Origin of the sequence: Synechococcus sp. A18-25c (assembly GCF_014280035.1) — a bacterium.
Classification (GTDB): domain Bacteria; phylum Cyanobacteriota; class Cyanobacteriia; order PCC-6307; family Cyanobiaceae; genus Synechococcus_C.
On the sequence record NZ_CP047957.1, the window covers coordinates 2,368,848 to 2,426,518 of the forward strand.

Consider the following 57,671-nt stretch of genomic DNA (forward strand, 5'->3'; position numbering starts at 1 on the left):
CGTGCAGTAGCGCCGCCAAAAGTTCGGCTTTCATCCGCTGGCCCAGGGAAAGCTTGCGCACCGGCCGGGTGAGCTCCTCCCCCAGCTCCAGCAGATCAGCCAGCTCCTTGATCCGCCTCCGGGCCACACCATCGGAGATGCCATACACCGCCGCGTTCACCCGCAGCGAATCCATGGGCGGCAGGTCCCAGAGCAGCTGCTGTTTCTGGCCCATCACCAAAGTGATCCGGCGCAGGAACTCCGCCTGACGCCGCTGGGGCCGGTGCCCCGCCACCTGCACCTCGCCAGCGCTGGGGTGGATCAAGCCGCAGAGCATCTTCAAGGTGGTGGTCTTGCCGGCGCCATTAGCGCCAAGAAAGCCCACCATCTCCCCCGGCTCAATCGCAAACGACACATCCTGCACCGCCGTCACATCCCGAGTGCGCCGGCGAATGAAATGGCGCAATGTGCCGGCCAGCCCAGGCTGCTTCTCGGCAACCCGGTAGGTCTTGCTCAGCCCCTCAACCTGTATCACTGCTTCAGCTCAGATCCGCCAGGCGCTTGCGCGCCAGATCCGCCTGAGCCTGCTTCTCTGCCAGGTTGGCCTTGCATTCCGCCACCACCTCCGGGGGTGCCTTGTCGGCGAAGTTGGGATTGCCCAGCCGGCCCGCCAGGCCCTTGATTTCCTTCTCGGCCTTGGCAATGTCTTTTTCCAGGCGGCCCTTGAGCGCATCGAGATCGACGAGGCCTTCGATCGGCAGCAGCACCTGCAGCTCACCGCTCACCCCCGCCAGGGCCTTGGCCACCGGAGCCGCATCAGCTTCCGCCGGCGCCATCACCGCCACCGACTCCGCCCGAGTCAAGGCCGTGATGTCGGCCGTGGCCTGGTTGAGCACAGCTGCCAGCTCGCCGCGGCCGGTGACAAAGCGCACTGGCACCGATTGCGAGGGCTTCAGGCCCGCCACCGCGCGCAGGTTGCGCACCACACGGATGGCACCGATCAGCTCAGTAAAGGAGGCTTCCAACGCATCATCCAGAGCGCTCTCATCCAGTGCCGGCCAGGGCTGCAGGGCGAGGAAAGTGGTCTCCGGCTCGTTAGTGACGCTGTGCCAGAGCTCTTCTGTGAGGTGGGGCATCAACGGGTGCAGCATCAGATGCATCTGGCTAATCACCTTTGCCAGCACCTGCTTGGCCACCCGCTGATCAGCCAGGGCCTCCGCTGAAGGGTTCTCACCGGGATTAAGCCGGCGCTTGCTCAACTCCAAATACCAATCGCAAACGTCGTTCCAGGCGAACTCGTAAAGCCCCTTGGCCGCCTCACCCAGGCCAAAGTTGCTGTAGCGCTCGGCCGTTTCCCGGGTCACCCGGGCCAGGCGGGAGAGGATCCAGCGGTCCGCCAGCTGCAGGGCAGCGGGATCGGGGTCACCGAGTTGGCCCGGCGTTTCACCGCCCAGGTTCATCAGGGCGAAACGGGTGGCGTTCCAGAGCTTGTTGGCGAAGTTGCGCGAGGCCTCCACCGTGGCGGAAGTGTCCTTCTTGCGGTCGTAGTCCAGGCGGATGTCCTGACCCGCACCGGCCACCTCCCGCACCAACGCAAAACGCAGGGCATCGGTGCCGTAACGGTCGATCAGCAGCAGCGGATCGATGCCGTTGCCGGCGCTCTTGCTCATCTTGCGGTTCTGCTCATCCCGCACCAGGCCGTGAATGTAGACGTCCTGGAAGGGCATCTCGCCGGTGAAGGCGCCGGCCATCATCGTCATCCGGGCCACCCAGAAAAAGATGATGTCGAAGCCCGTCACCAGGGTGCTGGTGGGGTACCAGCGCTGCAAGTCAGCGCTATCTGCATTCGGCCAACCCAGGGTGGAGAAGGGCCAGAGGCCGCTGGAGAACCAGGTGTCGAGCACGTCTTCGTCCTGCTCGATCTCCGCCGCCGCGCCGTACTCCGCCTTGGCCTTCTCCAGGGCTTCGGCTTCGTCGCGGGCCACCACATAGGGCGTGGTGTCGGTGTACTTGCCGCCGGTCTCGCTGATCACGAACCAGGCGGGGATGCGATGGCCCCACCAGAGCTGACGGCTGATGCACCAGTCGCGGATGTCGGTGAGCCAATCGCGGTAGACCTTTTCCCAGCGCTCCGGGATGAAGCGGGGATCCTTCTTCTCCAGAGCCTCGCGGCAGCGAGCCGCCAAAGGCTCGGTTTTGACAAACCACTGGGTGGAGAGCAGCGGCTCCACCGGCACCTTGCCGCGGTCGGAATAGGGAACGCTGTGGCGGTAGTCCTCCACCTTCACCAGCAGCCCCAGCTCCTCCAGGCCTGCCACCACGGCCTTGCGGGCCTCGAAGCGATCCAGCCCCTCGAACTGACCGGCCTCATTATTCATTGTGCCGTTCTTGCACATCACCGTGATCTGGGGCAGACCGTGGCGCTGGCCGATGGCGAAGTCGTTGGGGTCGTGGGCCGGCGTCACCTTGACGCAGCCGGTGCCGAAGTCCTTCTCCACGTGGTCGTCGGCCACGATCGGAATCTCCCGCCCCACGAACGGCAGCGTGAGGGTCTGGCCCACCAGGTGGGCGTAGCGCTCGTCGGTGGGATTCACCGCCACCGCCGTATCGCCCAGCATCGTTTCGGGCCGGGTGGTGGCCACCTCCAGGTGACCGTCGCCGCTGCTGAGCGGATAGCGGAAATGCCAGAGGTGGCCATCCACCTCCTTCATCTCCACCTCCAGATCGCTGACCGCCGAACCGGAGGCGGGGCACCAGTTCACCAGGTATTCCCCGCGGTAGATCAGCCCCTGCTCATGCAGACGCACGAAGGCTTCCTTCACCGCCTCACTCAGGCCCTCATCGAGGGTGAAGCGCTGTCGCTTCCAATCCACGGAATAACCCAGGCGCCGCAGCTGGCCCACGATCCGGCCCCCGCTTTCGGCCTTCCACTGCCAGGCCCGCTCCAGGAAGGCTTCGCGGCCAAGGTCGTAGCGGGTCTTGCCCTCCTGCTTGAGCTGCTTCTCGAGAATCGTCTGCACCGCGATCGAAGCGTGGTCGGTGCCGGGCAGACAGAGCACGTTCTTTCCCGCTAAGCGCTGGTAGCGCACGATCGTGTCGATCAGGGCCGTATTGAAGGCATGGCCCATGTGCAGGCTGCCGGTCACGTTCGGCGGCGGGATCACCACCGAGAACGGTTCACCGGGGGCCTTCGGGTCGGGATGGAACGCTCCCAGGTCCTCCCAGGCCTGCTGCCAGCGGGCCTCCGTGCCAACCGGGTCGTAGGTCTTGGCCAGTTCGGGCACGGGAGGCATGCGCACACAGCCGCCCATGCTCGCAAAGGGGCGGAAGAGCGCACAACAACGAGGCACCAACCTCAATCCCCACAATCAACGCACTCACAAACACCGACTGGTGATTGATGGCATCGGCGTTGGTCGTCTGCTGAAGCGCCTGCTTCGTGACTGCAGTTTTCGGAAGTCGCGATGACCGGTGCTGCTGTGTTCCGCAAGATGCATTAGCGACAGCACATCCCGCCAACACAACGCCGAACTGGACAGTGGATTTGTTGCATCGATCAACTCACACCAACAAAAAGAAATCACAATGTCTGCAAAGACGATCTCTGTCGCTTGATCCGAAAGCTCGCTGTCAGCCTGCTGATCACGTCGTGGCTTCTCACAAGCTGCGGGCGCATTGGCAGCGAGATGCCGGTGTTGCTTTATCTAGCCATCGCAATCGACAAGGACGCCAACATCGAGACCAGCACGCAGGCTGACTTCCGCAGAAGAGTCGAGCTCATTGCTGACGACTACCGCAAGATTCATCCGCATGTTCAATTGCAATTTGAGCTGTACGAGCACAGCAAGCTCCTCAGAGAGCTCAAACGTCGCGATGCCTCAGACCTGGGACCGGATCTGATCATCACCGACACACTGCAAGCCCATCAACTGTTCGCAGCTGGGCTCACAGATGCCGTTCCGTTGTCTGAAGCCAAACGTCTCGACACCGAAACCTCACTCTGGGAACGGGTGATGCTCAGCAATGGAGAGATCGTGGCGCAACCGATCGTGATTTTTCCCCAAATCGCCTGCTTCAACAAAACCGCCATCAACACTGCACCCGCCACGTTGAGCGCTTTGCAGCAATTAGGAATGGCCGGTGCGCGCGTCGGGCTGCCGGTGACCTTCACCGAATTGCTTTGGACCGCAGGCAGCCTTGGTGCCTTATCAAGCCTGGCGCGTGCCGGAGACGGAGACACCCTTTCCACGCAAAACATCCAATCGATCCAGAACTGGATCCAATGGCTGGAAAATGCCAGTGCGCAAAACAACATCACCTTCTTCAAAGATCAGGGCCAACTGGAAAAGCTGCTGAAAGAAGAGGAGCTGGACTGGGTGACCTGCAATGCCAACAGCCTCCCCCGACTTCGAGAAGTTTTAGGCGACAAGCTCGCCGTGTCTGCACTACCCGAGGGTCCAAGCGGTGCAGCAAGCCCGGTGAACGATGTGAGGGTGCTCGCACTGGGCTCCAACTCAAGCCCCCGGCAACGTGCCGTTGCCATCAACCTGACTTACTACATCACCAACGCCATGATCCAGCGCAATCTCTCTCTGCGCTCCTTGGCATTTCTTCCCGTCAATCCAAACGTCGACGTCACCGACTCAACCTCCACCACCCTGACAACACTCGCGGCTTCTAAAAAAGCAGCCACGCAGCATGAAGAGGATCTTGCCGGCCTCGTCCACCAAGTCGATCTGTCCAGCCAGATCAATCCAACCCTGATCCCCTTGATCTTCGGCGACTCCACGCCGCAATCGAGCGCCGATGCCCTGATTCAGAGCCTGCAACGCCGACCATGAACGAACTGCTCTGGGAAATCGTCGGGTGGTTCGGCTATTTACAGCGAGGTGCTGTGATCAGCCAAGTCCTGCTCATCGCAGGCATCAGCGTGGCCTGGCGCCTTACCGCCCATCAACGATGGCGAGTCAAAGCACATCGCTCGCTTCGCTTGATGGTGGGTCCGGTGGCCGTCTTGCTCACGGCATGGCTGATTGGAGCAGGTGGCGGCAAAACCGGATTGATCAGCTATGCCGGTTTCTGCTGGCTGGGCTGGAATCTACTGAGCCTGCTCAGAAAGGGATTGCAGCGATTTATCCCTACCGAACAAGTGCGTTCGCTGGAAAGCCGTTTACTCAGGCCTCTTTATCTTGTCGTCGCTGGCCTCAATCTGGTCAGTCAATTCGATAACCCTGCCGATCTCGGCGTCATCAAACTTGGCAACTTATTCGGCGTTGCAATCAACTTAAACACGTTAGTCCTATCTTTGTTGGTGACTTACTTGCTCTTAGTTGCCAACAAACCGCCCGCTGCTGGTCTGGCCTGGTTGCTCAAACAACTACTCGGTTATACAGAAAATAGCCGCAAAGCCGTCGAACTTATCATCCGCTACATGCTTGTGGGCATCGGTGCTTTAGCCGTGAGTTTTCAAATCGGATTGAACAGCACGGCTCTACTCACGATCGCCGGAGGGTTGTCCGTAGGCCTTGGCTTTGGCGTGAAAGAAGTATTCTCGAACTTCATCAGCGGAATCTGGCTGCTGTTCGAAGGATCCGTACGACCTGGAGAGATTCTTGTAGTCGATGGAGACCTTTGCGAGGTCCGCAAATTGGGCTTGCGCGCCACCTTGCTTTGGCGGGGAAAAGACAATGCCGAACTGCTGATTCCCAATCAGCAGTTCTTCACCGATCAAGCCACCAGTTACACCGCCACCGACCGCATGCGGCGGAGCCAAATCAGAGTGGGCGCGGCTTACCACCACGACCCTGAAAAGGTGATCGCCATCTTGGAACAATCGGCTCTCGGCATCACAAAGCTGCTGGACTACCCAAAACCCATGGCACGCCTCGTGAACTACGGGGAGTCCGCCATCGAATACTCCCTGAGCTTCTGGATGGAAGACCCCATGAGCAATGCGGGGATCAAAAGCGATCTCAATCGTGCGATCTGGGCAGCATTCCAACGCGAACAGATTGAGATCCCACTCCCGCAGCGCGTGGACTACATCCGAGAATGGCCACCTGGAGATCCTGCTGATCAACAGATGGACGATCAGCACGCGAGCTAAACGAACGCAAAACAGAATTCAGGTGTGCGAGAGCCGCTGAAGGTATCCCTCACGCGTGCCAGCATTGATCCAGCCCGTCGCGATGGTTTTGCTGAATTGGTGGTTCACACGACCACGATGAATATGGCTAGGTCCGGCGGGGAAAATCACTAATTTCCCGCGCTCAGCCTCTTCATGGTGCTGCTGCCAGTGAAACTCGGTACCGGCTTCTTCTACGGAGTTGCAATACAAAATCCAAGCCAGCACGCGATGCACAGGCTCCGTTGCTTCATCACTGATGGTCCAATCGCAATGCCATTGGCGAAAGCCCTCCCCGGGGGCGTAACGCTGGAGGTTGAAGATCGGCAGCACAAATAAGTCCCGGTCGGGACACACCTCGCGAAACAAAGGGCGCTCCTGCAGATAACGCTCCAGCCCAGCCGAGATGCCACGCATGATCACCTCAGAAAGAGCACAGGCTTCCGGATCACTGCGGTCGATCGCTACGAGACTGATATCCGTGCTGACTTTGGCGGGCTCCTGGTCGTCGGCAGAGCCAAAGGCAATGCCAGGACGCTGGAGATCCTGGCGACGATCAAAAAACGCCATCACGCCATCGGCCACGGAGGCATAACCAGCATTGCTGTAGCGCCCGATCAAATTGGAACCATCCATCTCAGACATCGGTTTCAGGCTTCAGTCGAACTCCAAGGAATCGCGATCACCCCCTCCAGCTGTTGCCAGCGAGTGCGCTCCACCACGCGTCCACTCAAGCCCACCCGCTCCAGTGCCTTGGCCACCTGATCAGAGCTGAGCACGGAAGCATCCTGGGGCGCCTGCGACAGCACCAACACCTGCTGCTCAGCAGGATCCGCCAGCACCTGAAGCTCGAGATCTCCGAATTCGCGCTCAAAGAACACGCGCCTCAAGCGAGACCTCAGGGGGTCACCCAGCGCCTTGGCAAACCTCTCCAGGCTGTCGCGTTCGCCAGACAAACCGCAATTGAGCGCCAGCCAGATCAGCAATTTCGCCCAGCTATCGACCGTCCAAAGCGGTTGGAAACTCTCCCGATGCTGACGGATCAGCTCTATGAGAGCGAAATCAACCAACGTGCCCTGCAGCTGATCGGGATCGGGATGGCTCATGCTGATCCTTGCTTGAAGACATCCTCACCCCTGGGGGGCAGACTGTTGCTGCGCTTGTTCGCCTGACCATGACCCTGGATCTCAACGATCCCGAACTCGAGTTCTCCGATCTGGTGTACGCCTATCAGAGCTGGGTGATGGCGATCATCAACGACGAGAAGCTCGAGGGCGAGGACATTCTTCTCACCGATGAGATCGCTGAAGACGCTCTCAATGCAATGCGCTTCCTTCCCGGGGAGGTCACAAGCGCCATCGAAACCTCACTCGCACGCGTTTACGACGTGGATGCTGATGAGCTGGCTGCTTTGCTCTTCCCCGAAGACTGAGCTCACGCGCGAAACTGCACACGAGCTGCCATCGCCGCATGGGCTGGACCATCGACGACATGCCTGACCAACGGGGGCGAATCGCCCTTGTGACAGGAGCCAACAGTGGACTGGGCCTGGAGACAACCCTGGCCCTGCTCAAAGCTGGTGCCACGGTGTTGATGGCCTGCCGAAGCCGCCGGAAAGGGGAAGCAGCCCGCTCTCAATTGCTGGAACTGGGCTCCTCTGGCATTGACCTACTCCATCTGGATCTCGCAGACCTGGCCAACGTGGACGCCTGCAGCGACGAGGTGAAATCGCGTTACGGTCGGCTGGATTTGCTGATCAACAACGCGGGGGTCATGGCACCTCCGCGCTTGCTGAGCCAACAGGGGCATGAGATGCAATGGGCTGTCAATCACCTCGGACACTTCGCGCTCACCAACGCCCTGTTGCCCCTGATGGAGGGCCGAGAGCAAGCGAGGGTGGTGACAGTCACGTCTGGGGCGCAGTATTTCGGCACGATTGGCTGGGATGACCTCAACGGTGAACGCCGCTACGACCGCTGGAAGGCTTACTGCCAGAGCAAACTTGCCAATGTGATGTTCGCGATCCAGCTGAACGAACGCCTGGAACAACGCGGGAGCTGCGTTCGCTCTCTGGCTGCCCATCCAGGACTCGCCAGAACAAATCTGCAACCCATGTCGGTGGCGGCGTCAGGTGCTTGGCAGGAAGCGATGGCCTATCGCCTCATGGATCCGTTGTTCCAGAGCGCTGCACAAGGTGCCTTACCTCAGTTGCATGCAGCGACAAGCCCCTCGGCGAAGGGAGGCGAGCACTACGGACCCGGACAGTTCGGCGGCATGCGTGGCGCTCCCAAACAACAACCCATCGCACCCAGCGCACGCAAGGCACAGGATCGCGAACGCCTTTGGCAAATCAGCGAAACGCTGATTGGAACCCGCAGCACTGCGGCCTGAGATGACCATGGAGCAGCAAGGATCCACAGCCACCCAGCGTCAACAGCTGCTGCTGAACGAGCTGCGGCGCAGTGACAATGAGATGAGCGGGCAACAACTGCATCGGCAGCTGGAAGGCCGCCCCGGAGCGATGGGCCTGGCAACCGTTTACCGAAACCTGCGCAAGCTTCAACAATGCGGGAAGGTGAGGTGTCGACATTTGCCAAACGGCGAAGCGTTGTATGCACCGGTGGATCGCGACGAGCACCATCTCACCTGTGTGAACTGCGGATCCACGCAAACACTTGAGCACTGCCCCATCCATGGCATTCGCGTGAACGCGCCGGAAACGAGCAATTTTCAACTGCTCTTTCACACCCTTGAATTTTTTGGACTGTGCGATGCCTGCCGCCAGGATCGCTAAAGCACACACCCACCGGGGAAGCCAGAACACCACAACCGAGAAGCAGAACGAGACAAAACCGAGAAGCGTGAGATTAGATACGACATGGATTGCGCTTGATGGGCCATGACTAGGGGAACTTCCACCTCTCCCCGATGGCTTCTCAACCTGAACTGATCGCGCTGACACCACGAGGCTCCTCCATCCACAAACTTGAAAGCGGCGGATACAAAGCCTGCGATCAAGAGCACCACTGCCATTTCACCAACAGCCTTTACCGAGCCGAAGAAGTGGTTCGCGAGATGGAACAGGGTTACGACTACCCCTACGCAACGAGCTTTCATGAAATCGCGCACTGAAGACGCTGCTGCGAATTGATTTCTGCAGACAACCGTGCCCGCACGCTGGCTTCAAAGAGACTGCGGGCAACCGATATTGGCCGAGCGGCAGAGCGTTTTTGCCATGAAGGCAAGATTCAGCAGAGATTGGCAGGCAAGCCATTCATGAACGACTGTTGCATTAACGCAACAAGCCACTGGTTAAAGAAGGCATTCGCAGCCAACGGCGGCTGGCTACTGCGAAACAGAGAAGCCATGCATTGACCCGAATCTTGCCAGTGATGTAACTGATGCTATTTGGCGAATAAAAGCTGCATCCAACCATCCGGTCGATGAAGAGCTAACAATGAAGAACTCCGCCTCAGCGGCTTTGCTGCAGAAGAGCCCGACGCCTCACTCGGTCGGCTCGCCCCGCCGCCAGAACAAGCAACAACCAAATCACCAACAAACCGAAAACGATGAGCGTTTTCATGTTCAGAAACAAGACGCCTAAACCTTAAACATTCATCTGAAAAGGCAGGTTGAGATCATTTCAACATCTGACTAAGACCGGGTAATCACAGCGACCACGCCAGCCCACAAGTCGGTAGTCCAGAAGACCAAACCAGTGGTCATGCGCAGATAAAATAAGCTCACATGAGCACAAAACAATGTCCAAGGCTTCCAAGCTCATTAAAGCAATCGATGAGGCGTTGAACCGGTTTGACACCTTTGGCGACGACCCAGATGCTTTTGTGATCAACCTCATTCTTGAGCTTGAAGTGGAGATTGAAGAGGTTTTAAATAATGGAAAACCCAAACAATTTCAAGCCATCTATGTTGAGCGTGACCGCGCAAGTATCAAAGAAAAAATTCTGAACCACGTGATGGCGCAAAACCATCCATCGAGCTAGTCATCTCTTAGGCCACCATATTTACCTGAACGAGAAGTGAGCTGGGTGCACGAGCCTCGACTCAACGTCAAATCAAAGTTCTCTAAAAAGTAGGCAAGGGAGGTTGACTGAGCATCCTTCTCATCGCCAGCGAGCATGACTTAAGCCAACGACGAACCCTCATTTAGGAGGCGAGACAGTTGGCACGTGGCCATAGAGCTTAACCCTGTGTTGACGTTGGTTTTCGAGGACCCTGCATCCCCGAAAGAGACCCAAATCAGGAACAAGTGGGCACATGTTGGAAAGCAGTTGTCCGCATCAACTCAGCCACCGTTGCAGGCAGCAGCTCCAGATTCGATGGATCATGCGGGCAAGCGAGCTGCACCGATGTCAGGGCTCGAACCAACCATGGTGGTCTGCACCTGCCTGATCAAGCCAATTAAATCTAGATTGCAAACAACAGCTTCAATGCGTTGCGGCATCGCTTAGCAAGCCGCTGGGTGGCAGGTGAGGTTCGGCCAAGAAGTCTTGTCGTGACAGATAGGTGATCCTGGGATCGAACCAGTGACAATCTCCTTGTAAGAGAGGTGTCTGCTCTAGTTAGAGACTGAGTTCTCAGCGATTTCGAAGGGTGCTGTGCGCAAATGTGTGCGCAAATGTGACCCATGGCCATATCTTTGCGTGCGCACAGTCCAGATCTCGACCAGCAGATCCCGCTGCAGGTGAAACAGGCACCGCCCCATCGCGGTGGTGGCCTGCCCCAGGTCGTGCTCTCCGATCAGGGCTACGCATCGGGCCAGGTCGAGATGATCACCCCAATGGTTCGGCATGCCGTAGCAGCTGCGGCGCTCAGTCTGATCAGGGTGCTCGCCAGACTCACCGGCATGCCCAACAAGGACCGCCCCCTCGTTGATCGTCATCCGCCCAAGCCTGGCGGAGAGGGCTGGCTGGTGAACGCTCAGGAGCAGCTTGTGGTGCAGTTCAAACCCGACAACCCATCGCCTCATGCGGAGTGGGTGTCAGTACGGACCTACAGCTGGGTGCCACCACATCCACCAGTGCCGCAGACACGCAGGCGGATGCTCAGGCATAACGCCATTGATACGTGGAAGGAGATGCAGAAAACAGGCTGGCAACGGTGCTCAGCACAAGTGCGCTAATTGATATTTAATGCGGGCGATCGTGCCAGGTATTGACTGCTGATTGATGGGGTTAGTCAGACGATTGAAGCAATAAATAGCTCATGTCAACACAGGGGAAGAGGCTTTATTGAGGGCGTAGGCTTAATACACACCGCCCCAGTATTCACAATCACTGGTCCTCTATGGTCAAAACACCGACCGTAACCGCCAGCTGCACTTTCCAGCTCCTCGTCTGACAATTCTGCCGTTGCCGATTGCATTGATTGAATATCTTCTGCGGTAATTGCAAAGCCTGCGTCTTTAGCGATATCAAGAGCAGCTTCATTGGAGCGTGCTGCATTGAGCTTTACCTGAAGGCTGGTGTCACCTTGGACCTTCTCTAGAAAGGCTTTGAGTTGCTCTTCTGACATTGGAGTGACTGGAGCTACAGCCTGGTCATAGCAATGGTCGGCAGCAGTATTCAGTCCTAGTGCGTCAATGCTCAGGCAGGAATTAGCTGATCTCCAAAACAAGGTGAAGAGCCGATATTCATGCTGCCGTCCGGGCAGGTTGTTCGGAACCAAAACGCCCCGTTCACATTCCGTGCCGAATCCAAATTGATTGCTCCTGTCAGGTCCGCACGCAACAGGTCCGTATCCCTCAGGTCCGCACGCAACAGGTCCGCACCCCTCAGGTCCGCGTCCCTCAGGTCCGCACGCCTCAGGACCGCATCCCTCAGGTCCGCATCCCTCAGGTCCGCACGCAACAAGACCGCATCCCTCAGGTCCGCACGCAACAGGTCCGTATCCCTCAGGTCCGCATCCCTCAGGTATGCATCAACGAGATTTCTCCCTCTGCCATCAGGAAACCATTCAGGGCGCCATCTCACACCCCATCCTTGAGGAGTTCTCGGAAGGCTTTCGGCGCCAATGATCTCGTCGTCTTGTGCCTCTTTGCCAAAGAAGCTTTCGAGAGACCCGATCAGAGAGTCGGTGAGGGTCCCTGGCTTATCGCAATCACAATCTTCTGGTTTCTCTATTGGCGTCGTCTCCCAAAAGCGATCCAAATCGAGGTAGTCGTACCAGTTGGCATTTGCCACAACAGGCAACAGGCAATTAATAGCGATTTGATAGCAGTGTTGGATGACTGCTGAAGCCGAATGTCAGCTAACGGGCTTGGGTCTGGCTGGAAGCGGCATCGAGTGCTCAAATGCTCTGGGCTGAGCCACCAAAGAGCCACTTCAGCATGGGTCGCATGCCTGGGCAACGCCCCCATGGCTCGTCATGCGCTTCCTCTTGTCAGCAAACTGCGTCGCGATTCGTGCCACCAGCAATGGCAGCGAGAGCGACGATGTCCAGCTCGAAATCATCAAACTCATCGTCCTCATCCATCTGCTTGAGGAAGCCCTTCACCTCTTCCACGGTGAGGGTCATCCCCTTCTCTGCCGCAATCTCCACCATCCGCTTGAAGGACGCTTCAGGGTCTGAAGTGAACAGGCGATAAAGCTCTGCTTGCACCTCTGCTGGGACTGAATCGCGAAGTGCTTTGAAGTCGTCGAGGGTTGTCATGGCTCAGCAACCACTCCCTTCGCCTCGCATACCACCAGCAATGGCAGCAAGGGCAACCGCATCCAGCTCGAAATCATCGAATTCATCGTCGTCATCCATCTGCCTAAGGAAGCCACGCACCTCATCGGCGGTCACCGTCATTCCTTTCTCTGCTGCGATCTCCACCATGCGCTGGATCGAGGCATCAGGGTCTGAAGTCATCAGCTTGAACAGCTCCCCTTGCACACTCATCGGCACCGCATCACGCATTGCCTTGAACTCTTCCAGCGTTGCCATCAGGGGAATTGCAGCGTGACTCCGTTGTAGCCGTGGCGCAGCAACGGTTCAGTGACCCGCTTCAGCGCACTTGGACCCGAAGTCCTTCCTCGATGCGGTTTAAAGATGATTGCTCGGAGTGAGTGGCGAGCATGCCAATGACGGTGAAGGCGATAACCAGTGCGCAAGCCATGAGCTGAAAGGTGTGTGGTTTGGGGTCTCCCCCGTGTGTCCTCACCTTCTCGGCAATCCAAGCCTCTGCTGATGACCAGCATCAGTTCGACCTGTGATTTTGGTCACTGTTCAATCAGTGCTCTGACCCTCTGCCAGAAGCTTCGACCCTTTCTCGCGTTCCAAACGTGATGGGTTGAACAATGCGCAAACGAGCGAGCTAAGCCTTCTTTCCACAGGGAAGGGAGGCCTTCCTCTTGTGCAGTCATTGATCTCTCCAGAGCACGACAATTAGCCAAACCCACACTGCTACAGCCTCGGAATACCCCTCATCCGTTGTGATCGAGCAATCTTGTTAGCTGTGCTTGAAGCTTCAAAGCACCCACAGCATTGCTGTGTTGCTTGCTTTCGATGCTGGCCTGAATGATCTTGTCGAGCAGGGCCAGGCGTGAGCCGTGGAAGTCAGATCGTTCGACTGGGTAGTCAGCCTTGATGATCTCTCGGGCACGTTTCATGTATCGCTCTGCTATTGCCTGACTCACCCCCCATTCATCCTTCGCGTAACTGCAGACGTAACTAGATGTCTTCGCAGACGACAACAGTTTCACGACGGTGTGAACCCGACGATCAATCTCTGCTTTGTCGCTCTTTCCCATATTCATATCTTAGGTGCTGCTAATCAATGAGCCTCTCCCCACGTTTCAGCGACGTTGCAATCCGCTTCGAGGGGAATGTCCCCCAGATATTGCTTTTGCAGCCTGTGCGAGGTCATGCAGGCCAATGCAATCTCTCTGACTTGATCCACTAAATCCCTGGGAACCTCGAGGAGGATCTCGTCATGGATCAGGCCAACGATGTGAACACCGGGGAACGGATCTAAGGCAGGCCAGAGGTCACCAAAAGCAGCAGCTCCAGATCCGGCGCTTTGCGGACGAACTCCGGCAGCTGGGTGGACTTCACCGGTGCCCTCCATGGCCAAGCGCCTCAGTAGTCGGGAGGAAACCTTGAGAACGGAGCACCAGCGCCTCAGAGTGCTCATGGTGATGGAGTGGGTTTAAGCGTCGAGCTGCCCACTGGTTAGGGGATCGAGGACCATCTGGACTCTCCCCTGCAACCTCGGGGGATTGAGGGCCATCTGGACTCTCCCCCAAGGCTTTGAAAAGTGACCGACTGCTCTGCAAGCGACTGGTCTTCAGGGAAAGAAGCTGCTTGATCACAGGGCTTCCTCCTCCGCTGTGGAAGCTCACTTGCAGATTCACTTTCAATCGGGCTGATTTCGGCATCGATCACCGGTGCCACCGACAGAACGTGGCTTTGCTGATTCCCAGCTTTGCGATGACCTCGCCCTTGCGGTAACCCGCCACTAGGAGGTCAACGGCTACTCGCTGCTTCCTCGTCAGCGGCCGGAGCTTCAGATCGGGCTGGATCCTGGCCAAGCGGAGAATTATTGCGACTTGTTCGCATTAATTCTGGTTCTGCTTTTTGTTCGTGGCGGGTAGCTACAAACAGATCAATGAGGCGGCTCGATGAAAGTTTCCAGTAAATCTTTAGCGCTCTCGATCTTTGCGTCGCTGTCCGCTTTCCTGGTGCCCCAGGCTCAAGCTGGTTGTGGTCCTGCGGAAGGATTAATGCAGGTCTGTTATCGGGACCGATGTGAGGTTCAGAAGCTTGTTAGGCAATGCTCCAGCGTTGTCGCAGGTAATCACTACGAATCAGATCTAGGCTGGTTTTACGGATACTCGGAATACATCGATGGCTATGCGACTCAAATGATCGTCAGATTTCAACCTCACAATAAAATCTTGTATCAGGGCCATCCTGAAGACTCCCCCTACACATTCGATATTTGTGGAGGCCGCATGACAGGTGGGCCCTGTTCAGAGAAGCCTTGGGCTAAGTGAATCCTGATCTAGTGAGCGTCACCCCAGTTGTCCGCCACCGAGGCATCCGCATTAAGAGGAACATCACCCATGTAGGTGTCCCGCAGCCGCTGTGACGTCATGGCCTCAAGCGCCACGGGCAGTTCTTATCAGAAACTTTCGAAAGCCTTTCCACAACTGCAGAAATGAGCTGTGGGCCGGAATGGGCGATACTGGGATCGAACCAGTGACAATCTCCTTGTAAGGGAGGTGCTCTACCGCTGAGCTAATCGCCCGTCGGGCTAATTCTGCCTGATCGCGGCAATCTGGATCTGTTGTTGATCGCTGCGTCAGTGGCCTGCGGCCGTGACCATGACCGCGCCACTGCGGCTTTCTGCATTCCCATCGGGATGATCATCAGCTGGTGGCTGGGCTGGAGGACTGGGAGCATCACTGCTGTCTCATTTCTGGTGGGCGGCCTCTGGCTGTCGCCGGATCTTGACGTTCAATCCCGTGCCTTGAAGCGCTGGGGCCTGCTGGCCTGGATCTGGTGGCCCTACCGGCGGCTAGTCCCGCATCGCTCCTTGTGGTCGCATGGTCCGTTGATCGGCATGACGGTGCGCCTGGCCTGGGTCCTGCTGCTGCTGGGGCTGGCATGGACTGGACTGGCTTGGTTCCTGCAACCCACCATCCCGACACCCCTGCAGGCATGGCCAGAACTTCTTGATGCCGCACGGCAACACCCGCGCGCACTGTGGGGAACCTTGCTGGGACTAGAGGCCAGCGTGTGGCTGCACTTGCTGCTCGATGGCGACCCTTTGCCCCCTGAATGGCCCAAACGATGGCGCCGGCGTCGCCAACGGTGAGAGGGTGGCGGCAACCTTTGGCTTCACCATGGCCCACGACGTGCCAGTCCCCGAACCCACGGATCCTCTACGCCGCCTTGAAGCCGTGGTGGCTCGCCTGCGCGATCCCAATGGTGGCTGCCCGTGGGACCTGGAACAGACCCATGCATCGTTGACGCCCTACGTGCTGGAGGAAGCCCACGAGGTAGCCGACGCCATCCGCCATGGCGATGACCAGCAGCTGCGGGAAGAACTGGGGGACCTGTTGCTGCAAGTGGTGCTGCATGCCCAGATCGCCACGGAACGCCAGGCCTTCAACCTGGATGCCGTCGCCGACGCCATCAGCGAGAAACTGATCCGTCGCCATCCCCATGTGTTTGCGGATGAAACAGCAGAAGACAGCGCAGCGGTTCGCGCCAGCTGGGAAGCGATCAAAGCGCAGGAGCGGGCCCAGAGCTCGGGGGTTACCAAGTCTGCAAGCCCACTGAGCGATCAACTCGGCAGCAAAGTTCGTGGTCAGCCCGCGTTGGCCGGCGCCATGACCATTTCCAAAAAAGCAGCCAAAGCCGGCTTCGAATGCGACGACATGGCCGGAGTGTGGGAGAAGGTGCACGAGGAGCTCGATGAACTCAAGGAGGCAGTCGCATCGGGAGACCGATCCCACGCCCAGGAGGAACTGGGGGATGTGTTGTTCACGCTTGTGAATGTGGCCCGGTGGTGCGAGATCGACCCTGAAGACGGATTGGCCGGCACCAACCACCGCTTTCTTGATCGCTTTTCCAGAGTGGAAGCCGCCCTGGGTGGAGACATTCAGGGCAAAAGCATTCGCGAGCTGGAAGCCCTCTGGCAACAGGCCAAAGCGGCAATCCGCGCAGAGTCCTGAACGCAAGCATCAAATCAGCGCAGATGCGGAGAGCACCGTGATCAGGAGATCACGCCAATCGCAGCATCACTCGTGGGAGACGATCGTGCCCTCAGTGGTGCCCCACAGGTGGCGCTTGACCTGATCGGCCTGACGGATGAATGCCCGCGCCTGCTCTCGCGATGTGCAACGACGAGCACCTTCCTCCAGACGCATCAGAGCAACAAGCTCTTCAGTTGGCGAATGCCAAGGCCTTGACGGGTTTTGCTTCATCACTCCACCTCCATGACACACTTGAATTAATCCCACCTTAACCAAAACTTCCACCCTTCTTAGTAATGGCTAATCGTCCAAAGAGGGGCGGCCCTGTCGACGTCGCTTGAGCTCGCTACGGCGACCTTTGGCATCCAGCCGTCGTTTCACAGCACCGCGTCCAGGACGGGTGGGTTTGCGTTTGGGCGGTGGTGATTTCAAGCCCTCCCTCAGCAGATCAGCCAGACGCGCCAAGGCCCGCTGGCGGTTCTGCCACTGCGAGCGTTCCTCCGCCGCGACCACCCGCAGACAGCCGCTCTGCAGACGCGTTGCCAGTTGTTCCCGCAACAGCCGTTGCCGAAACGGGCCAAGCGCCTTGGACTGCTCCAGATCGAAAAGCAGCTCAACGCGGGAGTCAGTGGTATTCACCCCCTGCCCGCCTGGACCAGAAGCCCGTGAGAACCGCCACTGCAGCTCAGCCGCAGGAATCACCAGCCGGTCATTGATGTGGAGATCTTGAACCATGACAACGCTCCGGCCGTTCTCCTAGCGGAAGAGATTCATGCCCAGCAGCTGCTGCTTGGCGTTGGGCGTCTGCAGATGCTCAGGAAGCCGCAGATCAATGGCATCCCAGATCGGCACCTCCAGATACGCAGCCAGGGTTCGGGCATCGTCACGAATGGCATGAAGCGAGCCGTGGTCCGTCACATTCAGCCGCCGGCCATCGCGACACACCAAATTGAGTTCAAAGCTGTCGTAAGAGCTTTTGTGGCCACGCACAAACTCCCGCAGCAACTGCAGGGCATGCACCTCCCGCAACGGCGTCGCGCGATCCCGCTGCACAAACACTCCCTTGGATTGATCGAAGCAAACCTGCTGACGACGGAGGTGCCAAAAGAACAATCCCCCCATCCCTGAAAACACCAGTGGCGCCAACGCCATCAGCGGAGCCTGAGCGACTGAGGGCGTGAACAACAGATGGCTGACGCTAACGACAACACCGAACAGCACGAATGCGCCACATCCAAACGTCACCAGCGGCGTGACCACAAAAGTCAGCGTCGAATCCATCAAGCCCTTACGCAGCTGCGCACGATGGGTGCAGACATTGGTACCGCCGCGCACCAGCGGTGTCCAATCGACCTGCAAGGCCAAGGGATCGTCAAAGCAGGCAGGATCCAGCAGCTCCCGCTTGTCTGCGAACACCGACAAGGCCGATTGGATCCAGCCCATAGAAGCTCTGCAGGGATGGGTCCAGTCTGCTCCGAACAACAAGCGCCGAACAGCAGCCGCCGATCAACAGAGCAGGTGAACCGACGCTGGTCTTAGCTGGAGGAGAACCCAAGCGTCCAGCCATGACCCAACCATCTCCAGCCGCGACAGGCTGGATTGATGAACCCCACCAGGGGGTGCGCTACGGCCTCGAGGGTCGCGTGCTGGTGGAAGAGCAGAGCGACTTCCAGCGCATCACCGTGATCGAAAGCACGCGCTACGGCAAAGGGCTGCTGCTCGACGGCTGCTGGATGACGGCTGAACGACAGGAACGCCACTACCACGAATCCCTGGTGCACCCGGCCCTCTGTGGTGCGGAAGGCATCGCCAAAGTGCTGGTGATCGGAGGTGGCGATGGCGGCACCGCACGCGAATGCCTGCGACACCCCGGTGTGCAACACCTCGACATGGTGGAGATCGACGGGCGAGTTGTGGCGCTCAGTCAGGAACATCTGAGCTCAATCGGCGGCGGCTGCTGGAACGACCCCCGCTTTCACCTCACCGTGGGCGACGGGATCGCCTGGGCCGCAGCCGCACCAGATGCCAGCTACGACGTGGTGATCGTGGACGGCTCTGACCCAACAGGCCCCGCCGAAGGCCTCTTCAACCGGACCTTCTTCCAGCACTGCCAACGCATTCTTAGACCGGGTGGTGTGTTTGCCACGCAGAGCGAATCACCGGAGGCCTTTCGGCACGTGCATATCGACCTGGTGCGACTGCTGCGGGAGGTGTTTGACCATGCCGATCCTCTCTATGGATGGGTTCCGATGTATCCCAGCGGTTGGTGGAGCTGGACCTTCGCTGCTCAGGGACAACCCCGCTACCGGCAAGCTGATCCCGCCCGTGTCGCAGCCATTGCAGCGGACTGCAAGATCTGGAGCCCCCGGTGGCAGTCGGGCGCCTTTGAAGCCATGCCCGTGTTCATGGAGCGGGAGCTGAAGCCATGACGGACGAGCTCAATAGCCTGTTTGACCAGGAGGGCGCCATCTTTATGGGAGCGCGGCGCGAACCAAAGAACTGCCAGGTCGGACTTTTTGGGGTGCCCTATGACGGCACCACATCATTCCGTCCTGGCACCCGCTTCGGGCCTGCCGCCGTGCGGGAGGTGAGCACAGGACTCGAGACCTATTGCCCGCAACTGGACCGTGACCTCGAAGCCATGGCCTACGCGGACCTGGGCGCTGTGGAGATTCCCTTTGGAGCACCGGACCCAGTCGTGGACACCGTGAGAAGAGCCACCGCCTTCATCCTCAGCCAGGACCTCAAACCGCTGATGCTGGGAGGGGAACACTCAATCACGTCCGGAGCCGTCGCTGCCGTTGCAACCCATCACGCCGATCTGGTGATGGTGCAGCTGGATGCCCATGCCGATCTGCGCGATGAATGGCTGGGGGCCCAGCACAGCCATGCCTGCGCCATGCGCCGCTGCCTGGAGGTGCTGCCCAGCCAAACGCTGCTGCAAATCGCCATTCGCAGTGGCACCAAGCAGGAGTTTTCAGAACTGACCTCCAGTGGGCGGTTCACCCCCTTCGAGCAGATCGCGCAACGACTCCATCCCCTCCGCGGCCAACCCCTCTATCTCACCGTGGATCTCGACTGGTTTGATCCAGCGGTGATGCCTGGAACGGGGACGCCCGAACCAGGGGGCTATCTCTGGCAGCACTTTGCGGAACTGGTCGATGAACTAAAACACCACAAGCTCGTTGGAGCGGATGTGGTGGAGCTGGCGCCTCAGCTCGACCCCAGCGGCATCAGCAGTGTGTTGGCGGCCAAGGTGACGCGAACCTTGCTGCTCCTGCTTGGTCAATAGAAATGTGTTGCATCCAGACGCTGCTCACGAAGACGACGGTGCTGAGTACTCAACAACGTCAGAACAAGCGTGGGATGCGAGTGGATCAGCTCAAGAAAACTCTTGCGGTCCAAACGCAACGCATGCACCGGTGTGATGGCCTTGGCAGTGCGGCTGTGACGCGCATTGTCCGCCACCAGATCCTCATAGAAAAACACCTCTCCGTCTTGATAGCGGAGGCGATCACGGCCATCAGAAGTCAACTCCACCAGGCCGCGCTGAATGGCGTACAGCGCATTCGCCGTCTCGCCGCGAGCAAACAGGATGCTTCCTGTGGGCAGCAACAGCTGATCCACGTTGCGATGTTCAGCGATCAGCTGGACGGCGGTCGGCATGGACGTCTGGGCCGGCAACGCAAGAAACCAAAGAACCACCTCATTGTTGCCAACGCGTCAACGCTCTGATGTGTTCAGAACAACGAGGTCAGGGGTTACAACAACCGAGCGGGTTCAGCCTGGGAATGAACAGATTCCACTGGATCGCCGAGATCCAACTGCCGGTCACCACCAAGTAAGGCCTGATCGGTCGCTACCAGCGGAGGTAGCGCCGGTGAGCGGGGCATCCAGTGATGGCAAAAGAGAGCCCGTGCGAGCTCAGGGTGCACCTGCAAACGCCGCAGGCGACACCATCCGCCCGCCATCGCTGATGACGAGGCTACGCAGTGAAGGCAAGAGTGGCAGGAAGCCTGGGACAGAACTCTGATTTTGAGAGACTCTCAAGCTAAGAACGCTTGCCAACGTGGTCGAGACCAAAATCGCAATCTGCGGCTTTGCTTCCACTTCCAACAAAAAACTGAGAGACATTCATAGGATCCCGATCCAAGCAGACGTTCCGCCATGGGCAAACGAAAAACACCACTCCATGGCCGCTGCCTAGAAGCAGGCGCAAAAATGGTTGAGTTTGCTGGATGGGAAATGCCCATTCAGTTTGATGGGGTGATACAAGAACACAAAGCAGTCCGACAGTCCTGCGGACTGTTTGACATCTCCCATATGGGTGTCATTACTTTGCGCGGTGAGCAAGCAAAAGAAGCCCTCCAAAATTTAGTCCCGTCAGACCTCTTCAGAATTGGGGCTGGCCAAGCCTGCTACACAGTACTAACCAATGAAAAGGGTGGAATCATCGACGATTTAATCGTTTACGACAACGGTTTCAACCAAGAGAACGTTCAAGAACTCCATCTTGTGATCAACGCAGCAACGGCCCAAAAAGATATTGAATGGATTACAGATCATTCAAGGAAATACAAAGCAGACGTAGTTGACAAGAAAGGAAATGGGGTTTTACTTGCACTTCAAGGCCCTGGGAGCGAACTAAAATTAGAAGCGGTCATAAAAAAGAATCTTAAAGAACTACCGTCATTTGGACATCAGACATTCATCACTGATCATTGTGGCGAGGTGATGATCAGCAGAACTGGATACACAGGTGAGGATGGATTTGAGTTGCTCATGGGAGAAGAAGAAGGAAAACATTTCTGGGATCTATGCCAGGCATCAGAAGTCCAACTTTGTGGACTAGCCGCTCGAGACATCCTGAGGCTTGAAGCAGGGATGCATCTTTATGGCAACGACATAACAGAAGAAACAACACCGTTCGAAGCAGGGTTAGGGTGGCTTGTTCACCTAGAAATGCCAAAAGACTTTATCGGTAGAAAATGCTTAGAAGAACAAGCAGAGGGGACGATCCAACAAAAACTTATTTGTATCAAAATGGACGAAAGGGCCATACCCCGCAGGGGCTATAACATCCAAGACAGTAACGGAAACGTGGTCGGAGAAGTCACAAGCGGAGGCTGGTCACCAACATTAGAAGCTGGAATCGCGTTTGCGTGCGTGAACCAACGAGAGAGCAAATGTGGAACCAGGTTGAGCGTAGACATTAGAGGTCAACAGATCCCCTGCAAAGTTGTTAAACGACCATTTGTGAGAGGCCACAGGTTTTAAGAAAAGACAACCGCAGACCTTACGGACCAAGCCATTTCCAGACCATCACAGTAAGATCATCGAACTGCTCTTGTAGACCCTTGTATTGATCAACCGCACTGAGAATCGTACTCATAAGTGTGGATGCACTTTCGTCAGAGAAACGAATCAGTAATTGCTGAAGACGTTCACAACCCCAACCCTCCTCTGATGTTCCACGAGCATCAACAAGACCATCGCTATAAATCACCAATGAGTCGCGGGGCTGAAGCTGTAGGGTGGACACAGAATATTGAGCAGAATCAAATAAACCAATCGCAGGACCACCCATTGAATCTAATTTAGACAGCTCAGATGTGCCAATTATCAGGGGTGGCTCATGACCTGCACTAATATATGAAACATATCCAGTTGAAGTATTAATTGCCGCAATAAAGACTGTCGCAAACATCATTGATGAATTCTGGTTTAAGGCCATATATTGATTCGTTTGTTCAATCGCTAAACGAATACATTCAGAAGCAATCTGGTCAGCTTGAGGATCAGGAATACTGTTTAAAGTCTCATGATCGTCAAGACGAGATGAAAGATCAATCAACTTCGAACGAATTAAGCTTCGAAAAACAGACATGTACAAAGCCGAAGGGACTCCTTTATCACAAACATCAGCAACAACAATAAAAACATACTGACCAACTTTAACCATATCGTACCAATCAGCACCAATGGTTAATGCAGGACGTGAATACGCCTCGACTTCATAAAGGGATGAATTGGGTAGATCAGTAAGCAAAAAGTCAGCCTGAATCGCCTTTGCCGTCTCAAGCTGCTTTTCTGTTACAGCAAAGGACGTCGCTTGCGCAAGAAAACGTTTAAGACGATTCGCCGCACTTTGAATATCATGAACAAGCCCTCCCATCTCATCATTACCTCCATCTGGCAACTCTAAATCAAAATCACCATCACTAATACGATGCAGAGCATTAGCAGCTAGCGATATAGGGGATGAAATTGCACATGCCATTGATCGTACAATAAAAACAGCCAACAAAATACTAATAACTCCTATTAACACGAACAGAAACCCCAGCTGACGTATAGCAGTCAAGGGACGATTTTCATTCAAAAGAAGAACAATTGACCAAGCAGAATCGACTTTATTCGTGAGCACAAAATATCGATCATCCGCGATATCAATCCTTCGGTAAGATTTTGCACCTTCCATGGCACTGGAGATAACAGGATAAAGGCTGGCATATTTTGAAGATTTTATATCGTCTACATTGGGAATTAAGTAAGAACTTGCTTTGTCACCAGGAAAAAGAAGTTGGCCGGTATTACTAACTAAAATCAATGCACTCTCCACACCGGAGGGATCATTGAGAAAATCATTCTGCTGAGTCTGGCCTGCCAACAATTCAAAACGTTGATCTGAAAACAATTCATCGAGACCAGTATCTTCAGCAAGTTTGTCAAGTGGAATACACATGACAAGAATACCTGCCAGATCAGTCCTGACAGGAACAGACAGAACAGATGTATGGTCAATAAGATCCTGGGCAGATGTAATGACAACTGAATTTTTTTGAACTGTGCCATACTTAAACACAGGCTTGGAAACGTTTAGGCATCCCTGATCTGTGGTTCGTGACAAAACACTCTGGTAAGTGGGATAGCCACGCAATGCAGCTTGAAAATAATAACGATTCAACTGATTCGCTTCAGCAGCAAGCTTTTGCTTTGATCTGATCGAAGCTGTATGAGCGAGCAATTCAGGTGCTTCTGAGCTTGCAGACCAGAAACGCCAAAACCGACCAGGCTCAGAAACGTTTAAACGATTAAAAATTTTCTGGATTTCATCGATATTGCCTTGACGAAGTGCAGGAGCCTGAGAAAGATAATTCAGCGAATAAGAAACGCCAATCCCCCATTCACGCAAACCATAAGAAATCAACTCTGCTTCAGCCTGGAGTCGACGCTCAACTGATTTATAAACTCTGGAAAAAACAACCTGATTTAAAACAACAAAGCCAATTCCTAACGTGGGAACAAGAGCAATCGCAATTCCTAAAGTCAGCTGATCACGAACGGACAAAACGTGAAGCCGAGCAAAGAGACGATCAAGGAATCGAATAGATTTTTCTGACGGGGACTTTGTCATCCTCAGATTTTAAGAGGTGAACAAAAAGCACGCAATAATTCCGTGTCATTATCACAGCATGAAAACAGAATGAAACGGCTCATCATTAACGATTCGACCAAAGTGCATCAAACTTCTGTCGACCTGATTCTGCAAGCAAAAAGCGCCTTGGAAGAATGCCCTCATATCTAGGCTGTGAGTATTCACTGATCACGACAAATTTGAATTGAATTTGCCGACCAACACTCTCATCAAATGCAACTTCACAGATCCAAGTATTTAGATTGACATATTCCATCCCATAAGCCTGATTAAGATCCCAATTGCCAAGTTCAAAACAATCGCCCAACAAAACGACAGATTGACCGGGTGACGTCTCCAGTCCATTAAGTTGAAATGTGACGACAAGGGTGCCAGCCACCCGTTCACCAGTCGAACTTAAAAGAAAAGCACCAGAACTAGGCACATTGAGATGAAGCTGCCCATCCACATCAAAGAATTCTTGATTAGTTAATGCACAACACAAAGACTTGGTGTGAAGAGATCCTGGCAAATCCAACGTTAGTGAGGTTTGGGGACCATTGTTCAAGACGCAGATCGCAAAAGAGTCTCGATAGGAGCGGAGAAAAGCGTAAATATTTTCTGAGACATAAAGCTGACGGTGTGACCCAAAAGTAAGGGCTTGGTTTCCTCGTCGTGTCGTAATAAGTTTTTCAAGCAACGTGAAGCATGAACACGTCAGGTCCCAGGTTTCCATCATTGGTCTGTTGTATGGATCACCACCACCATCGGTTTGATTCACAAGATATTGCTCTGTGCCATAAAAAACGCAAGGAACACCTCGAAGGCAAAAAAGCAGTATCAATGCCTGATCCAATGCTTGTTGAGAATCACAGATAGATAGAAATCGCGGCATATCATGGTTATCGATAAAGGTCACAAGCTCATTCGCCCTGTGATAAACATGGTCATACGCCAAAACAGATTCAACTAAGTGGAAACCACCCGGCTCTTGTCCAGAAAACGCAAATCGAATTGCATCGCATAGACCAAAATCGAGAATAGACATCCCCGATTGGTTTGCATAATCAACAGTTCGCTGCTCCCAGGGCTTACCGAACCCGTATTCACCAAACATGAACAATTCTGGCTTATGAGCTTTCATATCAGCTGTAAATTCCTGCCAGAACCAAATTGGCATGTGTTTGATAGTGTCAATCCGCAAAGCATCAACTCCAACATCCAACCAATCAATAATTGCTGATTTTATATATTTCCGATAGCCAGGATTGCGCTCATTAAAGGTTGCAAGACCACACATTTCACCGTTAATTAATTGAAACTCATCCTCCCAATCGGTTATCTCAGCATTGTGATGGTAAAAGCCATGAACATCATCGTTAAAATCACACAGAAGTTTGCCATCATCAAACACCACTCCTTTTGATCCGTTCAAATCAGGAGAGCTATGATTGCAAACAACATCTAAAATGAGCTTGATATCATTAGCATGGAGTGAATCAACGAGTTGGCGCAATGTAGGGGAAGAATTAAGGCTATTAGGCTCATTGGTCGGCAAGAATCTTGGGTTAATACGCTTAAAGTCTTTTGTCCAGTAACCGTGCATTGGTGCACGATCATATTGCATATCATCAACCTGTTCAAACAAAGGGGAAAGCCACACTGCCGTAATGCCAAGCTGTTTAAGATACGGTATTTTTTCAATGATTCCCTGCAGATTACCACCCCAATACTTACCCCATTGGGTCCAAGTTTTGTCGTATAAACCTTGCTTAGAACCCCGATCCCAAACTCCTTGTCTCTCTTCTTCATCGCTCAATGCATCATAAAATCGATCAACAATGAGAAAGTAAATTACTTCCTCGCGAAATTCACGCTCTGTGATTGACCAACCGCGGGTCAACGGATCAGACTCAAGTGTTAAAAGATTAGGATTCATATCTACCGAGAATCAGTCGTGCAGTGGACAAAAATAAAAAGAAATCACAGATACAGGGCGATTCAAATCATGATGATGATGATGAAGGCCAAATTCATAGGTACAACGCCAAAGGAGATGAGAAGCAGGAAATCATCAGGACTAGTCAGACATCGGATGTGGGATGACAAACGAAAAAAGCGTAGCCCCCATAAAATTGCAGATGGTTTGATAGCTGCATAGTTACCAAAGCCATAGACATAAAACCAAAGACGGATGGATCTTGCTCTACTTTTTTTTAGATTCAAACAATCGAAACAACAACTTTGTATCGAAAAGAACACAGAAAGCAAGCACGATCTTATCTATTAATTTTTCTTGCAATCAAGCGCGCGGGTAATGCCGTGGCTATGTTGACTCAGGATTGGTCATGCGGAGTATCAAATTGACCCAAAAGATTTTGGTGCTAATTGAAGAGCATTATGATGAAACTGAATACAATGTCTTCAATGACTTTTTCCCAAGCAACGGCATAGAGGTTGAATATGCATCCTACCTATGGGGCAATGATTGCTTAACCTTCGAAGGGAACGACAAAACGAGCAAGGTTACGGTCAGCAAGTGCGTTAGTCAAACAAATTTGAACGATTACCAAGGCTTGATACTCATTGGCGGATACGCCATGGATCGACTCCGTTATGAAGAAACTTGCAGTGAAGTGAGTCAAGCGCCGGCTGTCGTTCTACTGCGCAAGGCTGTCGCTTTGATGGATCAAGGGTCCATCGCGATTGGAACAATTTGCCATTCACTATGGCTGTTTTGTGCTGATCCAAACCTGATCCAAGGAAGAGAGGTGACATGCGCACACAACATTATTTGCGATGTTGAAAATGCAGGTGCAAAAGTCATCAAGCAGTCTGGTGTCAACGTTGAACTTCATCAACAAGGTTTGCTCGTTACTGGAAAACATCCTGGATGCGTTGATGTCTTTGTTAGCGCATTTAAAAATGCACTCAACAAACTTTAATTTTAGTCAAGACGTCCAAACCTACTATCAACCAAAACCATGAACAACCTTACTTTCACATTCTCAGATCTAATCTCTGGATACGTAACCTCATACAACGAGGCCGAAAAGCTTATTGGTATCAAAACTTCTGACGGGAGAGAATTTGAAGCAAAACTAACAGGCAATACGTATGCCAAACTGAGCCAAAATCTTGGAGAAGACTGGCCAGACCGATCAGGTGAACTTCATAAGCTCTTAGTTCCAGGGCAGATGATCTTCGTCTATGGAACGTTTTTCCCGGAAAACAAAGTCAAGTTTGAAGTCAATTACATTGTATTCGCTGGTGATGGAAAAGATCAATACCGCTACGCTGATGAACCAGGCTGGTGGATCAAACAAATTGACCAAATTGCTTCGTCTTATTGTGAGTGGCAATTCAATGCTCCAACACAAGATATTGACTACAACAATTACCGAACAATCATTAACCTGACAGGGGGGAAAGAGCAGGAAGACTATCTCCAAGAAACTGACACAATTTCTAGGATGGTCTATGGAATGGCATGCGCGTACATGCTAACGGGTAAGGATTTATATCTAGATGCTGCTGAAAAGGGAACCGAATATTTACGGGATAAAATGCGATTCACAGATACTGATACAGGCTTGATTTACTGGTACCACGGTCAAAAAGTTGGTAGTGGTGGAGAAGAGCAAAAGCTATTAGTGTCAGAGTTCGGCGATGATTATGATTGCATTCCCGCCTATGAACAAATTTATGCATTAGCTGGCCCTGTTCAAACCTATCGAATCACAGGAGATCCTCAAATTCTCCATGACGCTGAAAAAACGGTGGATTTGTTCGACGAATGTTTTAAAGATAACGAAAAAGGGGGATATTACTCACATATTCATGCTGTGACCCTTAGCGCGCATGAAGCAAGCCTTGGACGTAACCAAGCGAAAAAGAACTGGAATTCCGTAGGAGATCACGCTCCAGCCTACCTCATTAATCTTTGGCTCGCGACAGGAGAAGAACGATATAGGACAATGTTGGAGGAAACATTCGATACAATTACAAGCCACTTTCCAGATTACGAGGAAAGCCCCTTTGTCCAAGAAAAATTCTTTGACGATTGGAGTAAAGATCAAACTTGGGGGTGGCAACAAAATCGAGCCGTCGTGGGACACAATCTCAAAATCGCCTGGAATTTGATGAGATTTTATGCTGAGATGGGAAAAGACAAATACATCGATATCGCAAAAAAAATTGCTTCACTAATGCCTAAAGTGGGATACGACAGCCAAAGATTTGGATGGTATGACGTTGTCGAACGGGTGCTTGGAAAAGACGAAAAATATCATCGATACGCATGGCATGACCGGAAAGCATGGTGGCAGCAAGAACAGGGAATCCTTGCTTACTTGATTCTTCAAGGACATATGCCAGACAATCAGGAATACAAAAAATATGCAGAAGAGTCAGCGGCTTTCTACAACGCCTTTTTCTTGGACAATAACGATGGTGGCGTCTATTTTAATGTTCTTGCGAATGGTGTGCCCTATCTAGTTGGCACAGAAAGATACAAAGGTAGCCATTCAATGAGTGCTTATCACTCCACTGAGCTTTGCTTCCTTTCAACAATATATATCGATCTCATGATTAAGAAACGACCTCTTAATCTCTATTTCAAGCCAATGCCTAATGGGTTCAAAGACAGACTACTTAGAGTCGCACCTGACATTCTTCCCAAAGACTCTCTCTATATCAGCAAATGCGAAATTGATGGTAAAGAGCATTCTGATTACGATTCAAAAACAATGACCGTTCGGCTTCCAGAAGCTGATCAGCGACTGAAAGTCAAAGTCACAATTGAGACAAAGTAAGGAGCCTGCAAACATGGACGTTCAAAGCAGCACATTTAAAAACTGGCAAGTGATCAAAGTCAGTGGTCAGATCGATTCAAAGACTGTGATCAAGCTTCGAGATTTTATCGATTCAGAGCTAAAGCCAGATCAACCTGTGGCTCTCGAGCTCACAGATGTTCCATTCATGTCGAGTGCCGGCTTACGCACGCTGTTAACACTACAAAGGAAAACGAAGGAACTGAACATCTCACTGGCCCTCATCGGACTTGGAGATGGGATAGCAGACACAATGAAAGTGACGGGCTTCTATCAGTTTTTCACGATCTATGAGTCACTTGAGGCGATCCCGGGGGTCTGACAGAAATGAATTATGAAAGAATTGACAATTTACCAACAGACACGCTGGAGGGATATCGGACAAGACCAGGCAAACCATTGCCATTCGGCGTTTCCCATGTTCCCGGTGGTCTAAATTTCTCGATCTATACCTCTGCGGGAACAGCCTGTTCACTAGTACTTTTTAGTCGAGAAAACAACACATGTCTAGCTGAAATTAAAATCCCCGATCACTATCGAATAGGAGATGTTTATGCCATCGTAGTCTATGGTCTTGATGATGAAGACATCGAATACGGATTTAAAGTAGATGGACCAAATGCGCCAGAACTTGGCTATCGATTTAATTCAAAAAATATCCTGATGGATCCATATGCAAAAGTTGTTTCGGGCAGGGATGTGTGGGGAGAAGAGCCAGATTGGAGCAATCCATACCAATATCGATCGCGAGTTGCATTTGATGATTTTGATTGGGAAGGTGATCATCCACTTGAGATAGATGATGCAGATCTTGTGATCTACGAACTTCACGTACGATCCTTCACGAAGAGTGAAACTTCAAATAATAAATTTAAGGGTACTTATGCAGGCATTGTGGAAAAGATTCCCTATCTCAAATCACTTGGGATCAATGCTGTTGAATTAATGCCCGTTTTTGAGTTTGACGAATTTGAAAACTCAAGAATTCATCCAGATACTGGTGAAAGACTCTACAACTATTGGGGCTATAGCACAGTAGGATTCTTTGCTCCTAAAGCAGGACTGGCAGAGTCAGGACGCTTTGGAATGCAGGTTGATGAATTCAAACAACTAGTGAAACAACTGCATCAAGCGGGTATTGAAGTCATTCTTGACGTAGTTTTTAACCATACAGCTGAGGGTAACGAACGCGGGCCAACAATTTCGTTTAAAGGGTTAGACAACAAAATATACTATATGCTGACTCCTGAAGGATATTACTTTAATTTCAGCGGAACTGGAAATACCCTAAACTGCAATAACCCAGTGGTTAGAAATCTAGTTCTTGATTGCCTAAGGTATTGGACATCTGAATACCACATTGACGGATTTAGGTTTGACTTGGCAAGTATTTTGGGTCGTGATCCGTGGGGTGCACCCTTAAGTAACCCGCCACTCCTAGAATCACTTGCCTTTGATCCGATTCTGTCATCGTGCAAATTAATTGCTGAAGCCTGGGATGCTGGTGGCTTATATCAAGTCGGAACATTCCCTGCTTTTGGCCGCTGGTCTGAGTGGAATGGAAAATACAGAGACACCTTGAGACGATATCTAAAAGGAGATGACGGCCAACTTGGTGAAATGGCACAAAGAGTTCAAGGATCTCCTGATCTCTATCAATGGAATGGTCGATCACCAGCAACATCCATTAATTTTATTACCTGCCATGATGGATTTACATTGGCAGACTTAGTTTCATTCAATGGAAAACATAACGAAGCGAACGGCGAAAATAATCAAGATGGAGGCAATGACAACTACAGCTGGAACTGTGGTGTAGAAGGTTGGAGTGACGACAGCAATATCATCTCGCTACGCAGAAAACAATGCATGAATGCTCTTAGCATGCTGATGACAAGTAGAGGAACACCTATGTTGCTCATGGGTGATGAATTTGGACGATCTCAACAAGGAAACAACAATGCTTACTGTATTGATTCGCCACTCACATGGGTTGACTGGAATTTACTTGAAAGCAATAGCATGCTCTTTGAATTTACTCAACATTTAATTCGTTTTAGACATAATCATCCATGCTTACGCATCAACGACTTTGCACATCAGGGAAGCAAGTATTTCCCGAGCTGCAGCTTCCATGGCACATCGCCTTGGCAGGTCAATTGGTCAAATGAAACAAAACAACTTGCATGGCTTATGAGCTGTGAGCAATCCGAGAATGGTGACATTGATACCGTTTATGTTGCCACTAACACTGCTCACTATGCAACATGGTTTGATTTGCCATCATTGCCCAACGACTATGAATGGCAGCTCAATTTCAATACAGGTGATAGTCAGACTCCCGTTACTCAGGGATCTTCATCATTCTCAGATCAAGGTATTTTAGTGGGTGAAAGGTCTGTCGTTATCTTTTCTGCGTCTCGCTCCGAGACGTAATCACCAACCAACTCATCCAACACGTTCAGGTTGATCCAACATGACACTTGCAATTGGCGTCACAAAAGCAGAGGATTGCGTCACCATGACACTGAGTGGTGAAGTGGACACAAAAACAGCCCCAGATCTTTTACAAGAACTTACCGGACTTGATTTAAATGCTCTCGGCCAATTACGCCTTAAGCTTGCGGAGGTTGGCTTCATGAGCAGTGCAGGACTCAGAGCTCTTGTTTTTGCAAAACAAAAAATGCCTCATAGTTCTAGCCTATATATCATTGGAGCCTCAGAAGTCATTCAAGATACCATCACAAAAACTGGGCTGGCCCAAGCAGTCGTCATGGTAGACAACGAGGGTGAAATTGAATGATATGAGCAATACGATAAGAGAGCAAAGTCTCGAAAAATATGAAGCGCCAGCCTCAATGGAATTCTGGGACGACTTTACTAATTTTGCAAGTGAACAAATTAATGATTTACTTGTGGATGAATCCCGTGCGTATAAGTTGAGGCTTGCCTATGAAGAATTAATCTCCAATATTATTCGATATGCAAATGATGGCAAGCAACAGAACAGTGAGGCCACCAAACTAGAGGTATCACTTGTTCTAAAAACTATTGATGCAGAGCGATGGCTTATTTTACAAACAAAAGATACGGGCACTCAATTCAATCCACACTTTTATCACCGATCGCCCGTTGATACAGATCAGCCAGTTGCTGAGAGACAAATTGGCGGTCTTGGACTGTTCCTGATTGAACAATCAGTCGACAAAGCAACATACGACTGGATCGACAACAAGAATATTTACCAACTAAAAATGTGCTGCTCCGCACATTAAAATAACAAAGCAGTAACGGTTAAGATGCCGACAAAACGATGGGCGTTCTTAATTAAAGGAAGAATCTTAAATCTTTCACAAGCCGTGTTAAAGGCCGGTGATCTATATAAACGCTTGCGAATTCAATATAGATCCCGAATGGTGATTATCTTCAAAAATAAATACTGACCTCCACATAACCGTTTAAGACCATCTTGCAAAAGGTCCTAGATCGAAACGATGACGATTTTTGTGTGAGCAAACTAATATTTCAGCAGCAAGTCAAACAAGCCTGAAGAGCAGTTTGTTACTAAGATGAAAATAAAGCCACGGGAAATGCTCTTTAAATCTGCCCCGTCCGTGCGCCAAAAGTATTGGCTTGTCATCGTGGCAGCCTGTCTAGGTGCACTTGCCAATTTGCATCCCTATGAGCTCTACGTCAATACGAGTTTGACGCTTGGCATGAGCATCGCTCTCTTCACGCTCTTCGTAGCAAGAGGCTGGTGGGGATTTGCTGTTGCAATCCCTGCAGGTTTCATGAACATGGATTATCTGGGTCGCTATTACTCATTTATAATTTACATGATTGAAATGCTATCTCTTACCTATTTCATTAACAGTCGTTCTGGAAATCGTCTTTTAGAAAAAGGGCACATTATTATTGTTGGGTTCCTATTTTGGTTATTGATCGGTGCACCACTCCATTACCTTGCGCATTACTTTCTAGTCGGCCTGACTCATATTGAAGCTTTTACGCTAGCAGAAAAGACCCTTTTGAATGGTGTTGTCAACATATTGATCGCATTCATTGCTTATTCAGCTCTCGCCTTATTGCAGAATAAACGAGAGATGGAACGAGCGGCTGTCTCAATTCAAGCCTTAACGCTATCGACTGTTTACAGCCTGATTGTCTTTATTTCACTGTTTACGGCTTCTACGCTTTTCAAAAATGTAAACACAATGCAAGCTAAGAATCTTTCAGTATTTTTTCGCGATCAAGCTGCATACATTTTTGATACTTTAAGTCTAAGCAGCTCAGAGGAAGAGCAAAAGAAAATTATTGACTATATGGAGTCACAAAATGTGTTTTTCAGATGGGAGAATCTAAAGTCTCCTAGTGAGGTTGTATCAACAGATAATCAAGATATCAATAAGGTCATCGAATCCTATCAACCGTCATCAGCTCGAACACCACTCTCACGTCTAGCTGCTGAACTGGCGGAGCCTCCGAACAGGATCAGATTATTAATGCCTCCGAGCATCGATAAAAAACGTTTGCTGAAAAAAATTGAGATGAGTTATTGGAGAGTACGACTCTTTAACGATGAAGAATCCGTAACCATCATTCAACGCGCTCTACCAAGTTTTAACGCTCTGATCGGCTTTTACCGAAGCATGTTAAATACTTTGATCATATGCCTGATGATCGGAATCATCATCAGTGTCCTCATATCATTAATAATCCACAGAGAATTCGTTTCTGTTTTAAAAACTAAACGGACAATTGCTGATTCCAATGCCCAAAAAGACGACATTGATGAAGACGAAGACATCTACTTACAGTTATCCCCAATATGTGAAGTTCGAGAACTTGCAGATAAGGTCAATGAAAGAACATCAATCATCGAAGCTAGTAAAAAGAAGATTGAAGAGCTAAACAATATTGCACAACAGCAATTAAGCACGGCAGGCGAAATCCAACAATGCTTTCTTGGCAAGCGAGACGAGTTTTCTGAAAAACCAGATGTCAGTCTATTCATGCGCCCTGCATACAATGCAGGCGGAGATTGGTATGATATTTTTGAGGTGAATTCTAAAACCTATCTTGTTGTCGCAGATGTTTGCGACAAAGGTGTAGGTGCAGCATTATTTATGTCTGTGTTTCGGAGCCTCATTCGATATTCTGCAGAATCACTCTGCGCACAGAATCCTGAAACAAATGAACCCCTCGATGAAGTCATTGAAAGTGTCAATAATTACATGAGCACGAAACATGCAGATACAACTATGTTTGCCACTGTTTTTTTAGCATGCATAAATAGAGATCTTCAACAACTAGATTATATCCTGGCAGGGCACGAACATCCGATTCTACTTAGTTCGAAAGGAGAGAGCACCGAGTTTGAATTTTCAGGGCCGGCAATTGGCTTGTTCCCTGATGCAACGTATTCCATTGGAAGCATCAAATATGATCAAGGTTCAATCTTGGTGGGCTACTCCGACGGGGTTGTCGATGCTCGGAATACTAATAATGTTTCCTACGGTCATGAACGGCTGATGGAACTTATTTTAGACCTCAAAAAGAATGACCCTGATCTAAAAGCCAAAACCATTACAGATACCCTGATCAAAGAACTGGATGAGCATATTGGAGAAGCAGAACAATTTGACGACATTACTGCTGTAGCAGCAATCCTTTAAGCCTGTTGGTGAATGAATGGTCGTTAGCCACGTCTTCACCATGATGCGAAAAGAGTAGAGACTGACGGGAAATGTCATTCTTTTCCTTGATACAAACTACGATTAACCTTCACTTATATTAAAGTAATTCCAGTGACTAGAAAAAGAGCCAAACCTGAAATCCTGCAACGACGGCAGGCGAAACACCAGGATCGCCACCTGGATTAACAATAAACTGAATGTTAGGCATCAGTTTAAGACTTTGATTGAGATTAAAGCTATAATTTAGTTCAGTTGCCCATTCAGTTCCAGGAGTATATGTCTCTGGAACTAAGCCAAGCAAGAAATAATCACTGTTAAATGAAGCATAGCTAGTTCCAATGCTAAATGTATCAAAAGGTCGTTTAGGTAACAAACCCTCTATCACCAACCCAGCCTGTCCGCCTGAGTAAAACTTTTGCACATCAGGATTGAAACCCAAACCACCACTCAGAAAAATTCGATGATCCAAACCCAAAGAAAACCCTGGGATCCTCAAGCTAAAGATCCCATAGGCACCGTTATTTGTAGAGTCAGCAGACTCTGAGTCTGCCACAGTTTGAAATGATCCGGACCCAAGCCATCCACCTAAAGTGATCGTCCCAGGAGGCAAGTTAGATTGGTAGATTGCATTCGCCTGGTCCCAAGAAGAAGCTTTTGAAATATGATTTTGCTGACTAACTTGTACAGGTATTTGCGCCTTGGTCAAAATCGGGACGCGCAGCTCTGCGAAATGCGCCACTCCGTTTCCCTGATTAAATCTAAAATCCAGACCATGATATTTAGGTGCGAATGTATCCGGTGCGATCTGGTAGATGCCATATCTTAAGTTAACATTGTTTGAATCGCCAAAAGCCACAACCGCGCCATAGCTATTGAAAGGATTGCCAGGTATATCAATCATTGAAGGAACCCCTTCTGCCCAACCACAAAGACCAAAATTAGAAAAATAACATTGAATCGGATTAACAGTAAAATCTTGGGCCTGCATTAATTTTCCTAATTTCACCATCGAAATTAACTCACCTTCGGCTTTATATTCTAAATTTAAATAATTGAGGCGCGCTATTGGACCATTCCCGAAATTCCACTGCGTATTCAGTTGATTTGGTATCGATGAGGAAAGAATCTGTCCAGCGCGCTGCGTAAAAAGGGCATTGATAGCAATCTTCGATTGAAATGATTGATGAGCTTGCTGTTCAGGCGACGTTGAGTCCCGCTGCCAAGAAAAACCATTTCTCACCGCCTCTAGAGGCATCAAACGAAAGCCCAAATTAAAAAGATTTGACGAAGTCGGTTGAACCTGTGGGGAAGAAAACGACGCATTATTTTGGCTCAAAATCGAAGCATTAAGTTCAAACCACTCCGGCATTGATAATGCTTGATTTAAATTCCATCCCTCCTGCAATGAAATGGTCGGAAGTGCTTCAGCCGTATTGAGGTTATTTGTCTGTTGAGCGACATATTCAAGACGGAGATCATTGGCCTTCTTTTGAAGGCTTTTATGAGTATTGCTTTTTTCCGCTTGGAATTCTCTTGCAACCTGAACAGGTGGCTCGCGACCAGCATGGTCTTGTTGATCCCTCGTTTCAACAATTTCAGAACGAGCAGACTGCGCTGTTGAAACAGTTCCCGCTGCCCCCAACACAACAAGACAAGCCACCAACCGACCTCGAAAATTGCTGGAAAGCTTCGTATCCTGCAAGCCGAAGGGAAACAAATCATTCTCCGGAGATTGCAGCAATTTTAAGCCGTTTATTGATCAAAAGGAAGCCTCAATTAAGCAAGTTCAAACTCTCTAATAGGAATGTTATTGATGTTTCAGGGTCGATCCCGGATCGGTCTCGGCACGTCCTTCTCCATGGGGCACCCAAATAAAGGGAAACCGTCCTGAGATGAACCACTCGACTGCTCAGCGACCAGCGCACTCCATCAAGCAGCCAGCAAGGTGGGACAATCGCCAACTAACTTCATCTGTTTTCACCATGCGCAGCAACGGTTGCGGCGACCTGCGAGAGCAGACCATCGACAAGCAGGTGCAACTGTGCGGCTGGGTGGATCGACGCCGCGATCACGGTGGGGTGATCTTCATTGACCTCAGAGACCGCAGCGGCACGGTGCAGATCACCGTTGACCCGGATCTGGGAGCCGAAGCGTTCGCTGTCGCCGAACATCTCCGCAGCGAAACCGTGTTGCAGGTTGAGGGAATAGTTCGAGCCCGTCCCGCTGAATCCCTCAACGACAAGCTCGCGACAGGCGCTGTGGAGGTGCTGGCCAGTGGCATCACTGTGCTGAACAGCGTCAAGGGCAACCTGCCGTTCCCCGTGTCGGTGCACGACGAGGAAAACACCCGCGAAGAGCTGCGTCTGCGTCACCGCTATCTGGATCTGCGCCGCAAGCGCATGAACGACAACCTGCGCCTGCGGGCCCAGACCATCCAGGCCGCTAGACGCTTTCTTGAGGACGAAGGTTTCATCGAGGTGGAGACGCCGGTGCTGACCCGCTCCACTCCTGAGGGCGCCCGTGACTACGTGCTGCCCAGCCGGGTCTGCGGCGGCGACTGGTTTGCTCTGCCCCAGTCCCCCCAGTTGTTCAAGCAGCTGCTGATGGTGGGCGGCATCGAGCGCTATTACCAGGTGGCCCGCTGTTTCCGCGACGAAGACCTGCGCGCCGACCGACAGCCGGAATTCACCCAGCTGGACATCGAGATGAGCTTTATGGATCAGGAGCAGATCCTGGAGCTGAACGAATCGCTGATCTGCGCGATCTGGAAAGCCGTGAAGGGCATCGAACTGCCGCGGCCCTTCCCCCGCATGACCTGGCATGACGCCATGGATCGCTACGGCACCGACAGACCCGACACCCGCTACGGCATGGAGCTCACCAACGTGAGTGACATCGTCAAAGACATGGGCTTCAAGGTGTTCAGCGGCGCCGTGAAATCCGGCGGCGCTGTGAAATGCATTGCGGTGCCCGGCGGCAACGATGCCCTCTCCAATGTGCGCATCAAACCCGGCGGCGATGTTTTCAGCGAAGCCCAGAAAGCCGGTGCCGGTGGCCTGGCCTTCATTCGCGTGCGTGACGGTGGCGAAATCGACACGATCGGCGCCATCAAGGACAATCTCAGCGATGAGCAGAAGCAGGAGCTGCTCAGCCGCACTGGCGCAGAACCCGGCACCCTGCTGCTCTTCGGCGCCGGCGACACCGCCACGGTGAACAAGGCCCTCGATCGCATACGCCAGTACTTGGCCAAGGAGCTGGGCATGGTCAAAGCCGACCAAGACAACGATCAGTGGAATTTCCTCTGGGTGGTGGACTTCCCGATGTTCGAGTTCAACAACGACGAGAACCGTTATGAGGCCTTGCACCACCCCTTCTGTGCCCCCAACGACGAGGATCTCGGCAACGATGCATCGCAATGGGCCGACACCCTGCCCGGGGCTCGGGCCCAGGCCTACGACCTGGTGCTGAATGGCCTTGAGCTCGGCGGTGGCTCCCTGCGCATCCATGACTCCGCCCTACAGCGTCAGGTTTTGCAGACCGTTGGTCTGCCCCTCGAGGAGGCCCAAGAACAGTTCGGCTTCCTGATGGACGCATTGGATGTAGGCGCACCTCCCCACGGCGGCTTGGCCTTCGGTGTGGACCGCATGGTGATGCTGCTGGCGGGAGAGGAATCAATCCGCGACACCATTGCCTTCCCCAAGACCCAACAGGCGCGCTGCTTGATGACCAATGCCCCGGGGGGCGTGGCCGACAAGCAGCTGGAAGAGCTGCATGTGGCCAGCACCTGGGTGGATCCAAGCGAAGAAAAGCAGGACTAGATCCCGAACAGAAACAGGCGTTTCTGTGCACTGAAGCTCGGAAGGATCAACCCTGGAAGAGCAGTCAGCCTTCCAGGGTTTTTTGTCCGACAAACCACGATCGACGGGACATGCCCCGATCCGCTGGAGCGGCGGCAATGACCTGCTCCGCCTGTATCTGCAGGACATCGGTCGCGTGGACCTGCTCACCAGCGAGGAGGAGGTGACCCTCTCGCGCCTGGTGCAGCAGCGGGAGAAGCTGCTGGTGCAGGAACGTGATCTGAGCAATCGCCACGCGGCGATCCGGGTGCTCCTAGATCTGGAGGAACTGCAGCTGCGTGAAGCCAACCAGGTCAGCCACTGGCCCACCCGACAGGAATGGGCACGGGCTGCTGCACTGCCGCTGGAGGAACTGAACCAGCAACTGAACGAGGGCTACACCCTTTGGGCAGAGGAAGTGGGACTCGAGGCCAAAGAGCTGCAGCGGCGACTGCGGGATGGTCGCCGAGCCAGGGATCGCATGATCCAGGCCAATTTGCGCCTGGTGGTGGCTGTCGCCAAGAAGTATCAGCAACGGGGCATGGAGCTCCTTGACCTTGTGCAGGAAGGCACTCTCGGCCTCGAGCGGGCCGTGGAAAAATTCGATCCCACCCGCGGTTTCCGCTTCAGCACTTACGCCTATTGGTGGATCCGCCAAGGCATCACCCGAGCCATTGCCACCCAGAGCCGCACCATCCGCCTGCCGGTTCATGTCACGGAAAAGCTGAACCGAATCAAGCGGGCGCAGCAGGAAATCGCTGCTGAGAAAGGGCGCCTGGCCTCCGTGAGCGATCTGGCCAAGGAGCTGGGACTGAGCGAAGACACAGTCCGTCAGACCCTCGCGCGCGTTCCTCGGTCCATCTCACTCGAGACCCGCGTCGGCAAAGACCAGGACACCCAGCTGGGGGATCTGCTGGAAGACGGCAACGCCACACCAGAGCAAACCCTCACCCGTGATGCCCTCCACGACGATCTAGAGCTGCTTCTGGATGAACTCTCACCGCGGGAAGCGGAAGTAATCCGCAGTCGCTTCGGCCTGGAGGACGACCATCCCCGCACCCTGGCGCAGATTGGCGAAGCGATGGAACTGTCACGGGAGCGGGTGCGTCAGATCGAGACACGCGCCCTCCTCAAGCTGCGGCAACCGCAGCGACGCTCCAAGGTGCGGGACTACATCCAGGGCCTTGATTCCTGAGCCCAATCCTCTCCCTTATCAGCTATCAGCACAGCCCACCACCATGTCCAGCGCACCCCAGATCGACATCGGCATCAACCAGACCGAACGTGAGCAGATCACGGCTGGGCTGAGCCGACTGCTCGCTGACACGTACGTGCTCTACGGCAACACCCACGGGTTCCATTGGAACGTCACCGGTCCGATGTTCAACACCCTGCATCTGATGTTCATGGACCAGTACACCGAACTCTGGAACGCGTTGGACGTGATTGCTGAACGGATTCGGTCCCTCGGCATGGTGGCGCCTCATGGTGGCTCCACACTGGCGGGCTTGGCCTCGATCAAGGAAGCTCCTCAGCAACCGGCCGCCCTCGACATGGTCCGTGAACTAGTGGCTGGGCATGAAGCCGTGGCTCGCACAGCCCGCGGGGTGTTTCCCCTGGCGGAGGCGGCCAGTGACGAACCGACGGCCGACCTGCTCACCCAACGGTTGCAGGTCCATGAGAAAACGGCCTGGATGTTGCGCAGCCTGCTGGAGAGCTGAAGCTTGGGCTCAACAAATCTCAAGTCAGATGCGATCGCGGTCTGGAGACTTTGAGCACCTCAAAGCAACTGAAGCCTCGGTAGATTGAACAGTCGCCCGGGGGTTCATGGCCAAGTTCGTCTTCGTCACCGGTGGAGTGGTCTCCAGCATCGGGAAGGGCATCGTGGCCGCAAGCCTGGGACGGCTGCTGAAGTCACGTGGATACAGCGTGTCCATCCTGAAACTGGATCCGTATCTCAACGTGGACCCGGGCACGATGAGTCCGTTCCAGCACGGCGAGGTGTTCGTCACTGAAGACGGCGCCGAGACCGATCTCGACCTAGGGCATTACGAACGTTTCACCGACACGGCGATGTCACGCCTGAACAGCGTGACCACGGGCTCGATCTATCAATCGGTGATTAATAAGGAACGCCGAGGCGATTACAACGGCGGCACCGTTCAGGTGATTCCGCACATCACAGGTGAGATCCGCGATCGCATTCACCGCGTAGCAGCCAACAGCAATGCCGACGTGGTGATTACCGAGATCGGCGGCACAGTCGGCGACATTGAATCGCTGCCATTTCTGGAAGCCATTCGTGAATTCCGGGGTGATGTCGGCCGCCATGACCTGGCCTACATCCACGTCACCCTGCTGCCTTACATCGGCACCTCCGGAGAACTGAAGACCAAGCCCACCCAGCACTCGGTGAAAGAGCTCCGTTCAATTGGCATCCAACCCGATGTTCTGGTGTGCCGCAGCGACCGAGAAATCAACGACGAGCTCAAGCGCAAGATCGGGGGCTTCTGCGGAGTGCCGGAGCGGGCTGTGATCCCGTCGCTCGATGCCGACAGCATCTATGCCGTACCACTCACCCTGGAAGACCAAGGGCTCTGCCGTGAAGTTCTGGATGTGCTCCAGCTACAGGATCACGACAGCGACATGACACGCTGGGCGCAGCTGGTGCACAAACTTCGCAACCCCGGCCCCACCGTCAAAGTGGCCCTGGTGGGCAAATATGTGCAGCTCAATGATGCCTACTTGTCGGTGGTGGAAGCGTTGCGGCATGCCTGCATCGCCCAGGACGCCTCCCTGGATCTGCACTGGATCTGTGCCGAGCAGATCGAAGCTGATGGAGCCGACACACTGCTCAAGGGCATGGATGCAGTGGTGGTGCCCGGAGGCTTCGGCAACCGCGGCGTCGATGGCAAGGTGGCGGCGATCCGCTGGGCCCGAGAGCAGCGGGTGCCCTTCCTTGGCCTCTGCCTGGGCATGCAGACAGCCGTCATCGAATGGGCCCGAAACCAGGCCGGCCTCACTGGTGCCTCCAGCGCAGAACTCGATCCCGACACGGCCCACCCGGTGATTCACCTGCTGCCAGAACAGCAGGATGTGGTCGACCTTGGCGGCACGATGCGCCTAGGGGTTTACCCCTGCAGGATCGCCGAGGGTTCCATGGCCGAACGGCTTTACGGCGATGAAGTGGTGTATGAGCGCCATCGTCATCGCTACGAGTTCAACAACGCGTACCGCAATCTGTTCCTGGAGTCGGGGTACCGCATCAGCGGCACCTCCCCTGACGGACGCCTGGTGGAACTGATTGAACTACCAGGCCATCCCTTCTTCACTGCCTGTCAGTACCACCCTGAATTCCTTTCAAGGCCCGGACAACCCCACCCACTGTTCCGGGGTCTGATCGAAGCGGCGCAGCAGCGCCTGCCCTCCAGCCCCAGCGAAGCGTTGCGGCAGCAAAGCAATTCCAGTGTTGTGAGCGGCTCCCCTCAAGGCAGCCTTAACTCTTGAGTGTTGAGCGATCCATGACCAGCTTGCCTGTGGTGGAGACCTTTCACTCGCTGCAGGGAGAAGGTTTGCATGCAGGCCGCAGTGCTTTTTTTATTCGACTCGGTGGCTGCCATGTGGGCTGCAGTTGGTGCGACACCAAACACTCTTGGCCGATGGAATCCCATCCCAAGCAAAGCGTCGACAGCCTCGCCACGAAAGCTGCGCAAGCTGAGCAGGCCGGTGCTGCCTTCGTGGTGATCACAGGTGGAGAGCCGCTGCATCACAACCTCAATGCCCTCACGGATGAAATTCGCCGCAGCTGCCATCTTCCTGTGCACATCGAGACCAGTGGCGTCGACCCACTCAGCGGAACGATCGACTGGGTCACACTCTCTCCGAAACGCCATCACCCACCACTCCCTGAGCTGCTGAGCGGCTGCCATGAGTTGAAGGTGGTGATCCATGAACCTGAGGATCTGCTGTTCGCTGACGTCGTCTCTGCTCAGGCCCCACAGGCGCAGTGGCTTCTACAACCGGGCTGGGACAGCCAGGAAGGTCAGCAACTGGCTGTCACCAAGGCACAAGGCGATGGCCGCTGGCGCTTGAGTTTGCAAAGCCATAAGTGGCTCGGCGTGCGCTGAATCGATACAACAGACGCGAGTCAGAGTCGTCGTCATGCAGGGCATCCACTGGCCGCTGTTCCCTGCTCTGGCGCTGACCATGGCCGTCGCAATCAGCCCTGCCATCGGAGGGCTAAACGCGCGACCGCTCCCACCGGAACGCATCCCAGAGCGCACGGGAGTCTCAAATCTGGCCTTGCTCAGCAGTTCCCGTGCCCGGCGGCTGCCGCCATCACACCAACCCGTCCGTCCCGGAGAGACCCTTCAACTGGTCTATCCACTGCCGATCCCAGCCGAGGAGGTGCAGCCCTACGGCTGGCGCTATTCCAACCATCGCCAACGCTGGCGCATGCATGTCGGACATGACCTGATCGCACCCGCCGGAACGCCAGTGTTAGCGATGCTCTCGGGACGCGCGCAGTTGGTGCAATCCATTGATGGCTATGGACTGACTGTGTTGCTAGAGCATGGTCGCGGCTGGCAAACGGTGTATGCCCATCTGCAATCCGCTGAGATCCGACCCGGTGCGCTGGTGAAGGCGGGCGAACCGATCGGACGCGTCGGACGCAGCGGCTCCGCCAGCACCAACCACTTGCACGTGGAGCTGCGCAGGCTGGATGGTCAGCAGGCCTACGCGTTGGACCTTGCACCGCTACTGCCCCTTACATGGGATCCACAAGAGATCCCTCACAACACTCGCTAACTTCGGGCGATGGACGACTTCCGGCCCGCCGTACAGGCATCGCTTTCCGCTTTGGGTTCCGAAACCCTGGATTTGCTGCGACGCAGCGATTTGCTTCACAACCTGGTGCGTCGCCAGCTGATGGAGACAGCAACCGCCACGTTGACGCCTCCCCAGGAACTGATGCAGCAAGCCCTGACGAACCACTGTCGTCAGGAACAACTCAAGGACGAAGCTGCACTGAACAGCTGGCTAGAGGAACGCTGGCTCAGTCGTGAGGAGCTGCTCCACCAACTGAGCTTGCCTTTGAAACTCACCAAGTTCGCTCTCGATAGCTTCGGGATGCAAGCCGAAGCACGGTTCCTGCAACGCAAGGAAGCGCTCGACCAAGTGACCTACAGCCTGCTGCGGGTGAAGGATTCCGGCATGGCCCACGAGCTGTATTTGCAGCTTGAGGCGGGTGAAGCCGACTTTGAGAGCCTGGCCACTGATCACAGCGAGGGACCTGAGAAACAGAGCAGTGGCAAAGTTGGACCTGGCAGCTTGATGCGGGCTCACCCGCAGCTGCGCCAGCGCCTGCGCACGGCGACGCCAGGGCTAGTGATGGAGCCCTTGTTGATCGAGCAGTGGTGGGTGGTCACCCGCCTTGAAGAGCGCCATGAAGCCTCGTTTGACACGGCTATGCGTCAACGAATGGCCACAGAACTACTCCAGGACTGGTTACAGATCGAGACGAAATCCGTGATGAAATTTCTTCTAAGCGAGCAAAAATAGGAGAACCGACGGCCGATCAATCCTGGAATCCGCAACGTCCAAAGGGCTGGAAGCCTTGCGCACCAGATTCCGCGAAAGTGGTGAAGCCCAGCGCTACGAACTGGGCCAACCACTCTGCGAGAGCCGTTTCATTCCGGGGCGCATCCTGCTGATCGACAGCGGAAGCGCCCGCCTTCTCGGCGAACAGGAGGGTCGATTGAGCACCCTCATCCGGCTGGAAGCCGGCAGCTTTGTGGGTGTCGCCTCTCTACTGCGCTGCGCCCCTTGTGAAGAAGTCCGCGCGGCATCAGAACTGGTGGCCTACAGCCTCAGTGACGATCAGTTGCTGGAACTGATCAACACCGACCCGACGATCGCGGAAGCTTGTCGCAACCACCTTTGGGAGGCGGAACTGGCCGCACTGCTGAACAGTCGGCTCGAGAGGTCCCCACAGCAATCACGGCCCCTCAGCAGCTGGCTGAGCGAAATGCTCCCGAAAGCCCAAATATTGGCGGCCTCGAACCAAGCTGCTATTCACAACGCCCTCAACAACGGCCAACGTCTGTTCCTGGCCAGCCAACCCACGGATCCCAGCACAGGATCGCCAGGGGACGAGGTCGCGAACGCTGACGCAATCGCCGCCCTTCCTCTCGACATGCATGGGATGACGATGCGCCTGATCGCACTCCCAACAGAGGCGATCCTCGCGCTCGAACCCGGCGATCAAGCGAAGTTGGTGGAGCCGGAGGTCATGAACTCTGGTTCCGACAGCGCCCTGACGCGCAGCGAGATCCCGCAGGCCCCACTCAGGCCGCCTGTGAGCCGCTTCAACCAGCAAGGCGAGCAGAACCGCGACTTCTTTGTTGCAGCGGAAGGAGTGCTTGAGGAAACCCTGGCCTGCTTCCAGATGCTCACCAAGCTGATGAAGCTGCCCTTCCGGCGCGACGCGATCGAACGGGTCCTCCGTGATCAGCTCCGGCGCGGACAGACCCCGACCCTGCGTCTTTGCGGACAAATCGCAGCAGGCCTCGGCTTGCATGTGTCCGGAGCGAAAGTCGCAGCGCGAATGGGAATGCGACTGCAGACCCCCACACTGGTGCCCTGGGGGGAAGCCTTTGCCCTGGTCGTGCGCAGCGATCAACGCGGCCTGGTCCTGGCCTCCCCCAGCCAAGGGTTTGTGGAACTCGATCCCCAGCAGCTGGACACCGCTTTCCCTGAAGGCATCGATCTGCTCTTGATGGATCGCACCAGCACCACACCGGAGCAGACCTTCGGACCGTCATGGTTCTGGCCCGCCTTAAAGCGCTACAGGGGGGTACTGATTCAGGTGCTACTGGCCAGTTTCGTGGTGCAACTGTTCACCCTGGCCAATCCCCTGCTCATCCAGGTGATTATCGACAAGGTGATTAACCAAAGGAGCCTCGACACGCTGCAAGTGCTTGGCTTTGCCCTCGTAGCCGTCACCCTGCTGGAAGGGGTGCTGGGCAGTCTCAAGACCTACCTGTTCTCAGAGACCACCAACCGCATCGACCAACGCCTTGGCGCCGAGGTGATCGATCACCTGTTGCGTCTGCCGCTGGGCTACTTCGACCGGCGCCCAGTGGGTGAATTGGGCTCCAGGATCAGCGAATTGGAAAAGATCCGCAACTTCCTCACCGGTCAGGCCCTCACCACGGTTCTCGATGCGGCGTTCTCCGTCATCTACATCGTGGTGATGCTGTTCTACAGCTGGCTGCTGACCCTGATCGCCCTGGCAGTGCTGCCGATTCAGGTCGGCTTGACCCTGCTGGGTGCGCCGCTGTTCCGGCGCCAATACCGCAAGTCAGCTGAGGCCAATGCTTCCACCCAGAGTCACCTAGTGGAAGTGCTGACGGGCATTCAAACCGTGAAAAGCCAGAACGTGGAAATGATCAGCCGCTGGACCTGGCAAGAGCGCTACGGGAAATACATCAGCCGCAGTTTCGAAAAGACCATCACCGGCACGGCACTGAGCCAGACCTCCCAGGTTCTGCAAAAGATCTCCCAGCTTCTGGTGCTCTGGGTGGGCGCATCTCTGGTGCTCTCCGGTGACCTCACCCTTGGCCAGCTGATCGCCTTCCGGATCATCTCCGGCTATGTGACACAGCCCCTCCTGAGATTGTCATCGATCTGGCAGACAATCCAGGAGCTGCGCGTCAGTTTCGAACGTCTGGCCGATGTCATCGACACGCCCCAGGAATCGGACGAACAAGACAAAGCCAAGGTTCCACTGCCACCGATCGAGGGAGCAGTGAGCTTCGACAATCTCACCTTTGGGTTCACTCCCGGCAGTGCACCCGTGCTGAACGATGTGTCACTGGCGGTGAAAGCCGGCACCTTCGTCGGGATCGTGGGACAGAGCGGCAGTGGCAAAAGCACCCTGATGAAGCTGCTGCCTCGTCTCTACTCACCCGGCCAAGGACGCATCCTGATCGATGGCTATGACATCGACAAGGTGGAGCTGTATTCACTGCGCCGCCAAATCGGCATCGTGCCCCAGGACCCGCTGCTCTTCTCAGGCAACGTCAACGAGAACATCGCTCTCACCCAACCGGATGCCTCTAGCGAAGAGATCGTGATGGCCGCCAAGGTGGCCTGCGCCCACGACTTCATCATGGAACTGCCAGCGGGATACAGCACCCCAGTCGGCGAGCGGGGAACATCCCTCAGCGGTGGGCAGCGACAACGCATCGCCATTGCCCGAACGCTGCTAGCCAACCCCAAGCTGTTGGTGATGGATGAAGCCACCAGCGCGCTCGACTACGAAACAGAACGCAGGGTCTGCGACAACCTGATCCAGGCTCTGCATGACTGCACGGTCTTCTTCATCACCCACCGACTGTCCACCGTGCGCCGAGCCGATCTGATTGTGGTAATGCATCAGGGTGCCGTGGTGGAGCAGGGCACCCACGACGAACTCATGAGCCGACGCGGCCGTTATTACGCCCTATACCGCCAGCAGGAGGCCAGCTGAGATGACCATGGATCCGAACGTGAACAAGTCCCCGCAGGGCCCAGGTGGTCAGAACGCCAACCAGGAGCAGGTCAGTGCTGCCGGCAAGCTGGTGAAGCAGGCGCGCTCCGCACTGGAGAGCCGCATCACGACCATCTCCGACGAGGAGAATGTGCTGCAGCAGAGCCGCTTCTGGATGAAAGCGGTCACCTGGAGCCTGATCGGCACCACCTTTTTGGGCATCGGCTGGCTAGCGGTGGCGCGCACCGAAGAAGTGGTGGTCGCCACCGGCAAGCTCGAACCTGTCGGCAACGTGAAAGACGTGCGCATTCCACCCGGCGGCGTGGTGGAGGAGATCTTGGTGAAGAACGGCCAGCGGGTCTCCAAAGGCGACCCGCTGATTCGCTTGGATCAGGAAAGCACCGCTGAACAGCTCAAGTCACTCACCCAGGGGTTGCAGGAAAAGGACACGCAGATTGCACAGAAGGAACAGCAGCTGCAGCTGAAGAAGCTGGAAAGGGAGAGGACGTTGGATCTCAACCGCGAACAGGTTGCCACCACCCGCGCCAACCTCAGCCTCGAGCAGGAGATCCTCACCCGCCTCGCCAGCCTCGCTCAGGAAGGCGGCATCCAAGACATTCAATATCTTCAGCAACGCAACAGGGTGCAGGAGCTCAAGGGCGAGCTCACCAAACTGGATCTTGAAGGACGTCGTCAGATCAACCAGATCGACCAGCAGATCGAACAACTGAGCGCCGAGCTCGCCGGCTTGCGCAGCGAACGTGCGCAACTGAACGCCAACTTCACCGAAGTCAAAGTCACCAACAAGAACCAAACCCTGCGCGCGCCCGTGGATGGGATCGTGTTCGATCTGAAACTGAACAACCCCGGCTTCATCTCCCAGGCCTTGTCATCCGAAGTGGCCCTGAAGGTGGTGCCCTTCAGCACCCTGGAAGCCGATGTGGAGATCCCAAGCAACAAAATCGGTTTCGTGCGACCGGGGCAGCCGGCTGACATCAGCATCGACTCGTTCCCGGCTAGTGATTTCGGCGTTCTGGAGGGCACGGTGGCATCGGTGGGATCAGACGCGCTCCCCCCCGATCAGCAGCAGTTGCGTCAGGAATACAAATTCCCTGCCGTGATCAAGCTGAACAGCCAGCAACTGCAACTGAGCAGTGGAACAACTCTGCCTTTGCAAGTGGGCATGTCGCTAACCGCCAACATCAAGCTGCGAAGCGTCAGTTACCTGCAACTGCTGCTCAACACCTTCCAAAGCAAGACCGACTCCCTCAGAGAACTCTGATCGGCATCCTTCAGCGCTTCACCCGCTCCTAAAGCTCAACTGCCTCCTGTTGGCGCGTCTCCGCTCTCCAAAGACGCCAGCGCAACTGAGCACCCTTGGGCAGATCCACCACGATCGGCCAGGAGGCGTTGTACGGAACCAGATAGGGCTGCTTGCCCAAGGACAGGAAGGAGCGCTTTGTGGGTTCGTCCGCCGGACAAGCCTTGCGCGTGCTGATCAGCGCCATCGGTCCCCGCACCTCAAAAAGTGCCTTGCCGGAGGCCTCTGGAAGCATGCGCATGGTCATTCCAGAGCCTGATAAGCGCTGCACGTTGCAATCCAGGTCAACCTCCTGGCCAACGATCAGCTGGATGCGCCAGTCAATCGGCCGAGCGGAAATGATCGGATCAGAACTGTTGGGCAGCAGACCCGAGGGCTGAATCACCCAACGCTGCAGACCCGGTGCGGGCGCGGGATAGCCGCTCAGATCGAGACGAGGAACCGCTGCGGCAACCGTCGGCATCATCAACAGCAGCGCCAGGCCAGATCCCACGGCGGTCATCGGCGTCAACGGAACACGCACGGACTTCGTCATCCCCTTTTGGGCAACAGAATGCACAGCATGACCGATTTCTCTGCGATCGCCCTGCTCTCCGGCGGGCTTGACTCCGCCACAGCAGCGGCTTTAGCGCAAGAAGCCGGAGGACGGGTGATCGGCTTGTCATTTGACTACGGCCAGCGACACCGGCGCGAATTGCAGTCGGCCGCGGCAATCGCTGAAGCCCTCAACCTGGTGGAACACCACACGGTCAGCGTCAACCTGGCCAGCTGGGGAGGGTCCTCACTCACCGACAACGCGCAAGCTTTGCCAGTTGATGGCGTGCAAGACGGGGTGATCCCCAGCACTTATGTCCCCGGGCGCAATACGGTATTCATCAGCATCGGGCTGAGCCTGGCCGAAGCCCGCGGCGCTGATCGCCTTGTGCTGGGCGTCAATGCCGTGGACTACTCCGGTTACCCCGACTGCCGACCGGACTACTTGGACGCTTTTCAGACCCTGGCGGATCTCAGCAGTAAGGTGGGCCGAGAAGGGCGTGGCCCACGGCTGTGGGCACCACTGGTAGAGTGGAGCAAGCTAAAAATCGTGGAAGAAGCACTACGCCTAGGGGTCCCGATCGAACGCACCTGGAGCTGTTACAGCGGCGGTGATGACCCCTGCGGCGTGTGTGACAGCTGCCGAATCCGCGATGCCGCGCTGCGGGAAGCCGGTCGGCCTGATCTTTGCAGCATCGCCAGGCGATGAGAGTGCTGCGCAGGCGATTGCCATGGCGTGAACCCGCTGAGGTCGCGGCTGTTCTGGCCCATCTGCATGGAGAGCAGGGCCTCATCTGGCTGGACGGCGATGGCGGCGAACTGGGAGGGCGCATCACCCTGGCAGCGGATCCTTTGGAACAGCACTGCTGCCGCGGCCTACCTGGCGATCCTGATGCCACCAACCCCTTTTCCAGACTGCGGCAGCTGAGCCCAGGTCACTGGACCGGCTGGCTGAGTTACGACGCCGCGGCCTGGACCGAACCGACGAACCCCTGGCGTGCCGATGCCATGGCCAGCCTTTGGATTGCGCGTCACGATCCAGTGCTGCGCTTTGACCTGCAGACCAAAGAACTCCACCTGGAAGGCATCGACCCCACCCGCCATGCTGCGGTGGGGCATCAGCTGGAAACCCATCTGATTGAGGCCATCGCGCCCGAAGTCACCGCGACGCAGCGGCTCAGTTGCCAATGGCACCGCCACAGCAACCGCGACGCGTTCATGGCTGGGGTAACGCGCATCCGTGAACTGATCGCCAGCGGAGATCTCTTTCAGGCGAACCTCACCGCCTGTGCGAGCGCAACGCTTCCGCACCACACAAGCAACCTGGCGCTCTATCAACGCCTGCGCCAACGATGCCCCGCCCCCTTCAGCGGTTTGCTAGTCGGCGGCGGCACCGCCGCAGGCGAAGCCGTGCTGTCTACCTCACCGGAGCGGTTCCTTGAAGTCATGCCAGGTGGAGCCGTGCAGACCCGACCGATCAAAGGCACCCGTCCACGCCATCCCGATCCGCGCATCGACGATGACCTGGCGGCCGAACTGGTGTGCAGCGCCAAAGACCGAGCCGAGAACGTGATGATCGTGGACCTGTTGCGCAATGACCTCGGCCGCGTTTGTGTTCCAGGCTCAGTGCAGGTGCCGGATCTGGTGCGCCTGGAAAGTTATGCACGCGTGCATCACCTCACCTCGGTGGTTACCGGCCAGCTGAAAGCGGGCACCACCTGGGTGGATCTGCTGGAAGCGAGCTGGCCGGGCGGCTCCATCACAGGAGCCCCCAAGCTGCGGGCATGCCAACGCCTGCAGGAGCTGGAACCGCTGGGACGTGGTCCCTATTGCGGATCGATCTTGCACATCGACTGGGATGGCCGCTTCGACAGCAACATCCTGATTCGCACCCTGCTGCGCAAAGACGCTGCTCTGCGCTTGCATGCCGGCTGCGGCATTGTCGCCGACTCGGATCCCGCCGCTGAGGCCGACGAATTGGACTGGAAACTGCTGCCGCTGCTGGAGGCGCTCGCATGACCTCGTCTGGGCTGGCGTGGCATGACGGCCAATGGGGAGACAGCCACAGCCTCCATCTACCGCTCTCCGATCGCGGCCTGCAGCTGGCGGATGGGCTGTTCGAAACCGTGCTGATCCTCAACGGCAAAGCCCAGCTGCTCGAGGCCCACCTGCAGCGCTGGCATCAGAGCGCACTGCTGCTGGGCATGGCCACGCCGCCAGATCGAGCCGCGCTGGACCACTTGATCGACGAAGCCATCGCGCGAGTCAACCTGAATCACAGCGGCAGCGCAGGCGCTTTGAGACTGAACTGGAGCCGTGGCCGCGTCGCCGGTCGTGGCATCGGAGTTCCCCATGAGACGCCGGATGCCACGCAGCATCGCTTCTGGTTCACCCTGCAGCCCCATCCGCTCTGCTTCGAGCCGACCAAAACCTGGATCTGCACGCAGGAGCAGCGCAACGATTGCAGCTTGCTCAGCCGTTGCAAGACCTTGGCCTACGGCCAATCGATCCAAGCCCGCCGGGAAGCGCAGCGCCATGGAGCCGAGCTAGCACTGCTGCGCAATACCCGTGGAAACCTCTGTTGCGGCGACAGTGCCAACCTGCTGGTGCTCCGTCAGGGCGAATGGATCACGCCACCGCTCAGCAGTGGCTGCCTGCCTGGTGTGATGCGCGCGCAACTGCTCCAGCGGGGGCTGGCCCGGGAAGCCACGCTGGGCGCTGAGCTGCAATCCGGCGATCAGGCGCTGCTCATCAACAGCCTCGGCTGCAGAGCACTGAAGGCAACGAATGACCAGCCGTTGCGCAGTGAACTCCAAGCGGAAACGCTGTGGCGCCAACTGCTCAGCTCCTGAACTCAAAGGGTTGCCCCCCTTGTCTGACCTCCACCTCGATCCATGATCTAGCGAAGGAACCCGTGAGCGGGCTGGAGGGTCAGCTTCCCCCCGTGCTCTCACAGACCTGACGCAGCGGCTTGATCCAGATCGAGGCCCGGTGCCACCCGTTCCAGCTGCTGGCGGCTGAGGCGGGGCATCACCAGCAACTTCAGGGGATCACGCCCCGCCGCCACCAACGGATCAGTCGGAGTCGGCAGCAACGAGGGCATCACCGGCTGCAAGCGCAGGAGTTGGTCAAAGAAACCGCGTGCCATCCCCTTGAGCTGCCTGCGAGCAAGCGGAAGATCGGGGCCAAGAACCTTAGGCGGAAGATCGGAAGTGCCCTCCAAGAACGACAGATGCGTGCCGTTGCGCTGGAGCACCAGAAGCGAGCCCGGCTGCTGAATCCAGCTGAAGGGGATCAACTGCTGGGAGATGGAGGGAGCAAAGATGTCGTTGCTGCCCGACACCATCAGGATCGGAACGGCCAGTGCCTGTATCGAGGTGGCACTGAAAATCGGATTGGTCACAGGGTTAACGGCAACGGCAACCTTCACGCGCGGATCACGAAAGCTCTTGCGTTGCGACACCTGGTCATGCCCGGAACACTGCCAGACCATGGCGGGATTGAGCACCACGACCTTTGGATCCGACAGCTGGAGGCACTGACGGTCGAGGGCCGCCCAGTCGAGCTCAGCCCCCGCCAACGCCGTGACGGTGTATCCCCCCAGAGACTGGCCCAGCACGCCCACCCGTTGGGTGTCCACGCGAGCACCCCAACGCTGCTCCACCTGATCAATTAAGGCACTCACATCCAAGGGCTGAGCGAACCAGGCATTCACCGGTGGAATCAAGGCAGTGCCCTGAATCACAGCTTGAACAGCATCGGCGCTGGTGAATGGAAAATTCAGCGACGCCACCGCATAGCCATGGCTAGCTAAGTGACGCCCCACATACAGAAGCGCATTCATGTTGGAGTTGAGACCAGGGGCAATCGCCACCAGTGGAGCTGGGCTAGCGGCAGTCGACGTCTCCGGTAAGTAGGCGATAGCGCTGATGCGCTCGCCATCACGCCCCTGGAATTGAAAAGGGATCTGACGGAATGGGATCGAGCCCTCGACCGAAAGGGCGGTGAGCTCGGATCCTGCGACAGGAACCGTCTTGCCGCTGGTCAGGATGTCGAACATCGCCTCCTGTTGAGCCATGCCCAACGTCAGTGACTGCTCCAGGGACAGCACCGCCGCGACGTTCACAGGAAGCCGTTGCGTGGGATAAGCCTCCAACACGTTGATCAAACGCAGACCTCCGGGCTTGGCTGCGCCAAGCACCAGAGCAGACGACAAGGCCGGTTCCGCCACCGAAGCCGGTTGATCCAGCACCTTCACCAGCTGCTGAAGTGAACGGCGGCCTAATGGGGTGCTGAGCAGATTGGAGACAGAAACCTCATCCACCGGCAACGGCTGGCTGAGCACTCTGCGTAGTGCAAGTTGCTCCGCAGGTTTCAACCGCTGCAGGATCGGTTGCAACTCTGGAGCCACGGCTCCGGTCTCACTGAATTGGCGCAGCTCCGGCACAGAGACATCTCTGGCGAGCTCCCCGAAACGAAACACAATCCGTTCAGCCGCGACGGTCACTGACCCAGAACTGACAACCAGGCCGGTGATCAGAGAACCGAGCCAAAAACGCAGCCTTCCCATCGTGATGCCATCAATACCTGCATGATCGCCCGCATCCACGTGCGTGCCCCAGCAGTGAAGGATGAAGCGCCTAGAGCCCAGGGATGAGACGCAGCACAGCGGCCGACCAGCCGACCCCGTGAGGGGCTGGTGCCAACTGATAGAGGCCCGCGTCAAGTCCTGGTTTCAACGCAGGGTGCGGTCCATTGGCACCTGGAACCACCACCGCACAATCGCTGGCGTCCAGCAACGGCAGATCATTCGGGGAATCGCCGAGTCCAAGCACCTTCACATCCGGACATCCCAAGTGCTGCTTCAGCCGCTGCAATGCCTTGCCTTTGCTGACATCCAGACCCAACAGGTGCCCGAGACGATTGCCCTGCACCACAGACAGTCGCCGTTGGGCAGCAAGACTCAGAAGCTTGTCGCGTGACGCAGGATCCGTCGGCGACACAAAGGGAACACTGCATTGACGTCGCTGCGCCTGGCGTAACGCGTCTCCCTGGAGCCCCAGTAAGCGGTGAGCATCATCGGCATTCAGATCATCCAGAGCTTGCAGCGGTTGCCCCAAGTCCTGCGCAAGCTGATCCAGCTGCGGTCGCAACTCTTGCCAGCTGGGACCCAAGGCCAGATGCCAGGGTTTGCCATCGGATGATTCACCGTGAATCGCCCCACCGTTTTCAACAATGAACGGGTCATGCAATCCGATCTGCTCCCGAAAACGCGACACCTCTTCGGCGGTCTTGCTGGTGCAAGGAATCACAGGCACACCACAACGCTGCAGTCGCTGAATGGCTGCTTTGGCAGGGGACCAGTCGTAGTGATGGTCCATCAAGGTGCCGTCCAGATCCGTAACGACCCACCAGAGGGATTGCGGAGTCTTGGTCATTACTGAACCAACCACAGCACTGCATAAGGCTCCAGGGCATGCAGCCTGCGTGGGTGGAGCACCTGACCGCTCAAACAATCGGTCCAATCCATTTCCGGATCACCGCCGAGCCGTGCTGGGTCCAAGGTCAGACGGGATGCTGTCATGTTGTGCACGGCCACAAGACTCTGACCATCGAGGGTGCGGCGCAACACCACGCGATCCACGCGGTCGGGACTAAGCAGCTCCATGTCGGCATCGGGATGGAGCGCTGGCAACTCCGCCCGTCGCGCTAGTGCCTGATTCATCACCGTCAGCACAGCCGTCGCATCACTTTCAGGATCCGCAAGACGGCGTTCCAGCGTCGAGGCCTTGAACTGAGGCCGATTCAGATCACGGCGATGGCCACTGATGCGAAAGCGGGCCAGATCGTTGGGTGTGGCCAGGATGGCGGGAAGATAAAAAGCCGGCACTCCGGGCAGCACCAGCATCAGCAGATGGGTCAGCAGAAACCGTTCCCGCTGAAGGTAAGCGGGGTCGATCCCTCCATCAGCCATCGCACTCCACCAACTGATGTTGATCTCATAAGGAACCTCCTCTCCAGAGGCCAGGCGACGATGACTCACCAGACCACCACGCTGTTCACAATCGATCAACAGATTCAACAGTCGCTGCTGAGGCATCAATCCCTCCAAGGGTCTCAATCCCACCCCGTCGTGGCAGGCGGTGAAATTGAGCAATGAAGTGGAGTCCGGCAGCTCCGGCCAACGGGCCAACCAGCTGTTGAGTAGATCTGCAGAGCCGCTGATCGTTGCTTCAAGCAGCAGGGGTGGCAAGGGAAAGTTGTACGCCAGATGGGCCTCTCGACCACTGCGCAAATACGACAGATTCTCCTGTTCAGGAACATTGGTCTCGGTCACGACGACACCACCGTCGCCACAGACATGAGACATCAAGTAGCGCAGCACTTCCACCAGCTGATGGGCCTCAGGGCGGTGGATGCAGTCGGTGTGCGGCTCTTTCCAGACAAAACCCACGGCATCGAGACGAATCCAACGCACGCCATGGGACAACTTCTGTTTCAGCAAGCGGACGAATCCCAGCAGCACTTCTGGATGCCGCCAGTTCACGTCCACCTGATCCGGGCCAAACGTGGTCCACACCTGACGATGACCGGATGGGCCTTGCAAGCGCGTGAACAACGCAGAACTGCGGGGACGAACAACTGAATCCCAACAGGGATGCGGCTCAGCCTCCAGCACACAGAACCGGCCGGGGGCCTCGTCGCGAAGGAACTGACGCACCCACGGGTGAGACGCCGACACATGGTTCAGCACCAGATCCGCCATCAAACGCCGCCCTTCAGCCAAGGCTGCGAGATCACTCCACTCGCCATGACGGGACTCAAGGCGCTCATGGCTGGCTACAGCAAACCCACCGTCACTCGTGGATTCCAGGAACGGAAGCACGTGGATCACCGGAGCAAAGAGCCGCAAATGGCGGTTCACAAACCTGCTTAACCCTTGCAGTCCAGGCTTTTGCTCATCGAGGACAGCATCGGCATAGGTGATCAGCACCACGTCATTGCCAAACCACGGCTCAACATCGAGGGATGGATCGGCATGAACAGCAGCGTGACCGAGAATTTGCAGCAATTGCGACGACAACTCTTCGAGATCACCGGAAGAATTGTCCGGGTAGAGATTTCTCAGCAGAGCTCGCAGCGTTTCATCACGCGGAGACTGCATCACGTTCCAGCTGAACACGTGTCAGGTATGGAGCAGGTCTCTCTCCTCTGTTGTCGCATTGGACACCGCATGGATTTTCAGCAGAGTCTGATCACCACGGTTCATGACTACAGCCTTGGCAACCTCGATGCCATTGCCTTCAACAAGGAACTCAAGCAGCGACCGACGGCCCTCTTGATTCCTTGCCTGATGGAGGAATTCAGCCGTCCGGCTCTGACGCTCATCCGCGACACCCTGGCATCACTCACCGAACTGACATCCCTCGTGATCGCACTCTCGGCAGAGAGCGCTGAGGATGTCGCAGAAGCGGAGCGCTTCTTCGCCGACATGCCATTCCCTGTGCGCGTGCATTGGACCAATGGCCCCGCCGTCGGAGAAGTGCTTTCGTCCATGGCAAGTCTTGGGCTGGAATTGACCGGGCCTCCCGGCAAGGGTTGGGCTGTGTGGCAAGGCCTGGGAGTTGCCTGCCAAGACGCGGAGGTGATCGGACTGTTCGACGCTGACATTCGCACCTTCGGTTCGGGCTATCCAGAACGGATGCTGCGGCCTTTGTTGGACCCCTCCCACGGCATGGCCTACGTCAAGGCCTTCTACAGCCGCCTCTCTCTGGAAACACAGGCACTTCAGGGTCGTGCCACACGCTTGTTTGTTGGACCGCTCCTAGCCAGTCTCGAGCAGATCTTTGGGCCCCTCCCTTACCTGCGCTATTTGCAAACCTTCCGTTATCCCCTTGCAGGTGAGTTCGCGTTTACGCGCGATCTGGCCATGAACCTACGCATCCCCTCCGACTGGGGGCTGGAAATGGGTCTCCTGTCTGAGGTCTACCGCCATGTGGCACCCAGCCGCATCACTCAAGTGGACCTGGGCCTGTTCGATCACAAACACAAAGACCTCGGACAGAAGCCCAATGAAGGTCTTCAACGCATGGCTAGCGAAATCTTCTGCACGGTTCTGCGCAGCCTGATGGAACATGAAGGTTGCGTGGTCTCCATGGATCAGCTCCCAACTCTCGAAGTGCTCTACCGACGAGTCGGAGAAGATCGCGTGCGCCAGTTTGGTCTCGACTCCGCCATTAATCGACTCCCCTATGACCGCCACGGAGAAGAGTTGGCCGTTCACCGATTCGCCGATCTGCTGCGGCCTGGTCTTGCCTCATTGATGGAATCCCCCATTGCCCATCAGCTGCCGAGTTGGTCGCGCCTGAACAGCTGCAATCCTTCCTTTGCAGATGACCTTGCGCAGGCAGGACAGGCTGGTCGTTCCTCGACTTACAGCTCCGCCATGATGCGCCGGCCTCGCCGACCGAACTGCGAAACCGTGAATCCTCGGCTGACCCGCCCCAGCCGACCGTCCACACCCACAGCTGCCTGAATCACTCCCTTCTGCGTTGCCGATGGATGCAGTCATCGCTACATAAATGGAGCGTTTGGTATCACCACAGAAAATTGGTTCTGAGTCAGTGCTGATTCGGTGACCAATCAGACATTGACCTTGTCGCCGGCTAGCGACATTGGGGACCTTGTTTTTA

55 protein-coding genes and 1 tRNA gene (1 of these 56 only partly in view) are annotated in these 57,671 nt (G+C 55.0%); 34 read left to right on the forward strand and 22 right to left on the reverse strand.

Annotation, left to right across the window (positions count from 1 at the left end):
* A protein-coding gene (locus SynA1825c_RS12790; RefSeq protein WP_186469637.1) for an ATP-binding cassette domain-containing protein crosses the window boundary here: on the reverse strand, positions 1-514 show its 5' portion. Its footprint begins 461 nt before the window's first position; the window shows 514 of its 975 coding nt (coding positions 1-514); the start codon lies at positions 512-514; the stop codon falls past the left edge of the window.
* 4 nt (positions 515-518) lie between these two features.
* Positions 519-3,263, reverse strand: a complete 2,745-nt coding sequence (locus SynA1825c_RS12795; RefSeq protein WP_186471218.1) for a valine--tRNA ligase — start codon at positions 3,261-3,263, stop codon at positions 519-521.
* A 327-nt stretch (positions 3,264-3,590) separates the two neighbouring features.
* Here SynA1825c_RS12795 and SynA1825c_RS12800 point away from each other — a divergent pair, with 327 nt between their 5' ends.
* Positions 3,591-4,820 carry an ABC transporter substrate-binding protein gene (locus SynA1825c_RS12800; RefSeq protein ID WP_186469638.1) on the forward strand — a complete coding sequence of 410 codons (1,230 nt, stop codon included), beginning with the start codon at positions 3,591-3,593 and terminating at the stop codon, positions 4,818-4,820.
* Positions 4,817-6,085 (forward strand): mechanosensitive ion channel family protein, encoded by a 1,269-nt coding sequence (locus tag SynA1825c_RS12805; protein ID WP_186469639.1) that lies wholly within the window; start codon positions 4,817-4,819, stop codon positions 6,083-6,085. The genes SynA1825c_RS12800 and SynA1825c_RS12805 overlap by 4 nt, the downstream gene beginning before the upstream one ends.
* 18 nt (positions 6,086-6,103) lie before the next feature.
* Here SynA1825c_RS12805 and SynA1825c_RS12810 read toward each other — a convergent pair whose 3' ends face one another.
* Both SynA1825c_RS12810 and SynA1825c_RS12815 read right to left on the reverse strand, forming a co-directional pair.
* On the reverse strand, positions 6,104-6,739 hold the full coding sequence (locus tag SynA1825c_RS12810) for a 2OG-Fe(II) oxygenase (protein ID WP_186469640.1): 636 nt from the start codon (positions 6,737-6,739) through the stop codon (positions 6,104-6,106).
* A 14-nt stretch (positions 6,740-6,753) separates the two neighbouring features.
* Complete coding sequence (locus tag SynA1825c_RS12815; RefSeq protein ID WP_186469641.1) at positions 6,754-7,209, reverse strand: protein phosphatase; 456 nt, start codon at positions 7,207-7,209, stop codon at positions 6,754-6,756.
* Between the two features lie 68 nt (positions 7,210-7,277).
* On the opposite strand from SynA1825c_RS12815, the gene SynA1825c_RS12820 reads away from it, so the two are divergent.
* The 7 genes from SynA1825c_RS12820 to SynA1825c_RS13805 all read left to right on the forward strand — a co-directional run bounded on the left by SynA1825c_RS12820 (position 7,278) and on the right by SynA1825c_RS13805 (position 11,246).
* The gene (locus tag SynA1825c_RS12820; protein WP_186471219.1) at positions 7,278-7,535 is read left to right on the forward strand and encodes a hypothetical protein; all 258 of its coding nucleotides are present in this window, start codon (positions 7,278-7,280) and stop codon (positions 7,533-7,535) included.
* Positions 7,536-7,573: 38 nt separating this feature from the next.
* Positions 7,574-8,494 (forward strand): oxidoreductase, encoded by a 921-nt coding sequence (locus SynA1825c_RS12825; RefSeq protein WP_186469642.1) that lies wholly within the window; start codon positions 7,574-7,576, stop codon positions 8,492-8,494.
* Positions 8,495-8,501: 7 nt separating this feature from the next.
* Positions 8,502-8,897, forward strand: a complete 396-nt coding sequence (locus SynA1825c_RS12830; protein ID WP_186469643.1) for a transcriptional repressor — start codon at positions 8,502-8,504, stop codon at positions 8,895-8,897.
* A 134-nt stretch (positions 8,898-9,031) separates the two neighbouring features.
* Positions 9,032-9,235 (forward strand): hypothetical protein, encoded by a 204-nt coding sequence (locus SynA1825c_RS12835; RefSeq protein WP_186469644.1) that lies wholly within the window; start codon positions 9,032-9,034, stop codon positions 9,233-9,235.
* Between the two features lie 15 nt (positions 9,236-9,250).
* A complete protein-coding gene (locus SynA1825c_RS13560; RefSeq protein WP_222930012.1) occupies positions 9,251-9,478 on the forward strand; it encodes a hypothetical protein in 228 nt (75 codons plus the stop codon).
* A gap of 386 nt (positions 9,479-9,864) precedes the next feature.
* Positions 9,865-10,107 (forward strand): hypothetical protein, encoded by a 243-nt coding sequence (locus tag SynA1825c_RS12840; RefSeq protein ID WP_186469645.1) that lies wholly within the window; start codon positions 9,865-9,867, stop codon positions 10,105-10,107.
* Between the two features lie 644 nt (positions 10,108-10,751).
* Entirely contained in the window at positions 10,752-11,246 is a 495-nt protein-coding gene (locus SynA1825c_RS13805; RefSeq protein WP_370593755.1) for a DUF1651 domain-containing protein, read from the forward strand.
* An 86-nt stretch (positions 11,247-11,332) separates the two neighbouring features.
* Here SynA1825c_RS13805 and SynA1825c_RS12850 read toward each other — a convergent pair whose 3' ends face one another.
* The 7 genes from SynA1825c_RS12850 to SynA1825c_RS12880 form a co-directional block, all read right to left on the reverse strand.
* Positions 11,333-11,638 (reverse strand): Nif11-like leader peptide family natural product precursor, encoded by a 306-nt coding sequence (locus SynA1825c_RS12850; protein WP_186469646.1) that lies wholly within the window; start codon positions 11,636-11,638, stop codon positions 11,333-11,335.
* A 71-nt stretch (positions 11,639-11,709) separates the two neighbouring features.
* The gene (locus tag SynA1825c_RS12855) at positions 11,710-12,306 is read right to left on the reverse strand and encodes a pentapeptide repeat-containing protein (protein ID WP_255478499.1); all 597 of its coding nucleotides are present in this window, start codon (positions 12,304-12,306) and stop codon (positions 11,710-11,712) included.
* Positions 12,307-12,505: 199 nt separating this feature from the next.
* Complete coding sequence (locus SynA1825c_RS12860; RefSeq protein ID WP_186469647.1) at positions 12,506-12,775, reverse strand: hypothetical protein; 270 nt, start codon at positions 12,773-12,775, stop codon at positions 12,506-12,508.
* A 3-nt stretch (positions 12,776-12,778) separates the two neighbouring features.
* Positions 12,779-13,051: a hypothetical protein gene (locus tag SynA1825c_RS12865; RefSeq protein WP_186469648.1), complete on the reverse strand. Its 273-nt coding sequence runs from the start codon at positions 13,049-13,051 to the stop codon at positions 12,779-12,781.
* A 479-nt stretch (positions 13,052-13,530) separates the two neighbouring features.
* A complete protein-coding gene (locus SynA1825c_RS13725; RefSeq protein ID WP_255478397.1) occupies positions 13,531-13,716 on the reverse strand; it encodes a hypothetical protein in 186 nt (61 codons plus the stop codon).
* A 164-nt stretch (positions 13,717-13,880) separates the two neighbouring features.
* Positions 13,881-14,240, reverse strand: coding sequence for a hypothetical protein (locus SynA1825c_RS12875; protein ID WP_186469650.1), 360 nt, complete (start codon positions 14,238-14,240; stop codon positions 13,881-13,883).
* 1,044 nt (positions 14,241-15,284) lie between these two features.
* Positions 15,285-15,356, reverse strand: a tRNA-Val gene (locus SynA1825c_RS12880).
* Between the two features lie 42 nt (positions 15,357-15,398).
* Between SynA1825c_RS12880 and SynA1825c_RS12885 the strand changes: the two genes are divergently transcribed.
* Complete coding sequence (locus tag SynA1825c_RS12885; protein ID WP_370523163.1) at positions 15,399-15,926, forward strand: metal-binding protein; 528 nt, start codon at positions 15,399-15,401, stop codon at positions 15,924-15,926.
* Between the two features lie 28 nt (positions 15,927-15,954).
* Complete coding sequence (gene mazG, locus SynA1825c_RS12890) at positions 15,955-16,788, forward strand: nucleoside triphosphate pyrophosphohydrolase (protein ID WP_255478500.1); 834 nt, start codon at positions 15,955-15,957, stop codon at positions 16,786-16,788.
* A 321-nt stretch (positions 16,789-17,109) separates the two neighbouring features.
* Here the strand turns inward: mazG and arfB are convergent, their stop codons facing one another.
* Together arfB and SynA1825c_RS12900 are read right to left on the reverse strand one after the other, a co-directional pair.
* Positions 17,110-17,544: an alternative ribosome rescue aminoacyl-tRNA hydrolase ArfB gene (arfB, locus tag SynA1825c_RS12895; RefSeq protein WP_186469652.1), complete on the reverse strand. Its 435-nt coding sequence runs from the start codon at positions 17,542-17,544 to the stop codon at positions 17,110-17,112.
* Positions 17,545-17,565: 21 nt separating this feature from the next.
* A complete protein-coding gene (locus tag SynA1825c_RS12900; protein ID WP_186469653.1) occupies positions 17,566-18,252 on the reverse strand; it encodes a hypothetical protein in 687 nt (228 codons plus the stop codon).
* Between the two features lie 122 nt (positions 18,253-18,374).
* Here SynA1825c_RS12900 and speE point away from each other — a divergent pair, with 122 nt between their 5' ends.
* Both speE and speB read left to right on the forward strand, forming a co-directional pair.
* Positions 18,375-19,238, forward strand: coding sequence for a polyamine aminopropyltransferase (gene speE, locus SynA1825c_RS12905; RefSeq protein ID WP_186469654.1), 864 nt, complete (start codon positions 18,375-18,377; stop codon positions 19,236-19,238).
* On the forward strand, positions 19,235-20,101 hold the full coding sequence (gene speB / locus SynA1825c_RS12910; RefSeq protein WP_186469655.1) for an agmatinase: 867 nt from the start codon (positions 19,235-19,237) through the stop codon (positions 20,099-20,101). Before speE ends, speB begins: the two co-directional genes overlap by 4 nt.
* Here speB and SynA1825c_RS12915 read toward each other — a convergent pair.
* Both SynA1825c_RS12915 and SynA1825c_RS12920 read right to left on the reverse strand, forming a co-directional pair.
* Positions 20,095-20,475, reverse strand: coding sequence for a cyclic nucleotide-binding domain-containing protein (locus SynA1825c_RS12915; RefSeq protein WP_186469656.1), 381 nt, complete (start codon positions 20,473-20,475; stop codon positions 20,095-20,097). The genes speB and SynA1825c_RS12915 overlap by 7 nt on opposite strands.
* Positions 20,476-20,570: 95 nt before the next feature.
* Complete coding sequence (locus SynA1825c_RS12920; RefSeq protein ID WP_186469657.1) at positions 20,571-20,780, reverse strand: hypothetical protein; 210 nt, start codon at positions 20,778-20,780, stop codon at positions 20,571-20,573.
* Between the two features lie 196 nt (positions 20,781-20,976).
* Between SynA1825c_RS12920 and gcvT the strand changes: the two genes are divergently transcribed.
* Positions 20,977-22,086, forward strand: a complete 1,110-nt coding sequence (gene gcvT, locus SynA1825c_RS12925; RefSeq protein ID WP_186469658.1) for a glycine cleavage system aminomethyltransferase GcvT — start codon at positions 20,977-20,979, stop codon at positions 22,084-22,086.
* Between the two features lie 19 nt (positions 22,087-22,105).
* Here the strand turns inward: gcvT and SynA1825c_RS12930 are convergent, their stop codons facing one another.
* Together SynA1825c_RS12930 and SynA1825c_RS12935 are read right to left on the reverse strand one after the other, a co-directional pair.
* On the reverse strand, positions 22,106-24,226 hold the full coding sequence (locus tag SynA1825c_RS12930) for a SpoIIE family protein phosphatase (RefSeq protein ID WP_186469659.1): 2,121 nt from the start codon (positions 24,224-24,226) through the stop codon (positions 22,106-22,108).
* 85 nt (positions 24,227-24,311) lie between these two features.
* Positions 24,312-26,129 (reverse strand): alpha-amylase family glycosyl hydrolase, encoded by a 1,818-nt coding sequence (locus tag SynA1825c_RS12935; protein WP_255478398.1) that lies wholly within the window; start codon positions 26,127-26,129, stop codon positions 24,312-24,314.
* Between the two features lie 445 nt (positions 26,130-26,574).
* On the opposite strand from SynA1825c_RS12935, the gene SynA1825c_RS12940 reads away from it, so the two are divergent.
* The 7 genes from SynA1825c_RS12940 (at position 26,575) to SynA1825c_RS12970 (ending at position 34,733) form a co-directional block, all read left to right on the forward strand.
* The gene (locus SynA1825c_RS12940) at positions 26,575-27,171 is read left to right on the forward strand and encodes a DJ-1/PfpI family protein (RefSeq protein ID WP_186469661.1); all 597 of its coding nucleotides are present in this window, start codon (positions 26,575-26,577) and stop codon (positions 27,169-27,171) included.
* 39 nt (positions 27,172-27,210) lie between these two features.
* On the forward strand, positions 27,211-29,040 hold the full coding sequence (locus tag SynA1825c_RS12945; protein WP_186469662.1) for an AGE family epimerase/isomerase: 1,830 nt from the start codon (positions 27,211-27,213) through the stop codon (positions 29,038-29,040).
* 13 nt (positions 29,041-29,053) lie between these two features.
* On the forward strand, positions 29,054-29,380 hold the full coding sequence (locus SynA1825c_RS12950) for an STAS domain-containing protein (RefSeq protein ID WP_186469663.1): 327 nt from the start codon (positions 29,054-29,056) through the stop codon (positions 29,378-29,380).
* A gap of 5 nt (positions 29,381-29,385) precedes the next feature.
* Entirely contained in the window at positions 29,386-31,494 is a 2,109-nt protein-coding gene (glgX, locus tag SynA1825c_RS12955; RefSeq protein ID WP_186469664.1) for a glycogen debranching protein GlgX, read from the forward strand.
* A 40-nt stretch (positions 31,495-31,534) separates the two neighbouring features.
* Positions 31,535-31,861 (forward strand): STAS domain-containing protein, encoded by a 327-nt coding sequence (locus tag SynA1825c_RS12960; RefSeq protein ID WP_186469665.1) that lies wholly within the window; start codon positions 31,535-31,537, stop codon positions 31,859-31,861.
* Between the two features lies 1 nt (position 31,862).
* Complete coding sequence (locus tag SynA1825c_RS12965) at positions 31,863-32,333, forward strand: ATP-binding protein (protein WP_186469666.1); 471 nt, start codon at positions 31,863-31,865, stop codon at positions 32,331-32,333.
* Between the two features lie 294 nt (positions 32,334-32,627).
* Positions 32,628-34,733: a PP2C family protein-serine/threonine phosphatase gene (locus SynA1825c_RS12970; protein ID WP_186469667.1), complete on the forward strand. Its 2,106-nt coding sequence runs from the start codon at positions 32,628-32,630 to the stop codon at positions 34,731-34,733.
* Positions 34,734-34,869: 136 nt separating this feature from the next.
* Here SynA1825c_RS12970 and SynA1825c_RS12975 read toward each other — a convergent pair whose 3' ends face one another.
* Entirely contained in the window at positions 34,870-36,495 is a 1,626-nt protein-coding gene (locus tag SynA1825c_RS12975) for a carbohydrate porin (RefSeq protein WP_186469668.1), read from the reverse strand.
* A gap of 241 nt (positions 36,496-36,736) precedes the next feature.
* Here SynA1825c_RS12975 and aspS point away from each other — a divergent pair, with 241 nt between their 5' ends.
* The 9 genes from aspS to SynA1825c_RS13020 all read left to right on the forward strand — a co-directional run bounded on the left by aspS (position 36,737) and on the right by SynA1825c_RS13020 (position 48,405).
* Entirely contained in the window at positions 36,737-38,572 is a 1,836-nt protein-coding gene (gene aspS, locus SynA1825c_RS12980) for an aspartate--tRNA ligase (protein ID WP_186469669.1), read from the forward strand.
* Between the two features lie 82 nt (positions 38,573-38,654).
* On the forward strand, positions 38,655-39,785 hold the full coding sequence (locus SynA1825c_RS12985) for an RNA polymerase sigma factor, RpoD/SigA family (protein WP_186469670.1): 1,131 nt from the start codon (positions 38,655-38,657) through the stop codon (positions 39,783-39,785).
* Positions 39,786-39,828: 43 nt separating this feature from the next.
* Complete coding sequence (locus SynA1825c_RS12990; RefSeq protein ID WP_186469671.1) at positions 39,829-40,311, forward strand: Dps family protein; 483 nt, start codon at positions 39,829-39,831, stop codon at positions 40,309-40,311.
* A gap of 106 nt (positions 40,312-40,417) precedes the next feature.
* Positions 40,418-42,097, forward strand: a complete 1,680-nt coding sequence (locus tag SynA1825c_RS12995; RefSeq protein WP_186469672.1) for a CTP synthase — start codon at positions 40,418-40,420, stop codon at positions 42,095-42,097.
* 14 nt (positions 42,098-42,111) lie between these two features.
* Positions 42,112-42,717 (forward strand): 7-carboxy-7-deazaguanine synthase QueE, encoded by a 606-nt coding sequence (locus SynA1825c_RS13000; protein ID WP_186469673.1) that lies wholly within the window; start codon positions 42,112-42,114, stop codon positions 42,715-42,717.
* Positions 42,718-42,751: 34 nt separating this feature from the next.
* Positions 42,752-43,399, forward strand: a complete 648-nt coding sequence (locus SynA1825c_RS13005; protein WP_255478399.1) for a M23 family metallopeptidase — start codon at positions 42,752-42,754, stop codon at positions 43,397-43,399.
* A gap of 9 nt (positions 43,400-43,408) precedes the next feature.
* Complete coding sequence (locus SynA1825c_RS13010; protein ID WP_186469674.1) at positions 43,409-44,152, forward strand: peptidylprolyl isomerase; 744 nt, start codon at positions 43,409-43,411, stop codon at positions 44,150-44,152.
* 466 nt (positions 44,153-44,618) lie between these two features.
* Entirely contained in the window at positions 44,619-47,123 is a 2,505-nt protein-coding gene (locus SynA1825c_RS13015; protein ID WP_255478501.1) for a peptidase domain-containing ABC transporter, read from the forward strand.
* A gap of 1 nt (position 47,124) precedes the next feature.
* Positions 47,125-48,405, forward strand: a complete 1,281-nt coding sequence (locus SynA1825c_RS13020; RefSeq protein WP_186469675.1) for an HlyD family secretion protein — start codon at positions 47,125-47,127, stop codon at positions 48,403-48,405.
* Positions 48,406-48,433: 28 nt separating this feature from the next.
* Here SynA1825c_RS13020 and SynA1825c_RS13025 read toward each other — a convergent pair whose 3' ends face one another.
* Entirely contained in the window at positions 48,434-48,979 is a 546-nt protein-coding gene (locus SynA1825c_RS13025; RefSeq protein ID WP_370593756.1) for an ecotin family protein, read from the reverse strand.
* Between the two features lie 27 nt (positions 48,980-49,006).
* Between SynA1825c_RS13025 and queC the strand changes: the two genes are divergently transcribed.
* From queC to SynA1825c_RS13040, 3 genes are read left to right on the forward strand one after another with little or no spacing between them, the layout of a single operon-like run.
* Positions 49,007-49,687, forward strand: a complete 681-nt coding sequence (gene queC / locus SynA1825c_RS13030; RefSeq protein WP_186469676.1) for a 7-cyano-7-deazaguanine synthase QueC — start codon at positions 49,007-49,009, stop codon at positions 49,685-49,687.
* Positions 49,684-50,997, forward strand: a complete 1,314-nt coding sequence (locus SynA1825c_RS13035) for an anthranilate synthase component I family protein (RefSeq protein WP_186471226.1) — start codon at positions 49,684-49,686, stop codon at positions 50,995-50,997. The genes queC and SynA1825c_RS13035 overlap by 4 nt, the downstream gene beginning before the upstream one ends.
* Positions 50,994-51,830: an aminotransferase class IV gene (locus tag SynA1825c_RS13040; protein ID WP_186469677.1), complete on the forward strand. Its 837-nt coding sequence runs from the start codon at positions 50,994-50,996 to the stop codon at positions 51,828-51,830. Before SynA1825c_RS13035 ends, SynA1825c_RS13040 begins: the two co-directional genes overlap by 4 nt.
* Before the next feature lie 98 nt (positions 51,831-51,928).
* Here SynA1825c_RS13040 and SynA1825c_RS13045 read toward each other — a convergent pair whose 3' ends face one another.
* From SynA1825c_RS13045 to SynA1825c_RS13055, 3 genes are read right to left on the reverse strand one after another with little or no spacing between them, the layout of a single operon-like run.
* Positions 51,929-53,587, reverse strand: a complete 1,659-nt coding sequence (locus tag SynA1825c_RS13045; protein WP_255478400.1) for an alpha/beta hydrolase — start codon at positions 53,585-53,587, stop codon at positions 51,929-51,931.
* A 31-nt stretch (positions 53,588-53,618) separates the two neighbouring features.
* Positions 53,619-54,416, reverse strand: a complete 798-nt coding sequence (locus SynA1825c_RS13050) for an HAD-IIB family hydrolase (protein ID WP_186469678.1) — start codon at positions 54,414-54,416, stop codon at positions 53,619-53,621.
* Positions 54,416-56,143 carry an alpha-amylase family glycosyl hydrolase gene (locus SynA1825c_RS13055; RefSeq protein ID WP_186471228.1) on the reverse strand — a complete coding sequence of 576 codons (1,728 nt, stop codon included), beginning with the start codon at positions 56,141-56,143 and terminating at the stop codon, positions 54,416-54,418. The genes SynA1825c_RS13050 and SynA1825c_RS13055 overlap by 1 nt, the downstream gene beginning before the upstream one ends.
* A 69-nt stretch (positions 56,144-56,212) precedes the next feature.
* On the opposite strand from SynA1825c_RS13055, the gene SynA1825c_RS13060 reads away from it, so the two are divergent.
* Positions 56,213-57,514 (forward strand): glycosyl transferase, encoded by a 1,302-nt coding sequence (locus tag SynA1825c_RS13060; protein ID WP_186471229.1) that lies wholly within the window; start codon positions 56,213-56,215, stop codon positions 57,512-57,514.
* Positions 57,515-57,671: the final 157 nt, after the last annotated feature.

Excerpts from the sequence above, each read along its gene's own strand:
- SynA1825c_RS12805 (WP_186469639.1), top strand. The coding sequence starts at position 4,817 with ATGAACGAACTGCTCTGGGAAATCGTCGGGTGGTTCGGCTATTTACAG.
- SynA1825c_RS12810 (WP_186469640.1), bottom strand. The coding sequence starts at position 6,739 with ATGGATGGTTCCAATTTGATCGGGCGCTACAGCAATGCTGGTTATGCC.
- SynA1825c_RS12815 (WP_186469641.1), bottom strand. The coding sequence starts at position 7,209 with ATGAGCCATCCCGATCCCGATCAGCTGCAGGGCACGTTGGTTGATTTC.
- SynA1825c_RS12820 (WP_186471219.1), top strand. The coding sequence starts at position 7,278 with ATGACCCTGGATCTCAACGATCCCGAACTCGAGTTCTCCGATCTGGTG.
- SynA1825c_RS12825 (WP_186469642.1), top strand. The coding sequence starts at position 7,574 with ATGGGCTGGACCATCGACGACATGCCTGACCAACGGGGGCGAATCGCC.
- SynA1825c_RS12830 (WP_186469643.1), top strand. The coding sequence starts at position 8,502 with ATGGAGCAGCAAGGATCCACAGCCACCCAGCGTCAACAGCTGCTGCTG.
- SynA1825c_RS12835 (WP_186469644.1), top strand. The coding sequence starts at position 9,032 with ATGGCTTCTCAACCTGAACTGATCGCGCTGACACCACGAGGCTCCTCC.
- SynA1825c_RS12840 (WP_186469645.1), top strand. The coding sequence starts at position 9,865 with ATGTCCAAGGCTTCCAAGCTCATTAAAGCAATCGATGAGGCGTTGAAC.
- SynA1825c_RS13805 (WP_370593755.1), top strand. The coding sequence starts at position 10,752 with ATGGCCATATCTTTGCGTGCGCACAGTCCAGATCTCGACCAGCAGATC.
- SynA1825c_RS12850 (WP_186469646.1), bottom strand. The coding sequence starts at position 11,638 with ATGTCAGAAGAGCAACTCAAAGCCTTTCTAGAGAAGGTCCAAGGTGAC.
- SynA1825c_RS12860 (WP_186469647.1), bottom strand. The coding sequence starts at position 12,775 with ATGACAACCCTCGACGACTTCAAAGCACTTCGCGATTCAGTCCCAGCA.
- SynA1825c_RS12865 (WP_186469648.1), bottom strand. The coding sequence starts at position 13,051 with ATGGCAACGCTGGAAGAGTTCAAGGCAATGCGTGATGCGGTGCCGATG.
- SynA1825c_RS13725 (WP_255478397.1), bottom strand. The coding sequence starts at position 13,716 with ATGAAACGTGCCCGAGAGATCATCAAGGCTGACTACCCAGTCGAACGA.
- SynA1825c_RS12875 (WP_186469650.1), bottom strand. The coding sequence starts at position 14,240 with ATGAGCACTCTGAGGCGCTGGTGCTCCGTTCTCAAGGTTTCCTCCCGA.
- mazG (WP_255478500.1), top strand. The coding sequence starts at position 15,955 with ATGGCCCACGACGTGCCAGTCCCCGAACCCACGGATCCTCTACGCCGC.
- arfB (WP_186469652.1), bottom strand. The coding sequence starts at position 17,544 with ATGGTTCAAGATCTCCACATCAATGACCGGCTGGTGATTCCTGCGGCT.
- SynA1825c_RS12900 (WP_186469653.1), bottom strand. The coding sequence starts at position 18,252 with ATGGGCTGGATCCAATCGGCCTTGTCGGTGTTCGCAGACAAGCGGGAG.
- speE (WP_186469654.1), top strand. The coding sequence starts at position 18,375 with ATGACCCAACCATCTCCAGCCGCGACAGGCTGGATTGATGAACCCCAC.
- speB (WP_186469655.1), top strand. The coding sequence starts at position 19,235 with ATGACGGACGAGCTCAATAGCCTGTTTGACCAGGAGGGCGCCATCTTT.
- SynA1825c_RS12915 (WP_186469656.1), bottom strand. The coding sequence starts at position 20,475 with ATGCCGACCGCCGTCCAGCTGATCGCTGAACATCGCAACGTGGATCAG.
- SynA1825c_RS12920 (WP_186469657.1), bottom strand. The coding sequence starts at position 20,780 with ATGGCGGGCGGATGGTGTCGCCTGCGGCGTTTGCAGGTGCACCCTGAG.
- gcvT (WP_186469658.1), top strand. The coding sequence starts at position 20,977 with ATGGGCAAACGAAAAACACCACTCCATGGCCGCTGCCTAGAAGCAGGC.
- SynA1825c_RS12930 (WP_186469659.1), bottom strand. The coding sequence starts at position 24,226 with ATGACAAAGTCCCCGTCAGAAAAATCTATTCGATTCCTTGATCGTCTC.
- SynA1825c_RS12940 (WP_186469661.1), top strand. The coding sequence starts at position 26,575 with ATGCGGAGTATCAAATTGACCCAAAAGATTTTGGTGCTAATTGAAGAG.
- SynA1825c_RS12945 (WP_186469662.1), top strand. The coding sequence starts at position 27,211 with ATGAACAACCTTACTTTCACATTCTCAGATCTAATCTCTGGATACGTA.
- SynA1825c_RS12950 (WP_186469663.1), top strand. The coding sequence starts at position 29,054 with ATGGACGTTCAAAGCAGCACATTTAAAAACTGGCAAGTGATCAAAGTC.
- glgX (WP_186469664.1), top strand. The coding sequence starts at position 29,386 with ATGAATTATGAAAGAATTGACAATTTACCAACAGACACGCTGGAGGGA.
- SynA1825c_RS12960 (WP_186469665.1), top strand. The coding sequence starts at position 31,535 with ATGACACTTGCAATTGGCGTCACAAAAGCAGAGGATTGCGTCACCATG.
- SynA1825c_RS12965 (WP_186469666.1), top strand. The coding sequence starts at position 31,863 with ATGAGCAATACGATAAGAGAGCAAAGTCTCGAAAAATATGAAGCGCCA.
- SynA1825c_RS12970 (WP_186469667.1), top strand. The coding sequence starts at position 32,628 with ATGAAAATAAAGCCACGGGAAATGCTCTTTAAATCTGCCCCGTCCGTG.
- aspS (WP_186469669.1), top strand. The coding sequence starts at position 36,737 with ATGCGCAGCAACGGTTGCGGCGACCTGCGAGAGCAGACCATCGACAAG.
- SynA1825c_RS12990 (WP_186469671.1), top strand. The coding sequence starts at position 39,829 with ATGTCCAGCGCACCCCAGATCGACATCGGCATCAACCAGACCGAACGT.
- SynA1825c_RS12995 (WP_186469672.1), top strand. The coding sequence starts at position 40,418 with ATGGCCAAGTTCGTCTTCGTCACCGGTGGAGTGGTCTCCAGCATCGGG.
- SynA1825c_RS13000 (WP_186469673.1), top strand. The coding sequence starts at position 42,112 with ATGACCAGCTTGCCTGTGGTGGAGACCTTTCACTCGCTGCAGGGAGAA.
- SynA1825c_RS13005 (WP_255478399.1), top strand. The coding sequence starts at position 42,752 with ATGCAGGGCATCCACTGGCCGCTGTTCCCTGCTCTGGCGCTGACCATG.
- SynA1825c_RS13010 (WP_186469674.1), top strand. The coding sequence starts at position 43,409 with ATGGACGACTTCCGGCCCGCCGTACAGGCATCGCTTTCCGCTTTGGGT.
- SynA1825c_RS13015 (WP_255478501.1), top strand. The coding sequence starts at position 44,619 with ATGCTCCCGAAAGCCCAAATATTGGCGGCCTCGAACCAAGCTGCTATT.
- SynA1825c_RS13020 (WP_186469675.1), top strand. The coding sequence starts at position 47,125 with ATGACCATGGATCCGAACGTGAACAAGTCCCCGCAGGGCCCAGGTGGT.
- SynA1825c_RS13025 (WP_370593756.1), bottom strand. The coding sequence starts at position 48,979 with ATGACGAAGTCCGTGCGTGTTCCGTTGACGCCGATGACCGCCGTGGGA.
- queC (WP_186469676.1), top strand. The coding sequence starts at position 49,007 with ATGACCGATTTCTCTGCGATCGCCCTGCTCTCCGGCGGGCTTGACTCC.
- SynA1825c_RS13035 (WP_186471226.1), top strand. The coding sequence starts at position 49,684 with ATGAGAGTGCTGCGCAGGCGATTGCCATGGCGTGAACCCGCTGAGGTC.
- SynA1825c_RS13040 (WP_186469677.1), top strand. The coding sequence starts at position 50,994 with ATGACCTCGTCTGGGCTGGCGTGGCATGACGGCCAATGGGGAGACAGC.
- SynA1825c_RS13050 (WP_186469678.1), bottom strand. The coding sequence starts at position 54,416 with ATGACCAAGACTCCGCAATCCCTCTGGTGGGTCGTTACGGATCTGGAC.
- SynA1825c_RS13055 (WP_186471228.1), bottom strand. The coding sequence starts at position 56,143 with ATGCAGTCTCCGCGTGATGAAACGCTGCGAGCTCTGCTGAGAAATCTC.
- SynA1825c_RS13060 (WP_186471229.1), top strand. The coding sequence starts at position 56,213 with ATGGATTTTCAGCAGAGTCTGATCACCACGGTTCATGACTACAGCCTT.